At 73.7% G+C, this 57469-nt stretch carries 40 protein-coding genes, 5 tRNA genes and 3 pseudogenes (1 of these 48 cut by a window edge); 20 read left to right on the forward strand and 28 right to left on the reverse strand.

The annotated features are described in order from the left end of the window. Positions 1 to 44: 44 nt before the first annotated feature. Positions 45 to 118: transfer RNA gene (locus ACZ6NC_RS11180), tRNA-Lys, on the reverse strand. A 351-nt stretch (positions 119 to 469) separates the two neighbouring features. Here ACZ6NC_RS11180 and ACZ6NC_RS11185 point away from each other — a divergent pair. Then, positions 470 to 1399 carry an alpha/beta fold hydrolase gene (locus ACZ6NC_RS11185; RefSeq protein WP_465731262.1) on the forward strand — a complete coding sequence of 310 codons (930 nt, stop codon included), beginning with the start codon at positions 470 to 472 and terminating at the stop codon, positions 1397 to 1399. Between the two features lie 135 nt (positions 1400 to 1534). Here the strand turns inward: ACZ6NC_RS11185 and ACZ6NC_RS11190 are convergent, their stop codons facing one another. The 5 genes from ACZ6NC_RS11190 to ACZ6NC_RS11210 all read right to left on the reverse strand — a co-directional run bounded on the left by ACZ6NC_RS11190 (position 1535) and on the right by ACZ6NC_RS11210 (position 6778). Then, a complete protein-coding gene (locus ACZ6NC_RS11190; protein WP_465731264.1) occupies positions 1535 to 2215 on the reverse strand; it encodes a GOLPH3/VPS74 family protein in 681 nt (226 codons plus the stop codon). Between the two features lie 114 nt (positions 2216 to 2329). Further along, positions 2330 to 2403 (reverse strand) — tRNA-Lys (locus tag ACZ6NC_RS11195). A 223-nt stretch (positions 2404 to 2626) separates the two neighbouring features. Next, complete coding sequence (locus ACZ6NC_RS11200; protein WP_465731266.1) at positions 2627 to 4813, reverse strand: ABC transporter ATP-binding protein; 2187 nt, start codon at positions 4811 to 4813, stop codon at positions 2627 to 2629. Further along, positions 4810 to 5778, reverse strand: coding sequence for an ABC transporter permease (locus tag ACZ6NC_RS11205; protein WP_465731268.1), 969 nt, complete (start codon positions 5776 to 5778; stop codon positions 4810 to 4812). Before ACZ6NC_RS11205 ends, ACZ6NC_RS11200 begins: the two co-directional genes overlap by 4 nt. Before the next feature lie 16 nt (positions 5779 to 5794). Next, positions 5795 to 6778 carry an ABC transporter permease gene (locus ACZ6NC_RS11210; protein ID WP_465731270.1) on the reverse strand — a complete coding sequence of 328 codons (984 nt, stop codon included), beginning with the start codon at positions 6776 to 6778 and terminating at the stop codon, positions 5795 to 5797. A gap of 315 nt (positions 6779 to 7093) precedes the next feature. On the opposite strand from ACZ6NC_RS11210, the gene ACZ6NC_RS11215 reads away from it, so the two are divergent. Together ACZ6NC_RS11215 and ACZ6NC_RS11220 are read left to right on the forward strand one after the other, a co-directional pair. Continuing rightward, positions 7094 to 8800, forward strand: a complete 1707-nt coding sequence (locus ACZ6NC_RS11215; RefSeq protein WP_465731272.1) for an ABC transporter family substrate-binding protein — start codon at positions 7094 to 7096, stop codon at positions 8798 to 8800. A gap of 541 nt (positions 8801 to 9341) precedes the next feature. After that, positions 9342 to 10550 (forward strand): low temperature requirement protein A, encoded by a 1209-nt coding sequence (locus ACZ6NC_RS11220; RefSeq protein WP_465731274.1) that lies wholly within the window; start codon positions 9342 to 9344, stop codon positions 10548 to 10550. Between the two features lie 110 nt (positions 10551 to 10660). Here the strand turns inward: ACZ6NC_RS11220 and ACZ6NC_RS11225 are convergent. Next, a pseudogene (locus ACZ6NC_RS11225) lies at positions 10661 to 11662 on the reverse strand (LysR family transcriptional regulator); the annotation flags it as partial. A gap of 188 nt (positions 11663 to 11850) precedes the next feature. Between ACZ6NC_RS11225 and snpA (ACZ6NC_RS11230) the strand changes: the two are divergent. From snpA (ACZ6NC_RS11230) to ACZ6NC_RS11250, 5 genes and pseudogenes are all read left to right on the forward strand, one after another. Next, complete coding sequence (gene snpA, locus ACZ6NC_RS11230) at positions 11851 to 12513, forward strand: snapalysin (protein ID WP_465731276.1); 663 nt, start codon at positions 11851 to 11853, stop codon at positions 12511 to 12513. A gap of 155 nt (positions 12514 to 12668) precedes the next feature. Beyond that, positions 12669 to 13295, forward strand: a complete 627-nt coding sequence (snpA, locus tag ACZ6NC_RS11235; protein ID WP_465731367.1) for a snapalysin — start codon at positions 12669 to 12671, stop codon at positions 13293 to 13295. 115 nt (positions 13296 to 13410) lie between these two features. Continuing rightward, positions 13411 to 14067 carry a pentapeptide repeat-containing protein gene (locus ACZ6NC_RS11240; RefSeq protein ID WP_465731278.1) on the forward strand — a complete coding sequence of 219 codons (657 nt, stop codon included), beginning with the start codon at positions 13411 to 13413 and terminating at the stop codon, positions 14065 to 14067. A 166-nt stretch (positions 14068 to 14233) separates the two neighbouring features. Beyond that, positions 14234 to 16306 (forward strand): annotated as a pseudogene (locus tag ACZ6NC_RS11245) (phosphocholine-specific phospholipase C). 113 nt (positions 16307 to 16419) lie between these two features. Next, complete coding sequence (locus ACZ6NC_RS11250) at positions 16420 to 16686, forward strand: hypothetical protein (protein WP_465731280.1); 267 nt, start codon at positions 16420 to 16422, stop codon at positions 16684 to 16686. A 111-nt stretch (positions 16687 to 16797) separates the two neighbouring features. On the opposite strand, the gene ACZ6NC_RS11255 is transcribed toward ACZ6NC_RS11250, so the two are convergent. Beyond that, a complete protein-coding gene (locus tag ACZ6NC_RS11255) occupies positions 16798 to 20016 on the reverse strand; it encodes a S41 family peptidase (RefSeq protein WP_465731282.1) in 3219 nt (1072 codons plus the stop codon). A 224-nt stretch (positions 20017 to 20240) separates the two neighbouring features. Here ACZ6NC_RS11255 and ACZ6NC_RS11260 point away from each other — a divergent pair, with 224 nt between their 5' ends. Beyond that, complete coding sequence (locus tag ACZ6NC_RS11260) at positions 20241 to 21917, forward strand: chitinase (RefSeq protein WP_465731284.1); 1677 nt, start codon at positions 20241 to 20243, stop codon at positions 21915 to 21917. A 67-nt stretch (positions 21918 to 21984) separates the two neighbouring features. Here the strand turns inward: ACZ6NC_RS11260 and ACZ6NC_RS11265 are convergent, their stop codons facing one another. Then, complete coding sequence (locus ACZ6NC_RS11265; RefSeq protein WP_465731286.1) at positions 21985 to 22347, reverse strand: MerR family transcriptional regulator; 363 nt, start codon at positions 22345 to 22347, stop codon at positions 21985 to 21987. A gap of 63 nt (positions 22348 to 22410) precedes the next feature. On the opposite strand from ACZ6NC_RS11265, the gene ACZ6NC_RS11270 reads away from it, so the two are divergent. Both ACZ6NC_RS11270 and hemC read left to right on the forward strand, forming a co-directional pair. Next, positions 22411 to 23601, forward strand: a complete 1191-nt coding sequence (locus ACZ6NC_RS11270; RefSeq protein ID WP_465731288.1) for an MFS transporter — start codon at positions 22411 to 22413, stop codon at positions 23599 to 23601. A gap of 42 nt (positions 23602 to 23643) precedes the next feature. Next, on the forward strand, positions 23644 to 24579 hold the full coding sequence (gene hemC / locus ACZ6NC_RS11275; protein WP_465731290.1) for a hydroxymethylbilane synthase: 936 nt from the start codon (positions 23644 to 23646) through the stop codon (positions 24577 to 24579). A 115-nt stretch (positions 24580 to 24694) separates the two neighbouring features. Here hemC and ACZ6NC_RS11280 read toward each other — a convergent pair. Both ACZ6NC_RS11280 and ACZ6NC_RS11285 read right to left on the reverse strand, forming a co-directional pair. Beyond that, positions 24695 to 24768: transfer RNA gene (locus ACZ6NC_RS11280), tRNA-Lys, on the reverse strand. A 79-nt stretch (positions 24769 to 24847) separates the two neighbouring features. Then, positions 24848 to 25756 (reverse strand): NADP-dependent oxidoreductase, encoded by a 909-nt coding sequence (locus ACZ6NC_RS11285; protein ID WP_465731292.1) that lies wholly within the window; start codon positions 25754 to 25756, stop codon positions 24848 to 24850. 216 nt (positions 25757 to 25972) lie between these two features. Between ACZ6NC_RS11285 and ACZ6NC_RS11290 the strand changes: the two genes are divergently transcribed. Further along, complete coding sequence (locus ACZ6NC_RS11290; RefSeq protein ID WP_465731294.1) at positions 25973 to 27556, forward strand: Na+/H+ antiporter; 1584 nt, start codon at positions 25973 to 25975, stop codon at positions 27554 to 27556. A gap of 189 nt (positions 27557 to 27745) precedes the next feature. Beyond that, positions 27746 to 29407 carry a glucose-6-phosphate isomerase gene (gene pgi / locus ACZ6NC_RS11295; RefSeq protein WP_465731296.1) on the forward strand — a complete coding sequence of 554 codons (1662 nt, stop codon included), beginning with the start codon at positions 27746 to 27748 and terminating at the stop codon, positions 29405 to 29407. Positions 29408 to 29529: 122 nt separating this feature from the next. Here pgi and ACZ6NC_RS11300 read toward each other — a convergent pair. The 6 genes from ACZ6NC_RS11300 to ACZ6NC_RS11325 form a co-directional block, all read right to left on the reverse strand. Next, positions 29530 to 29603 (reverse strand) — tRNA-Lys (locus ACZ6NC_RS11300). Positions 29604 to 29691: 88 nt separating this feature from the next. Further along, positions 29692 to 30303 carry a bifunctional DNA primase/polymerase gene (locus ACZ6NC_RS11305; RefSeq protein WP_465731369.1) on the reverse strand — a complete coding sequence of 204 codons (612 nt, stop codon included), beginning with the start codon at positions 30301 to 30303 and terminating at the stop codon, positions 29692 to 29694. 106 nt (positions 30304 to 30409) lie between these two features. After that, positions 30410 to 30817 (reverse strand): hypothetical protein, encoded by a 408-nt coding sequence (locus ACZ6NC_RS11310; RefSeq protein WP_465731298.1) that lies wholly within the window; start codon positions 30815 to 30817, stop codon positions 30410 to 30412. Positions 30818 to 31110: 293 nt separating this feature from the next. Further along, complete coding sequence (locus ACZ6NC_RS11315) at positions 31111 to 32460, reverse strand: AAA domain-containing protein (RefSeq protein ID WP_465731300.1); 1350 nt, start codon at positions 32458 to 32460, stop codon at positions 31111 to 31113. 8 nt (positions 32461 to 32468) lie between these two features. After that, a complete protein-coding gene (locus ACZ6NC_RS11320; RefSeq protein ID WP_465731302.1) occupies positions 32469 to 34124 on the reverse strand; it encodes a hypothetical protein in 1656 nt (551 codons plus the stop codon). After that, on the reverse strand, positions 34121 to 35476 hold the full coding sequence (locus tag ACZ6NC_RS11325; protein ID WP_465731304.1) for a hypothetical protein: 1356 nt from the start codon (positions 35474 to 35476) through the stop codon (positions 34121 to 34123). Before ACZ6NC_RS11325 ends, ACZ6NC_RS11320 begins: the two co-directional genes overlap by 4 nt. Positions 35477 to 35782: 306 nt before the next feature. Between ACZ6NC_RS11325 and ACZ6NC_RS11330 the strand changes: the two genes are divergently transcribed. Beyond that, a complete protein-coding gene (locus ACZ6NC_RS11330; protein ID WP_465731306.1) occupies positions 35783 to 36433 on the forward strand; it encodes a histidine phosphatase family protein in 651 nt (216 codons plus the stop codon). A 168-nt stretch (positions 36434 to 36601) separates the two neighbouring features. Here the strand turns inward: ACZ6NC_RS11330 and ACZ6NC_RS11335 are convergent, their stop codons facing one another. Then, positions 36602 to 38263 (reverse strand): tetratricopeptide repeat protein, encoded by a 1662-nt coding sequence (locus tag ACZ6NC_RS11335; protein ID WP_465731307.1) that lies wholly within the window; start codon positions 38261 to 38263, stop codon positions 36602 to 36604. A 544-nt stretch (positions 38264 to 38807) separates the two neighbouring features. On the opposite strand from ACZ6NC_RS11335, the gene ACZ6NC_RS11340 reads away from it, so the two are divergent. From ACZ6NC_RS11340 to ACZ6NC_RS11350, 3 genes are all read left to right on the forward strand, one after another. Then, positions 38808 to 39329, forward strand: a complete 522-nt coding sequence (locus ACZ6NC_RS11340) for a hypothetical protein (RefSeq protein ID WP_465731309.1) — start codon at positions 38808 to 38810, stop codon at positions 39327 to 39329. Between the two features lie 80 nt (positions 39330 to 39409). Beyond that, complete coding sequence (locus ACZ6NC_RS11345) at positions 39410 to 40339, forward strand: spermidine synthase (RefSeq protein WP_465731311.1); 930 nt, start codon at positions 39410 to 39412, stop codon at positions 40337 to 40339. A gap of 202 nt (positions 40340 to 40541) precedes the next feature. Beyond that, a complete protein-coding gene (locus ACZ6NC_RS11350) occupies positions 40542 to 41003 on the forward strand; it encodes a GNAT family N-acetyltransferase (protein WP_465731313.1) in 462 nt (153 codons plus the stop codon). An 89-nt stretch (positions 41004 to 41092) separates the two neighbouring features. Here the strand turns inward: ACZ6NC_RS11350 and ACZ6NC_RS11355 are convergent, their stop codons facing one another. From ACZ6NC_RS11355 to ACZ6NC_RS11375, 5 genes and pseudogenes are all read right to left on the reverse strand, one after another. Then, positions 41093 to 42115 carry a hypothetical protein gene (locus tag ACZ6NC_RS11355; RefSeq protein ID WP_465731315.1) on the reverse strand — a complete coding sequence of 341 codons (1023 nt, stop codon included), beginning with the start codon at positions 42113 to 42115 and terminating at the stop codon, positions 41093 to 41095. Positions 42116 to 42230: 115 nt separating this feature from the next. Further along, positions 42231 to 42677 carry a DUF4442 domain-containing protein gene (locus ACZ6NC_RS11360; RefSeq protein ID WP_465731316.1) on the reverse strand — a complete coding sequence of 149 codons (447 nt, stop codon included), beginning with the start codon at positions 42675 to 42677 and terminating at the stop codon, positions 42231 to 42233. Between the two features lie 163 nt (positions 42678 to 42840). After that, a tRNA-His gene (locus ACZ6NC_RS11365) sits at positions 42841 to 42916 on the reverse strand. A gap of 164 nt (positions 42917 to 43080) precedes the next feature. Continuing rightward, on the reverse strand, positions 43081 to 43683 hold the full coding sequence (gene orn / locus ACZ6NC_RS11370; protein ID WP_465731318.1) for an oligoribonuclease: 603 nt from the start codon (positions 43681 to 43683) through the stop codon (positions 43081 to 43083). 869 nt (positions 43684 to 44552) lie between these two features. Then, a pseudogene (locus ACZ6NC_RS11375) lies at positions 44553 to 45557 on the reverse strand (helix-turn-helix domain-containing protein); the annotation flags it as partial. A gap of 1026 nt (positions 45558 to 46583) precedes the next feature. Here ACZ6NC_RS11375 and ACZ6NC_RS11380 point away from each other — a divergent pair. Then, positions 46584 to 47387: a GNAT family N-acetyltransferase gene (locus tag ACZ6NC_RS11380; RefSeq protein ID WP_465731320.1), complete on the forward strand. Its 804-nt coding sequence runs from the start codon at positions 46584 to 46586 to the stop codon at positions 47385 to 47387. Between the two features lie 485 nt (positions 47388 to 47872). On the opposite strand, the gene ACZ6NC_RS11385 is transcribed toward ACZ6NC_RS11380, so the two are convergent. Further along, positions 47873 to 48667 (reverse strand): HAD family hydrolase, encoded by a 795-nt coding sequence (locus ACZ6NC_RS11385; protein ID WP_465731322.1) that lies wholly within the window; start codon positions 48665 to 48667, stop codon positions 47873 to 47875. A gap of 774 nt (positions 48668 to 49441) precedes the next feature. Between ACZ6NC_RS11385 and ACZ6NC_RS11390 the strand changes: the two genes are divergently transcribed. Then, positions 49442 to 49921 (forward strand): universal stress protein, encoded by a 480-nt coding sequence (locus ACZ6NC_RS11390; RefSeq protein ID WP_465731324.1) that lies wholly within the window; start codon positions 49442 to 49444, stop codon positions 49919 to 49921. A 230-nt stretch (positions 49922 to 50151) separates the two neighbouring features. Here ACZ6NC_RS11390 and ACZ6NC_RS11395 read toward each other — a convergent pair whose 3' ends face one another. The 4 genes from ACZ6NC_RS11395 to ACZ6NC_RS11410 all read right to left on the reverse strand — a co-directional run bounded on the left by ACZ6NC_RS11395 (position 50152) and on the right by ACZ6NC_RS11410 (position 56775). Then, entirely contained in the window at positions 50152 to 51342 is a 1191-nt protein-coding gene (locus tag ACZ6NC_RS11395) for an acyl-CoA dehydrogenase family protein (protein ID WP_465731326.1), read from the reverse strand. 219 nt (positions 51343 to 51561) lie between these two features. Beyond that, entirely contained in the window at positions 51562 to 52557 is a 996-nt protein-coding gene (locus tag ACZ6NC_RS11400) for a hydroxymethylglutaryl-CoA lyase (RefSeq protein ID WP_465731328.1), read from the reverse strand. Further along, positions 52554 to 54899: an acetyl/propionyl/methylcrotonyl-CoA carboxylase subunit alpha gene (locus ACZ6NC_RS11405; RefSeq protein WP_465731330.1), complete on the reverse strand. Its 2346-nt coding sequence runs from the start codon at positions 54897 to 54899 to the stop codon at positions 52554 to 52556. The genes ACZ6NC_RS11400 and ACZ6NC_RS11405 overlap by 4 nt, the downstream gene beginning before the upstream one ends. A gap of 136 nt (positions 54900 to 55035) precedes the next feature. Then, positions 55036 to 56775 carry a carboxyl transferase domain-containing protein gene (locus tag ACZ6NC_RS11410; RefSeq protein WP_465731332.1) on the reverse strand — a complete coding sequence of 580 codons (1740 nt, stop codon included), beginning with the start codon at positions 56773 to 56775 and terminating at the stop codon, positions 55036 to 55038. Positions 56776 to 56908: 133 nt separating this feature from the next. Here ACZ6NC_RS11410 and ACZ6NC_RS11415 point away from each other — a divergent pair, with 133 nt between their 5' ends. Beyond that, positions 56909 to 57469, forward strand: the 5' portion of a protein-coding gene (locus ACZ6NC_RS11415; protein ID WP_465731334.1) for an SACE_7040 family transcriptional regulator. Its footprint extends 78 nt past the window's final position; only the first 561 of its 639 coding nucleotides appear in the window; it begins with the start codon at positions 56909 to 56911; its stop codon lies off the right edge, out of view.

Consider the following 57469-nt stretch of genomic DNA (forward strand, 5'->3'; position numbering starts at 1 on the left):
AATCGGAGAGCCCCTCGCTGCTGCGAGAGGCTCCCCAATGTCTGTGCGCCGCCAGGGACTCGAACCCCGGACCCGCTGATTAAGAGTCAGCTGCTCTAACCAACTGAGCTAGCGGCGCCTGCTGACTCGGAAAACAATACACGGTCCGCAGGGGTGCCTCGCACCGCCGGGGGCGGCCGAGTGTCCATTGCCGAATCCAGGTGTCCGTTTCCGCCCGGTTGGGAGGGACTTTTCTGCCGGTTAGGGTGGAAACGTGTCCAGCCTCCGCCCCGGCCGCCGGAACGCTCGGCTCGTCGTCTCCGCTCTGCTGCCGCGAGCCTCGCCCGGGCCGACGACGAACGAACCGACCACGAATGGGCCGGCCATGAACAGGCTTACCGGGAGCCGGTGGGGAAAGAACGGGACAAGAGCGGGGCAGGAACGAGTGGGAGACCGGGCGAGAAGCCCGCAGAGAAGGGGTGGAGCCGCGATGACCAGGCCCGGGGCCGGTGCGGGGGCGGGGGCAGGACCGCGAGCGGGGGCGGGAACCGTGGCCGGCGCGGGCTCGGCGGCGATGTTCCTGCGGATCGACGGCACGCCCCTGCACGTCCGTACCGAGGGCAGCGGCCCGGTCTGCCTGCTCACGGGCGGGCTCGGCAGCAGCTGGTTCGACTGGGATCTGGTCGTCCCCTTCCTCACCCCCTACCGCACCGTGGTCCGCTTCGACCGTCCCGGCTACGGGCTGAGCGCGCCGGAGACCGCCACCCGGTCCGGCCCGACGCTGGTGGGCGAGGCGGAGCGCATCCGGGGCGTGCTGGACGCGCTCGGGCTGCGCGAGCCGTGCACGGTGGCGGGCCACTCGCTGGCGGGGTTCCATGCGGAGGCCTTCGCCCGGCTCCACCCCGAGCGGACGGCCGGGCTGGTCCTGCTGGACGGCAGCGTCGAACCAGACCCGCGTCCGCTGCCGGCGCCGGGGCTGCGCGACCTGGCGGCCCGTACGGTCGCGGGCGCGGCCACGGCGGTCGCGATGCCCTACCTGTTCGGGCCCACCACGCGGCGGCTGGTCGCCCGGGCGTGCACGGTCCGTCGCGAGGACCTCGCCCCGGCACCGCTGGTCCGGCACTGCTACCGGACCGGGCGGGCCCTGCGAGCCCTGCTCCGGGAGAACGCGGCCTACCTGGACCTGGCCGCCGCGCTGGCCGAACTGCGCGGCACCGCGCCGCTGGCGGACGAGCTGCCGGTCACCGTCCTCGCCGCCGACGACGGGTGCCGGACCCGTCGCACCCAGGAGTGGCTGGGCAGCCAGCGGGACCTCGCCGCGCTGCTCGGGGCCGACTTCCGCACCACCGCGCCGGCCGGTCACCTGATGATGTTCGACCGCCCGGACGCGGTGGCCTCGGCGATCCTCGACACCTGTTGAGGCCGGCTGCCCAGCGAGGCGCCGGCCGTCCCGCCCCTCCAGGGCACAGCCTGCCCGGCCCTCAGAGGCGCAGCCTGCCCGGCGCTCCAGGGCGCAAACCCGCCCCGCCCGCGTCCATTCCGGGGGCAGCCCGGCTCAGCTCGCGCTGTCCGCAGCGGAGTCCGAGTTGATGACCCGCCGGACCGCCCGGGCGATCGGCAGTTCCTTGGTGAGCCGCTGTACGGCCCGCCGGGTCGGGGCACCCGCCGACCCCGGGTAGAGCCGGCGCTCCAGTCGCGCCGCACCGATCAGCCCGGCCAGCTGCCGGTCCCGCTCGGCCGCCGGCGATGCATCGGCCGAGGGCGAGGGCGGTGCATCGCCCTCCCGCGCGAGCGTGGCGGCCACCCGTGCGGCGATCTCCTGCCCCACACCCGGCCGCGTTGCCGCATGGCGTCGGTAGGGCAGGCCGAGGAAGCGGCGTGTCTCCACCACGAGCAGGCCGTCGGAGGTCAGCCGGTCGAGGAAGGGGGTCAGTCCTGGCTTGCGCGGGATCCGGCGTAGCACGAGGTCCAGGCCGAGCTGCTGATTGCGCTTGCCCGCCTTCTCCAACCGGGCGAGCACGCCGGCCGCGACCTCGTCATGCGCGCCCAGCGGCTGGAACCCGGTGATCCGCCGCCCCTCGACGGTGATCGCGCCGGTCACCAGCAGCTCTGCGACGGCGCCGCCCGCGATCACCCGGTGGAAGGTGGAGTACGGGATGCGCAGTCGGCCGCGCACCGGATCGGCGCAGAGCAGCAACAGCTCCTCGGGGATCGAGCGGGCGTTCAGCGGAGCCACGGACGGGCACCTCCAACGGTGGGGCGGCCAGTGACGCCGCGTACCCCTGGAACCTACCCGCCCGGAAACGCCTCAGGCCGCCCACCGGAGTGGACGGCCTGAGACCTTGCCATGTGCGCCGCCAGGGACTCGAACCCCGGACCCGCTGATTAAGAGTCAGCTGCTCTAACCAACTGAGCTAGCGGCGCCTGCTGACCTGGAGAACATTACACGGGGTCGGCCCGATCCGCCGAATCGCCACCGGCCGGATACGTTCCGTGATCGATCCGTCGGGCTGGTGGGGCACACCGGATCGCGACCCGCCGGCGCACCGGCCACAGCTGCAGCCGCGGCCGCAGCTCGCGGAGCAGGAAGTCGGCCGGTCCGACTTCCTGCTCCCCATTGCTCTCGGCCCCGGTTGCCGAGGGTCCGCTACTCCGGGAAGTGGCAGGCCGCCCGGTGGTCCACGTCCGGCGCGGGGCCGGTCGGCGGCGGGGCCTCGGTCTCGCAGCGGGTGCGTGCCCCGGCGTCGAGCCCGGCGTAGACGGGGCAGCGGGTGCGGAACGGGCAGCCGGTGCGCCGCGCGGTGGGCGAGGGCGGGTCGCCGGGCAGCAGGATGCGGGTGCGGGCCCGTTCGGCGGCCGGGTCCGGGAGTGGGACGGCGGAGAGCAGTGCGCGGGTGTAGGGGTGGCGGGGGTGGTCGAAGACGGTGGAGACCTCGCCCTGTTCGACGGTCCGCCCGAGGTACATCACGCTGACCCGGTCGGCGAGGTGCCGGATCACCGAGAGGTCGTGCGAGACGAAGAGGTAGGAGAGGCCCAGCTCCGCCTTGAGGGACTGGAGCAGGTTGAGCACACCGGCCTGGATGGAGACGTCCAGCGCGGAGACCGGTTCGTCGAGGACCAGCAGCTTGGGCCGGACGGCCAGCGCGCGGGCGATCGAGATCCGCTGTCGCTGCCCGCCGGAGAACTGGTGCGGATACCGGACGGCGTGCGCCGGGTCGAGGCCGACCTGCCGCAGCAGTTCGGGCACCCGGCGGGCGATCTCCTCGCGGGCGGCGCGCTGGGCGCGCAGTGGTTCGGCGACGATGTCGCCGACCGGCATCCGCGGGTCGAGGCTGGCCATCGGGTCCTGGAAGACGATCTGCAGCTCGGCCCGGAGGCGGTGGGCGTCGGCGCGGGAAAGCTCGGCGGTGTTCTGCCCGAGCAGTTCGATCCGGCCGGACTCGGGGGCGGCTAGCCGCAGCAGCTCGAACAGCGTCGTGGACTTGCCGGAGCCGGACTCGCCGACCAGGCCGAGGGTCTCGCCCTGCCGGATGTCCAGCTCGACGCCGTCCACGGCGTAGACCTCGCCGATCCGGCGCTTGAAGACGGTGCCCTTGAGCAGTGGGAACGTCTTGGTGAGGCCGGTGACGGAGAGCACCGGCGAGCGCTCCTCCCGGGCGGCGTCCACGCCGACAGCGCCCCCGGCCGAAGCCGGCGGGACCACCGGCACCGGGTATACCTCGGCCGGCGCCGGCCGCCGCTCGGCCAGCTCCCCGGCCCGGACGCATGCCGCCAGATGGTCGCCGGGGCTCCCGCTCCCGGGGCCCCCGACCTCGGAGCCCCCGCTCCGGGAGCCCGCACCCCCGGAGCCCGTCCCCCCGGAGCCCTCGTCGGGTCCGCCCCCGCCCACGAGCCCGGGCTCCGCCGTCCGGCACCGGTCCTCGACCAGCGGGCAGCGGGCGGCGAACGGGCAGCCGGGCGGCAGCTCGGCCATCGGCGCGGGCGTGCCGGGAATCGGGACGAGCGGCCCGCCGCGGGCGTCCAGCCGTGGCACCGCGCCGATCAGCCCGAGCGTGTACGGGTGGCGGGGTGCGGCGAACAGCTCGTCCACGCCGGCCGTCTCCACCACCCGGCCCGCGTACATCACGGCGACCCGGTCGGCCATCCCGGCGATGACGCCGAGGTCGTGGCTGACCAGGACGAGCGCGGCACCGGTCTCCCGCTGGGCGGTGCGCAGCACGTCGAGCACCTGGGCCTGGATGGTGACGTCCAGCGCGGTGGTGGGCTCGTCGGCGAGCAGGATGTCGGGGTCGTTGGCGATGGCCATGGCGATCATCGCGCGCTGGCGCATGCCGCCAGAGAACTCGTGCGGGAAGCTGTCCAGCGCGCGGTCGGGTGCCGGGATACCGACCAGGTCGAGCAGTTCGGCGGCCCGCTTGCGCGCGGCCGGCTTGTCGAGGCGCTGGTGGATCCGCAGGGCCTCGACGATCTGGTCGCCGATCCGGTAGACGGGGGTGAAGGCGGAGAGCGGGTCCTGGAAGACCATGGCGACCCGGCGGCCGCGGAGGGCGGCGAGTTCGCGGCCGGGCAGGCCGATCAGCTCCTTGCCGTCCAGCCGGACCGAGCCGTGGACGCTGGCCGTGCCGGGCAGCAGGCCGAGTACGGCCAGCGCGGTGACGGACTTGCCGGAGCCGGACTCGCCGACGATGCCCAGGGTCTCGCCGCGCCGCAGGGTGAGCTCGACGCCGCGGACGGCGGGGACGGCGGTGCCGCGCGGCCCGGCGAAGTCGACCCGAAGGTCGCGGACGTGCAGCAGCGGGGCCGCGGGCAGCGGGGTTTCGACGGTGGTGGTCACGTGCGGTTCCGCTCTTTCCGGAAACGGGGGCGTCGACGAGGGGCCCGGGCCGCCTCGGAGGTGGGGTCGAGGGCGTCGCGCAGCCCGTCCCCGATCAGGTTGACGGCCAGCACGAAGAGCACCAGCAGCCCGGCGGCGAAGTAGAACAGCCAGGGGAAGGTCGGGGCGTCGAAGGTGCCGGCGGCGAGCAGGGTGCCGAGCGAGACGTCGGGGGCCTTCACGCCGAAGCCGAAGTAGGAGAGCGCGGTCTCGCTCATCACGGCGCCGCCGACGGCGATGGTGGCGTCGATGATGAGGAAGGAGGCGACGTTCGGCAGGATGTGCCGGGTGATGATCCGCAGCGGCCGCACGCCCATGAACTGCGCGGCCCGGACGAACTCGCGCTCCCGCAGCGAGATGGCCATCGAGCGGACCACCCGGGCGGTGATCATCCAGTTGAAGAGGGCGAGCAGCAGCACGAAGGCGAGCCAGCCGGCGCCTTTGAGCCGGGGCGAGACGATGGTGATGATCAGGAAGCTGGGGAAGACCAGCATGAGGTCCACCACGAACATCAGTACCCGGTCGGTCCAGCCGCCGAAGTAGCCGGCGCAGGCGCCGAACAGGGAGGCCAGCACGGTCGAGAAGAGCGCCACCAGCAGGCCGATGACCAGCGACTTCTGCAGGCCGCGGACGGTCTGCGCAAAGACGTCCTGGCCGACCCCGTTGGTGCCGAACCAGTGGGTGCCGGACGGGGGTTGGCGCAGCGCGTTGTAGTCCGGGGTGGCGTAGTCCCAGGGTGTGAGGTACTGGCCGCCGAAGGCGAGGGCGAACAGCAGCAGGACGATGACGGTGCCGGCGACGGCCCAGCGGGCGGCGAGCAGCCGGGCGAGGACGATCCGGCCCCGGCCGGCCACCGCGGGGGCGGGCTCGGGAACGGCGGCGGGATCGGGGGTGGGCGCGGAGGACTCCGCGACGACGGCGGTCACAGCAGGTCTCCTCCGGTCAGGACCGCACACGCGGGTCGAGGGCGGCGTGCAGGGTGTCGGCGAGGAAGCCGGAGGCGAGCACCACGACGGCGGCGAACAGGTTGACGGCGACGACCGCGTTGACGTCCTGTTCGTTGATGGACTGGATGAACCACTCGCCCATGCCGTGCCAGCCGAAGATGGTCTCGGTGAAGGCGGCGCCGGTGAAGATGCCGAGGAAGCTGTAGGCGAACATCGTCGACATCGGGATCACCGCCGTCCGCAGCCCGTGTTTGAGCAGGGCGCGGTTGCGGGTGAGGCCCTTGGCCTCGGCGGTGCGCAGGTAGTCGGAGCCGAGCACGTCGAGCATGGTGCCGCGCTGGTAGCGGCTGTAGGTGGCGAGGCCGCCGAGCGCCAGCGAGAGGGTGGGCAGCAGCAGGTGCAGCGTCCAGTCGCCGAGGTGGGTGCCGAGGCCGCCGGTCAGGCCGGGGGTCTCGTACCCGGTGAACGGGACGACCTCGTGGCCGGCGATGTCCTTGGCGGCGATGGCGCCGTTCTTGAGGAAGAGCGCCACCAGGAAGACCGGGGTGGAGAGCATCAGGAAGGAGAAGGCGGTGAGCAGCCGGTCCGATATTCGGTACTGGCGCACCGCGCTCCAGGCTCCGGCGGCGACGCCGAGGGCCATGCCGAGCAGGCTGCCGATCAGCAGCAGTCGCAGCGAGACCCAGATCCGGCGGCGGAAGTCGTCCATCACCGGGGTGTCGTGGATGGTGCGGCCGAGGTCGCCGTGGAGCAGCAGACCGCCGGCCCAGTGGCCGAAGCGTTCGACGACCGGTGTGTGGTCGTTCAGGTTGAGATCGGTGAGCTGTCGCTCGACCGAGGCGGCGGACGGCCGCGGCACCTTGGCCTCGAAGTAGGTGCGCGGCTGGAGGGCGGCGGCGGAGAGCGCGTACGCCAGGAACACGGCGGCGATCAGGAGCACCGCGTAGTAGCTGAGCCGCTTCGCCAGGTAGCGGAGCATCAGCGGCCGCCCGGGGTGGGGGCGGGGCCGACGCGTCTGGTGGGCATCGGTGGGTGGCCTTCGGTCGGTGGCCCTGTTCGAGCCGGTGGGGGAAAGGTGCAGGTCAAGAGTCTGGCACCGGTGCACGGCCGCGGCATTGCGGCAGTGTTGCGGCCTGTTTCGTTTGGATCAGATGTGAACTCCTCCCCCTGGTACTCGCCCTGATCCGCTGTTACGTTCGGTCCGCCGGCACCGACTTGGCTGCCCACGCTCAAGCCTCGCCACACCTTGCGACGCCCAACTCTCACAACCTGTCATTTCACGGGGGGAACCCTCATGGACGCTTCCAGCACACCCGCCCGCGGCTTCGGCCGGGCCGCCGCGCTCGCTCTCGCCGTGGCGCTCGCGGCCACCGCGTGCACCTCGGGCGGCGGCGGATCGGCCGACAGCGTGGCCAAGAGTCAGCCCCCCGGGCAGGGTGCGATCGACATCAACGCCAAGTCGCCGGACCAGCTGCGCGACGGTGGCGAGGTCCGGTTCCCGCTCTACCAGTGGATCACCCAGTGGAACCCGTTCCAGGTGGACGGCCGCTACGGCGACGCGGTCGACATCATGAGAGCGCTGGAGCCGAACCTCTTCACCACCGACGAGTCCGGCACGTTCAAGCCGGTCACCGACTACCTGCTGGAGGCCAAGGTCACCTCGACCTCCCCGCAGGTGATCACCTACAAGCTCAACCCGAAGGCCAAGTGGTCGGACGGGAAGCCGCTCGGCTACCTGGACTTCAAGGCGGACTGGGAGGCCAGCAACGGCAAGAAGGACGGCTACAACATCGCCGACTCCGCCGGCTACGAGCTGATCTCCGGCGTCGAGCAGGGCGCCGACGCGAGCGAGGTCAAGGTGACCTTCTCGGAGCCGTACGCGGACTGGCAGAACCTGTTCCGCCCGCTGGTCCCGGCGGCCGGGATCGGCACCGCGGACGACTTCAACAAGGGCTGGATCGACAAGATCCCGATCACGGCCGGGGCGCTGAAGATCGGCACGATGGACAAGACGGCGCAGACCATCACGCTCGTCCCGGACCAGGCGTGGTGGGGTGCGAAGGCCAAGGCGGACAAGGTCACCTTCCGGGTGATGTCGCAGTCGGCGACCACGCAGGCGTTCCTCAACAACGAGATCGACCTCGCCACGGCGGGCACCGCGACGGCGTACGGGCAGCTCAAGGACGCCAAGGACACCGTGATCCGGTCTGCCAGCCCGTGGGACGAGGTGCACCTCTCGTTCGGCGGAGGCGGTGCGCTGGCGGACCAGAAGGTGCGCCAGGCGCTCGGCAAGGCGCTGGACCGCTCCGCGCTGATCAAGATCGCCAACAACGGTGTGCCGGTGGAGTTCAAGCCGCTCGGCAACCACATCTTCATGCCCAACCAGACCGGCTACCAGGACAACTCCGGCGAGTGGGCCAAGTACGACCCGGCCGCCGCCAAGAAGGCGCTGGACGAGGCGGGTTGGAAGGAGGCCGGCAGCGGCCAGCCGCGCACCAAGGACGGCCAGCCGCTGACCCTGCACTTCGTCATCAACGACGCGACCCCGCAGGCCCAGCTCGACCTCGCCACCGCCGCCCAGGCGATGTGGCTGGCGGCGGGCGTGAAGGTCGAACTCGACAAGGTCCCGTCCAACGACTTCTTCACCAAGTACGTGAACACGGGTAAGTTCGACATCGCCAGCTGGCGCAACACCGACTCGTTCCCGCTCTCCAGTAGCCTGCTCAACTTCCGGCTGCCGCAGGGTGACAACGTCTTCGGCAACTACTCCAAGCTCGGCACGCCCGAGATCGACGAACTGCTCAAGAAGGCGGCCGGCACGATCGACCCGGTGGAGGCCGCCAAGCTCTACAACCAGGCGGACGCCAGGATCTGGGAGCTCGGCCACACCGTCGAGCTGTACCAGCGGCCGACCGTGCTGGCGGCCCGCAAGGGGCTGGCCAACTACGGTGCGTTCGGCCTGGCCGGCGCCGACTACGCCAAGGTGGGCTGGGAGAAGTAGCCGCCGCGGCCGCTTCGGCGGGCCCCGGGGTGGCGGGGGTGGCAGGGCAGGCGCTGGCGAGCAGCGCGGTGATCACGAGGCCGGTGGTACGGACACGGAAGGACGGCTCCGCCGCCCCCGTTCTCCTGCCACCGGCCTTGACCTTCCGCGATGCCCGCAGGCCACCCGTGTCGTGGGGTCCCCTCCGGACCCGCCCGCTTCCAACCGGGGAAGAATCTAGCGGGGCGATCGGGCCGCCGTGCCGTACGCCGCGGGCGCGCCCGGAAACCCGCCGAGCTGTCACCCGGTTCGCGCACTCGGGCGTCAACTCTCGCTGACGGCACGGCAAATCGGACGAAACCGACATGCGGGGGGGGGGGGGCTCCGGGTACGGCTCCCGGCACGGCCCCGGGCACCACGCCGCCGGCGGCCCCCGCAGGCTACCGGCGCCGCCCTCCCGCCGTACGGTGGCCGCGCCGGTGCGTGCGCCCGGCCCGGGCCGCTGCCAGGATGCGGCGGGACGGCGCAGCCCGCCCGTCCCGGAGCCCGGAGACCCCCGCCCATGACCAGCGAATCCGCCGCAGCCCACCGCCCGCACCCCGTCGACCGGCACCCGGTGCGCCGGATGGTCCCGCGCAGCCGGGACGAGCCGCACCGGGTCGCCACCCCGCTGGAGCTCTTCTTCGACCTCTGCTTCGTGGTCGCGGTCGGCCAGGCCGGCCGGGAGCTCGCCCACGACCTGGCCGCCGGCCACTACGGCGACGGCCTGACCGGCTACGTCTTTGCGTTCTTCGCGATCTGGTGGGCCTGGATGAACTTCACCTGGTTCGCCTCCGCGTACGACTGCGACGACGTCCCGTACCGGGTCACCACGTTGGTGCAGATCGCCGGAGTGCTGATCCTGGCGGCCGGCGTGCCGCGGATGTTCGCCGAGCAGGACCTGGGGCTCTCGGTGATCGGGTACGTGGTGATGCGCCTCGCCATGGTCACCCAGTGGCTGCGCGCGGCGGCCAGCGAGGAGGGGCAGGCGCGCGGGGTCGCGTTGCGGTACGCGGCCGGGATCACGGTCTGCCAGATCGCCTGGGTGGTGATGCTGGCGCTGCCGCACGGCGCCCGGCTGTACGTGATCCCGCTGGGCATCCTGGCCGAGCTGTCCGTGCCGGTGATCGCCGAGCTGCGCCTCCAGACCTCCTGGCACCCGCACCACATCGCCGAGCGGTACGGCCTGTTCACACTGATCGTGCTCGGCGAGACGGTGGCGGCGGCGACGGTCGCGGTGCAGTCGGCGGTGGACGAGCACGAGGGGCTGGGCCGGCTGGTGCCGGTCGCCGTCGGCGGCCTGCTGATCTGTTTCTCGGCCTGGTGGATCTACTTCGCCCGGCCGGTCCACGACCACTTGCGCTCCAACCGGCAGGCGTTCCTCTGGGGGTACGGCCACTACCTGGTGTTCGGCTCGGCGGCGGCGATCGGCGCCGGGCTGGAGGTGGCGGTGGAGTCGGCCGTGCACAAGGCCCACATCTCCGAGGCGGCGGCCACCGCGACGGTGACCGTGCCGACCGCGCTCTACCTGTTCACCGTCTGGCTGCTGCACGCCCGGCACGTCAAGACCGGGGTGGAGCAGGCGCTGCTGCCGGCCGCCTCGGTGGCGGTGCTGGCGTGTACGGCGGCCGGTGACTCCGGTGTCCTGGCAGCGGGTCTGGTGGGCGCGGCCACGGTCGCATTGGGTGTGACGCTGGACGCCCGCGCGGCCTCACCGGACCGGGCGGCCTGACCGTCCCGGCCCTCCCGGCCTGGGCGGCCCTCCCGGCCGGGGGAGGGGCGGGACCCCGGCGGCTGCCCGTCGCGGGGGTCCCCCTCGGGGGAGTGGCCGAGCAGGTGGTGCAGTGCCTGGTCCTGACGGGAGAGCCAGGCCCGGTAGGCCGGGTTGACCTGCGCGAGGTCCAGGTAGGCCGCGCGCAGCTCCCCGAACAGCGCGTCCAGCGCGGGCGGGCTGAGCGCGCGCGGCCGCCAGGTGAGCAGTAACCGGACGGCGAGCGGGTCGCCGTGCACCGGCCGGACGACCGTGCCCGGTCCGGCCGCGGAGGTCGGCTGGCAGGGGCGGACGGCCTCGCCGGAGGCGACCAGCTCGGCGGCGGTCGCGTTGTCGCGCACCTGTACCACCCGGGGGTTGAGCCCGGCCTCGGTGAACACCCGGCGCATCGCCGCGTACTCGTGGTCGGCGGTCGGGTCGACCATCCAGGTGTCCTCGGCGAGGTCGGCCAGGTGCACCACCGGACGGGCGGCGGCGGGGTGGCCTGCGGCGAGCGCGACGAACTGCGGCTCCCGGGCCATCAGGACGCGGTGCTCGGCGTCCGGCGGCACCCGCAGCGGGAAGCCCTCGCTCTCGTGCACGAAGGCGACGTCCAGCTGGTCGGCGGCGACCATCCGCAGCAGGGCGTTGGCGGAGATGTCGATGTGGATGGTGGTGTCCGTCTCCGGCAGCCGCTTGTGCACCCGGCGCAGCCAGGCCGCCACCGCCCGGCTGCCGACGCTGCCGATCCGCAGCCGGCGGGCGCGTTCGCTGCCGGCGGCCTCCCGGGCCTCCTGTCGGGCGGCGGCGACCAGTGCGGCCATCTCGGCGATCACCGGCCGGGCCCGGGACAGGACCGAGTGGCCGAGTACGGTGGGCCGGCTGCCGGTCTGCTCGCGGGTGAACAGCGCGCCGCCGACCGTCCGTTCGATGCGGTGCAGCTGGGTGGTGAGGGAGGGCTGGGTCATGCCGAGGTGCAGCGCAGCCTTGCGGAGGCTGCCGGTGTCGGCGATCGCGCACAGCACCCGAAGGTGTCTCACGTCGAGCTCCACATCGGGAGCATAACGGGCGAATGGGTGTGACGCCAGGGACATGACAGGAAGCTGGCTCGCCCCCGGACCGCCGCGACCCCCGCCTCCCGGGGGAGATTGGTCCGCGCTATCGGCGGTTGACATCATCCGCCGGGCCGCCGCCCTGACCGAAGCTCTGGGGCAGGAATTCATCCGGTGCCCCGCGGCAGGCCCCCACCGGCCGCGGCATTCGCATAATCGGAGCCCCCCACATGAACCGCATCCCGCGGACGCTTTCCGCTGCCCTCGGCCTCGCCCTGGCCGCCGGCGTCGCCACCCTGCCCACCGCCGCGACGGCCGCACCGGCCGCACCGGCCGCCGGCGCCCCCGCCGCGCAGCACTACACGGCCCCGGCCCCGGGGCAGAAGAGTGCCGGGAAGGCCGACAACCAGGCCTTCTTCGAGGCCGTGATGAAGTCGGCGCGCGCCAAGCAGGCCGCCACGCCGTACCTCAAGGCCGTCGTGGTCACCTACGACCCCAGCAACGCGCCGTCCTTCGCGTCCGAGATAGCCCGGGCCGCCCAGATCTGGAACGGCTCGGTCGGCAACGTCCGGCTGCAGGCCGGCTCCAACGCCGACTTCTCCTACTACGAGGGCGACGACCCGAGCAACGGCTCGTACGCCAGCACCGACGGCCATGGCTCCGGCTACATCTTCCTCGACTACACCCAGAACCAGGAGTACGACTCCACCCGGGTCACCGCCCACGAGACCGGGCACGTGCTCGGGCTGCCCGACCACTACTCCGGCCCGTGCAGCGAGCTGATGTCCGGCGGCGGCCCTGGCCCGTCCTGCACCAACCCGTACCCGAACTCGGCCGAGCGTCGCCGGGTCAACTCCCTCTGGCAGAACGGGCTGGCCGCCACCGCGCGCTGACCACCGCCCCGTTCGGGAAGGTCCCCGGCCATGGCCGACCGTCCGGAACGGTCGAGGACCGCTCGGGACCGTCCCACCCACCGTTCACCCGTTCACCGCGGCCCACCCCCAAAGCGGCCGCGGCACCCGCGAACAGGAGCCCCCACGTGAACCGCATGTCCCGCACGCTCTCCGCCGCCGTCGGCCTGGTGCTCGCGGCCGGCCTGGCCGCCCTGCCCACCACGGCCGTTGCCGCGCCCGCACCCGCCGCCGCGTCCGTCCAGGGCTACACCGCCGCCGCCGGCTACGCGGGATCGGCCGCCGAGGACGCCGACAACCAGGCGTTCTACGAGGCCGTGATGAAGTCGGCGCTCGCCAAGCAGGCGGCCACGCCGTACCTCAAGACCGTCGTGGTCACCTACGACGCCAGCAGCGCGCCGACCTTCCGCAACCAGATAGCCCAGAGCGCCCAGATCTGGAACGGCTCGGTCAGCAACGTCCAGCTGCGCTCCGGCTCGGCCGCCGACTTCCGCTACTACGAGGGCAACGACTCGCGCGGCTCCTACGCCAGCACCGACGGGCACGGCCGCGGCTACATCTTCCTGGACTACCAGCAGAACCGGCAGTACAACTCCACCCGGGTCACCGCCCACGAGACCGGGCACGTGCTCGGCCTGCCGGACCACTACTCCGGCCCGTGCAGCGAGCTGATGTCCGGCGGCGGCCCGGGCACCTCCTGCACCAACCCGTACCCGAACAGCACCGAGCGCAGCCGGGTCAACTCCCTCTGGTCCCGCGGCTGATCGACCGCCCCGGCGCCGGAACGGCCCGGCCGCCCACCCGGGCGGCCGGGCCCTGTCGGTGGCGCGTGCGAGCATGCGGGCGAGACCGTCCACCGATCGCGAGGTGCCACCCGTCATGCCGCTCTCCGTCCCCGACCGCCTGGCCGACCTGCCCTTCGCCCACCTGCTGACCCCGCACACCGGCGGGCTGCGCAGCGACGGGCGATACGACACCGTGCACTTCGACGGCGGCGAGTACGCCGACCAGTCGGCCGGCGGCGCCACCTTCCTGGAGTGCGCGTTCACCGGCGTCGCGCTGAGCGGGGTCAGGCTCCGCCAGGCCCGCTTCAACGAGGTCTGGGCGCAGGCCGGCCGCTGGGTGGGCTGCGACCTCAGCGAGTCCGAATGGCAGGACAGCGCGATCACCGGCGGCGTGCTGGCCGGTGTCGCCGCGCACGGCTCGGCGCTGCGCCGCACGGTCTTCCGCGGCTGCAAACTGGAGGCGGTCAACCTGCGCGCCGCCGTGCTGCGCGACGTCGTCTTCGAGGACTGCCTGCTGCGCGACGTGGACTTCGGCGAGGCCAAGCTGACCGACGTCTCCTTCCCCGGCTGCACCCTGGAGGAGGTCCGCCTGCGCGGGGCCGGGCTCAGCCGGGTCGACCTGCGCGGCGCCGTCAGCCTCGGCCTGCCCGACGGCCACCAGGGGCTGAAGGGCGCTGTCATCAGCTCCACCCAACTCCTTGAACTGGCACCCCAGTTCGCCCATGCTCTGGGCATCACCGTGAAGGACTGAGCCCGGGCGTTCAGCCGTACGTCGCTCGGTGACGGTGGGGCGAACAGTCCGCCAACCCTGACGAGGCCCTCTGGTGGGGAGGTTCGGCCGGGGTGGAGGATGCTGCGCGATCGGGGGGTCCCAACTTGTGTGCACAACATCGCCAGTGAAGGGACGGGCTGGGCTGATGGCCGAGCTGAGTCGTAGGAAGTTCGTCGCACTGTCCGGAGCTGCCGCGGCCGGTCTGGCCGTGGCCGGGACCACCGGTGCGGGCGCGGCACCGGGAGCGCCCGCCGCCGTGCCGTCGGCGGCACTGTCGCAGACCGGCACCATCGCGGACGCGCAGCACATCGTCATCCTGATGCAGGAGAACCGCAGCTTCGACCACTACTTCGGGATGCTGCGCGGCGTGCGCGGCTTCGCCGACCGCAGCGCGATCCAGATAGCCGGCGGCTACAGCGTCTTCAACCAGCCCAACGGCCTGGGCCGCCAGTACCCGTGGCAGTTCAGCGCCACCAAGCCGGCCGGCGGCGCCGACCCCGAGCGCCTGGCGCAGTGCAACGGCGACCTCGCCCACGGCTGGAGCGACCAGCACACCGCATGGAACGGCGGCAAGCTGGACTCCTGGGTCCTCGCCAAGGGCAACGTCCGCACCCTGGGCTACCTCACCCGCCAGGACATCCCGTTCCACTACGCGCTCGCCGAGAACTGGACCGTCTGCGACGCCTACTTCTGCTCCGTCCTCAGCGCCACCGGCCCCAACCGCACCTACCACTGGTCCGGCCAGATCGACCCGGACGGCAAGGCCGGCGGCCCGGCGTACGACGGCGGCGACGAGAAGGGCCTGCGCTGGCAGACCTACGCCGAGGCGCTCCAGAACGCCGGGGTGAGCTGGAAGGTCTACCAGAACGCCGCCGACAACTACGGCGACAACGCTTTGGCCTACTTCACCCAGTTCGCCAGCGCCCCGGCCGGCAGCCCGCTCGCCGTCAAGGGCATGGGCTCCGTCCCGAAGCCCACCGGCCGAACCCCGGACGACATCGTCGCCGCGATCAGGGCCGACGTGCTGAACGGCACCCTCCCGCAGGTCTCCTGGATCGTCCCCAACCAGGAGGTCTCCGAGCACCCGTACGCCACGCCGGCCGACGGCGCGCACTTCGTCCACAACGTGATCGACGCCCTCAACGCGAACCCGGACGTCTTCAACTCGACCGTCCTCTTCCTCAACTACGACGAGAACGACGGCTTCTTCGACCACGTCCCCCCGCCGGCCGCCCCGGCCGGCACCCCCGGCGAGTTCTACGGCGGCAAGAACATCGGGCTCGGCTTCCGCGTCCCGATGATCGCCATCTCGCCCTGGACCCGCGGCGGCTGGGTCGACTCCGAGGTCTTCGACCACACCTCGGTGCTGCGCTTCCTGGAGAAGTGGACGGCCGCCATCGGCAAGCCGGCCACCTGCCCGAACATCAGCGACTGGCGTCGGCGCGTCTGCGGCGACCTCACCGGCCTCTTCGACTTCGCCAACCCGGTCTACGGCCTGCCGGCGCTGCCCGACACCTCGCAGACCATCGGCCTGTCCGCCTGCGGCCCGCTGCCCAATCCTGCCCCGGTGAACAACCAGCTCCCGGTGCAGGAGTCCGGCACCCGCCCCGCGCGTGCCCTGCCGTACCAGCCCAACGCCAACCTGGACCACCTGTAGTTCGGCTCGGCCGGGGTGATGAAGGTCTGGATCAAGATGGAGAACGCCGGCGCGGCGGCGGTGAAGTCCGCGCACTTCGCCGCCTACGCCAACGCCTACCGCAGCGGCGGCCCCTGGCAGTACACCGTCGACCCGGGAACCAACACGAGCGACTTCTTCAACTGCGGCACCGGCTTCGGCAGCGGCCCGTACGACCTCTCGGTGGTCGGCCCCAACCGCTTCCTGCGCCGCTTCAAGGGCGATGCGACGAAGGCGGGCAAGAACGCGGCGGTCACCGCCTCGTACGCGGTCGAGCCGGGCACCGGCAAGCCGGCGCTCTGGTTCAAGCTCGCCAACTCCGGCACGACGCCGCTGACCTTCACCATCGCCTCGAACAACTACCGCACCGACGGCCCCTGGACGTACCAGGTGCCGGCCGGCGCCAGCGTGAGCGACTACTTCAACGTGGTCGCCTACAACAACGGCTGGTACGACTTCACCGTCACGGTGGACGCCGACACCAGCTGGTCCCAGCGGTTCACCGGCCACCTGGAGACCGGCGCGGCCAGCATCAGCGGCTGAGCCCTCCGCCACGGGCCCCGGGGCGCCGCCCCGGGGCCCGTGGCCTGGGGATGCGTTCCTCCCGTCCCGGTGTGAGAGTGGGGTCAGCCCGGTATCCGTCCGGAGGAGGAGTCATGGGCATCTTCGACAGGTTCCGCCACAAGGCGCACGGCGACGCCGAGGAGGCCAGGTCCTCCCTCGGCGGGAGCCATGAACAGGACACCACCGCGATGACGGACGCCGCCCAGCGCGCCGCCCTCGCCCACGACGAGGCCGCCGACGCGTTCGGCCCCGAGATCGAGAAGGCCCGAGAGGCGCAGGAGGCCGCCGGCCTCAGCGACCGGGAGGCCGAGGAACGGGCCCGGGAGGACATGACGGCCGAGGGCGACCCCTGGGACTGAACCATCCCGAACCTCTGTACCCCCGCCCCTGGACCTCTGGTCCTCGGGACCGGCCACGCGGTGACCCGGGGCTGACACACGAGGGGCGCGCCCGGCCGGGCGCGCCCCTCGTCACGCCCGCGGCGGCAGCGGCGGGCGCCGCAGGTCCGGGCGCGGGGTGTCGTCCGGCGGCGGGACGGCGGCCGGCGCGTCCTCCAGCAGGTCCAGCGCCAGCCGCACCGCCGTGACCAGCTCGACGTGCCGCCCCCGGGCCCAGTCCTGCGGGGTGCGCAGCACGTGCACGTCCGGCTCCGCGCCGTGGTTCTCCACCGACCAGCCGAGCCCGCCGGTGAACCAGGAGGCGTTCTTCGGCACCGAGATCTGCGTGCCGTCGCCGAGCGTGTGCCGCCCGGTCATGCCGACCACCCCGCCCCAGGTCCGGTTGCCCACCACCGGGCCCAGCCCGAGCAGCTTGATCGCGGTGATGATGACGTCCCCGTCCGAGCTGGTGGCCTCGTCGGCGAGTGCCACCACCGGCCCGCGCGGTGCGTCCCGGGGCCAGCGCACCGGCTGCCGTCCGCGACTGAAGTCCCAGGCCAGCACCCGTCGGGTGAGTTTCTCCAGCACCAGTTCGGAGACGTTGCCGCCGGCGTTGCCGCGGACGTCGAGCACCAGCGCGGGCTTGTCCAGCTCCCGGCGGAGGTCCCGGTTGAACTGCGCCCAGCCGGAGCCGCCCAAGTCCGGGATGTGCAGGTAGCCGCACCGGCCGTCGCTGAACTCCCGGACCAGGGCGCGCCGTTTGGCCACCCAGTCCTGGTAGCGGATGGGCCGCTCGTCGGTCAGCGGGGAGACGGCGATCCGGCGGACCGGGCCGTCGGGCCCGCTGCGCAGGGTGAGCTCGACGGTGGTGCCGCCGGTGCCGGCCAGCAGCGGGCCCGGGCCGCGGACCGGGTCCAGCGGGCGCCCGGCCACCGCGAGCAGTTCGTCGCCGTCGCGGACGCCGTGGACGGCGAGCGGGGCGCGGGCCCGCGGGTCGGAGGATTCGCCCGGCAGGACGCGGTCGACCAGCCAGCGTCCGTCGGCGGCGCGGTGGGCGTTGGCGCCGAGCAGCCCGAGCGGCTGCTGCGCGAGCGAGGGCCCCTCGCCGCGCCGGGACGGGGTGACGTACGCGTGCGAGGTGCCGAGTTCGCCGAGGAGTTCGCGCAGCAGGTCGGCGAAGTCGTCCGGGCCGGCCACCCGGTCCAGCAGGGGCCGGTACTGGGCGACCAGCGCGGGCCAGTCCAGCCCGCACATCCCGGCGTCCCAGAACTGGTCCCGGACGATCCGGGCCGCCTCGCCGTACGCCTGGCGCCACTCGGCGGCCGGGTGCACGGTGTGGGTGATCCGGCGCAGGTCCACGGTGGTCCCGGCGGAGGGGGCGGTGACCGGGACGATCCGCAGCGTGCCGGCCGAATAGATCGCGACCGAGCCGCCGTCGCCGGAGACGGCGTAGCCGTCCAGTTTGTCGGCCAGCGTCGTGCGGGTGCCCCGGGCCAGGTCGTAGTACTCCAGGGAGGGGCGGCCGGAGGTGTCGTCCGGGTTGGTGAAGGTCTGCCCGAGGGTGCCGGAGATCGGCCAGCGCAGCCAGAGCAGCCCGCCGCGGGCGGCGTCGGTGGCCGAGTACTTGGAGGCGATCACGGGGAACTGGAGCAGCCGTTCGCCGATGCCCTCCGGGTCGACGTGGACGGTGCCGTCGCCGCCGCCGTCGCCGCGCGGGGTGCCGTCCTCGGCGGGCGCGGCGAACGGGGACGGGGTGTCGGCGGCGAGCGGGACGAGGTAGGGGCGGCAGCCGAGCGGGAAGGAGAGGTCACCGGTGTGCACGTCGTGGACCGGGTCGAAGCCGCGCCAGGAGAGGAAGGCCAGGTAGCGGCCGTCCCGGGTGAAGACGGGCTGCTCGTCCTCGAACCGGCCGTCGGTGACCTCGGTGGTCGCCGCGGGCGCGTCGGTACGGGTGAGCCGGATCCGGCGCAGTGAGCGGCCGGTCACCGGCTGGGACCAGGCGATCCAGCGTGAGTCGGGGGAGAAGCGGGCGCCGGAGACGGGGCCGTGCTCGGAGGCGGCCAGTTCGCGGACGGCCCCGTCGGCGGTGGCGACCAGCAGCAGGCGGCCGTCGGAGGCGGCGGCGGCCAGGTGGGCGCCGTCGGGGGCGGCGGTCAGTTCCAGGACGCGGCCGAGCCGGCCGGCGGCGAGCAGCCGGTGTGCGTGGTGGCCGGGGGCCTGCTCGTGCCCGGGCAGCGGAACGATCTCGACCGCGTCCTCGCCCTGGGCGTCGGTGATCCAGCAGGCCTCGCCGGTCTGCCCGAGCACCACCGGCAGCCGGGTGCGCACGCCCGGGGTGTCGGCGAGCGCCCGGGCCGGGCCGTCGCGGTGGGTGAGCCAGTACTGGCTGCCGCGTACGGTGATCACCCCGGCGCGGCCGGTCTGGTCGCAGGCGAGGTCCTTGACGTGCGAGGCAGCGCTCACCTGGTACGGCCGGCGTCCCGCGCGGGCTCCGCCGAGCGGGACGCGCAGCCGATGCGGGGCGGGGGCGTCCAGGCTCTCCAGCAGCCAGAGGTCGCCGGCGTGCTGGTAGACGATCCGGGTGCCGTCGGTGGCGGCCTCACGGGCGTAGTAGGAGGCGTGGTCGGTGTGCCGGCGCAGGTCGGTGCCGTCGGGGCGGCAGGAGTAGAGGTTGCCGATGCCCTCGTGGTCGGAGAGGAAGGCGACCCGGTCGCCCTCGGCGGCGGTGACCGGCATCGGGGAGGCGAGGTGCCCCCGGTGGCCCTCCAGGACCTGCATGCCGTCCACCCAGAGCCGCCCGACGGCGCCGCCCCGGTAGCGCTTCCAGGCGGCGGGTTCGTGCGGCGCGGTGCCGGTGAGCAGGACGGTGTGCGCCCGGCTCATCTGGGCGTCGCCGACCGGCCCCCAGGGCATCCGGCGCCCGGGAGAGCCGTCCGCTGGCAGGGCGTGCGCCCAGGTGTAGTGGCCGAAGGGCTCGTGGAAGGAGGTGACGGCGAGCAGTTCGCCGTCCGGCAGCCAGCCGCGCAGCCGGGTGTCCTGGCTGCCCCAGTGGCTCATCCGGACGGCCTCGCCGCCGTCCACGGGGGCGGTCCAGACCTCGGGAGCCAGGGCCTGCCAGCCGGTCCAGCCGAGGGTGCGGCCGTCGGGGGAGAGGCGGGGGTGGCTGACCCGGGTGCGGTCGCAGCTGACCCGCCAGGCGCGGCCGACGGTGCCGTCCGGGTCGAGCGGCGCCACCCAGACGTCGTCCTCGGCGGTGAACGCCAGCAGGCCCCCGCGCAGGTGGGGGTAGCGGAGATAACCGGGTGACGTCACCCCTCCATGGTTCGACGGGGTGTCACGCCCGGCAACCGGACACCGTGCCGGGGCGGCCCCGAGGCGATGTCGTATCGGTCTGGACCATTGACACCGCACCGGCGGATCCACTTCAGTGGTCTAGTCCAACTAGGGTGCGCGGTCGGGCCGAACCCCCACTGGCACGACCTTCACCGTGCCCTCGGACGTCCCCCACGATCCGCGCCCCCGCAGGAGTCCCCCGCATGCGCAGAACACCCGCACCCGCCGTGCCCGTCCGCCGCCGCCCCCGCACGCTGCTCGCCGCCGGCACCGCCTCGGCCGTCGCCGCCGCCACCATGGCAGGCCTGGCCCTCGGCCTGGCGCCCACCGCCTCGGCCGGGGAGTTCCTGGCCAACGGCGGCTTCGAGAGCGGCGCCCTGGGCCCGTGGAGCTGCACCGGCGGCACTGGCAGCGTCGTCACCGGCCAGGCCCACGGCGGCAGTTACGCCCTCGCCGGGGCTGCCTCGGCGAGCGACACCGCCCAGTGCACCCAGACCGTCACGGTCGCCCCCAACACCACGTACACGTTCAGTGCCTGGGTGAAGGGCGCGTACGTCTACATCGGCGTGAACGGCGGCACCAGCACCTGGACGCCCGGCACCGGCGGCGCGTACCAGAAGCTCAGCGTCGGCTTCACCACCGGCGCCAACCAGACCAGCGCCACCGTGTACACGCACGGCTGGTACGGGCAGGGCACGTACTACGCCGACGACCTCTCGCTGGACGGCCCGGGCGCGCCCTCGCCGACCGCCTCGCCCACGGCCACCGCCTCGCCCACTGCCTCGCCCACCGCGACTGCCTCCCCCACGGCGACCGCCACCGCGACCCCGACCGACACCGCCTCGCCGACCGCGCCGCCCACCGGCGGCCACTCCCTGGTCGGCTACCTGCACGCCAGCTTCGCCAACGGCGCCGGCTACACCCGGATGGCCGACGTCCCGGACTCCTGGGACTTCATCAACCTCTCCTTCGGCGAGCCGACCTCCGTCACCTCCGGTGACATCCGGTTCAACCGCTGCCCGGCCACCGAGTGCCCGACCGTCGAGTCCGACGCCGACTTCAAGGCCGCCATCGCCGCCAAGCGGGCCAAGGGCAAGAAGGTGCTGATCTCGATCGGCGGCCAGAACGGCCAGGTCCAGCTCACCACCGCCGCCGCCCGCGACACCTTCGTCAGCTCGGTCTCCGCGATCATCGACAAGTGGGGCCTGGACGGCCTCGACATCGACTTCGAGGGCCACTCGCTGTCCCTGCAGACCGGCGACACCGACTTCAGGAACCCGACCAGCCCGGTCGTCGTCAACCTGATCTCCGCACTGAAGACGCTGAAGGCCAAGTACGGCCCGAACTTCGTCCTCACCATGGCGCCGGAGACCTTCTTCGTCCAACTCGGCTACCAGTACTACGGTTCCGGCCCCTGGGGCGGCCAGGACCCGCGCGCCGGCGCCTACCTGCCGGTGATCCACGCCCTGCGCGACGACCTCACCCTGCTGCACGTCCAGGACTACAACTCGGGCTCCATCATGGGCCTGGACAACCAGTACCACTCGATGGGCGGCGCCGACTTCCACGTCGCGATGACCGACATGCTGCTCAAGGGCTTCCCGGTGGCGGGCAACACCGCCAACATGTTCCCGGCCCTGCCGGCGAACAAGCTCGCCATCGGCATGCCGGCCACCACCAACGCGGGCAACGGCTACGTCGCCCCCGCCGAGGTCGACAAGGCCCTCGACTGCCTCACCAGGCTCACCAACTGCGGCACCTACGTCCCCAAGGCCGGCGCCCAGCCGAACCTGCGGGGCCTGATGACCTGGTCCATCAACTGGGACCAGTTCGGCGGCCGGGAGTTCTCGAAGAACTTCGACGGCTACTTCCGCCGCTGACCGGCCTCCGCCGGGCGCCGGACGGCCCTCTCCCCACCGTTCGGCGCCCGCCGGTGCCCGGAGGCCCTCACGGCCCGACCCGGACCACTTCCAGGTACTCGGCGATGGCGTCCCGGTTGCGGGTCAGGAACTCGATCCGCCGGGTCATGCCGGTGAGCTCGCCCTCCAGGGTGGCGATCATCTCCGGGGTGGCGTCGGGGAAGTGGATGACCCTGGGCTGGTTCAGGCAGGGCAGGATCTGCTTGATGATCCTGGTCGGCAGTCCGGCGTCGAGCAGGCCCCTGATCTGCAGCACCCGGTCGACGGAGGAACCGTCGTAGGAGCGGTAGCCGTTGGCGCAGCGCTCGGCGAGGATGAGGCCCTGCTCCTCGTAGTAGCGCAGCAGCCTCCGGGACGTGTTGGTCCGCTCCGACAGTTCTCCGATGCGCATCAGAATCCACCTCGTGACCGGGCTTGACCCTCACATCAGTGTGAGGGTTCGAGCATAGCCGTCATGTCGACCATCGAACGTCCAACAGCCGTGGAACAGCGGAAACTTCCCGTGCCCGCCCTGCTGGCACTGGCCACCGCCGTCTTCATCACCGCCCTCACCGAGACCCTGCCGGCCGGCGTCCTGCCCGCGATGAGCGCCGACCTGGGCGTCAGCGAGTCCGCCATGGGCCAGTCGGTCACCATCTACGCGATCGGGACGGCGCTCACCGCCATCCCGCTCACCTCGGCCACCGCCGGCTGGCGGCGCAAGCGGCTGCTGCTCACCGCGATGGCCGGGTTCGCCGCCGCCAACACCGTCACCGCCGTCTCCGGCACCTACCCGCTGACCATGGCCGCCCGGTTCGTCGCCGGCGTGGCGGCCGGCCTGGCCTGGGCACTGCTCGCCGGGTACGCGCGGCGGCTGGCGCCCGAGCACCTCCAGGGCAAGGCGATCGCGATCGTGATGACCGGCATCCCGGTCGCGCTCTCCCTGGGCGTGCCCACCGGGACCTTCCTGGGGCGGGTGCTCGGCTGGCGGGTGGTCTTCCTGCTGATGACGGCCCTCGCGGTGATCGTGATCGGCTGGATCGCCGCCACCGTCGCCGACCACCCCGGGCAACGGGCGGCGGGCCGTACACCGGTGCTGCGGGCTCTGGCCGTCCCCGGGGTGGTGCCCGTCCTCTTCGTCACCCTGGTCTTCGTACTGGCGCACACCGTCCTGTACGCGTACGTCGCGCCGTTCCTGGACCGGCTGGGCATGGGCGGCTCGACCGACCTCGTCCTGCTGGTCTTCGGCGCCGCGTCCCTGCTGAGCATCTGGATCACCGGGGCGCAGATCCACCGGAGGCTGCGCGCGCTGACCATCGCCGGCGCACTTCTGGTCGCCCTGGCGGCCGCGGTGCTGGCCGTCCTGTCGGACAGCCCGGCCATGGTCTACGCGGCCGCGGCTCTCTGGGGCCTCGGCTGGGGCGGCACCCCGACCCTTCTGCAGACCGCCGCGGGCAACGCCGGCGGCGAGCAGGCGGACGCGGCGCAGGCGATGCTGGTCACGCTCTGGAACGCCGCGATGGCCGCCGGCGGCGTGGTCGGCGGGATCCTGCTGGACCGCTACGGCGCCGGCTCCCTCCCGTGGAGCGCGTTCGCCGTGCTCGTGCCGGTGCTGGTGGTGGTGGCCGCCGCCCGCGTCCACGGTTTCCCGGCCCGGCGGCCCTGAGTCGCGGCGGCCGTTGCGTAAGTGACGGCCTATCATCGGCGCATGCCCACCGCAGAGTTGATCCGTATCGTCTCCCGTTCCTCGCCGATGGCGCTCGCCCAGGTCGAGCGGGTCCGGGCCGAGCTCGCCGTCCTGCACCCGCGGGTGCGGATCGAGGTGGTCCCGGTGACCACCTCCGGGGACCGCTGGATGGGGGACCTCGCGCGGCTCGGCGGCAAGGGCGCCTTTACCAAGGAGGTGGACGCGGCCCTGCTCGCCGGCGAGGCGGACCTCGCCGTGCACTGCCTCAAGGACGTGCCGGCCGACCGCCCGCTGCCGGCCGGCACCGTCTTCGCCGCCTACCTGCGCCGCGACGACATCCGCGACGCCGTCGTCCACCCCGGCGGCCGCACCCTCGACGAGCTGCCGCCCGGGGCGCGGATCGGCACCTCCTCGGTCCGCCGCCGGGCCCAGCTCGCCGCCTCCCACCCGCACCTGGTCTGCGTGCCGATGCGCGGCAACGCCAACAGCCGCCTCGCCAAGCTGGCGGCCGGCGAGGCCGACGTGCTGCTGCTCGCGGTCTCCGGGCTGGAGCGGATCGGCGAGGAGGCCCGGATCAGCGAGATCCTGCCGCCGGAGTCGATGTGCCCGCCGATCGGCGCCGGCATCCTCGCCCTGCAGTGCCGCGAGGAGGACACCGCCACCATCGAGGCGGTGACCGGCCTCGGCGACCACCTGACCTGGCGCGAGGCGACCGCCGAGCGGATGTTCCTGCACGTCCTCCAGGGCCACTGCAACTCGCCGATCGCCGGCTACGCCAAGGCCGAGCCGGACGGCCGCCTCTCGCTGCGCGGGCGGGTCTTCTCCCCGGACGGCAAGCAGGTGCTGGACGCCCACGAGTGGGCCGGCTCGCTCACCCCCGAGGACCTCGGCACCGCGACCGCCCTGGCGCTCAAGCGGCAGGGGGCGTCCGAGCTGATCGCCGCCATCCCGCACTGAGCGGACGGGCAGGCAGCAGGGCGGACGGGCAGGCAGGCAGCAGGACGGACAGGCGGGACGGACGCCGAAACGCCGGAAGGCCCCTCGCTCTCGCAAGGGGCCTTCCGGCTGTCTGTGCGCCGCCAGGGACTCGAACCCCGGACCCGCTGATTAAGAGTCAGCTGCTCTAACCAACTGAGCTAGCGGCGCCTGCTGACGTGGAGAACATTACCTGGTCAGCAGCCGAAACTTCCAATCGGGCCGGGCAGCCCGACCGCCCGCCGGGCCTTCACGGGGTGAGGACGACCTTCCCCCGGACGTGCCCGGCGCCGACCAGCCGGTGGGCGTCGGCCGCCCGTTCCAGGGGGAAGGTGTCGGCGATCTCCAGCCGCAGCCCGCCCGCCTCCCAGAGCTCGACCAGCTCGGTCAGCCGGGCGGCCGTCCGCTGCGCCCGCAGCGAGCGCAGCCCGAGCCGCTCGGCGGTGGCGTAGTCGACGATGGTGCCGATCCGGTCCTTGTCGGCGACCAGCTCGACGGAGGCCTCCAGCGCGCCGCGCCCGGCCGCGTCGAAGGCGGCGTCCACGCCCTGCGGTGCCACCGCCCGCACCCGCTTGACCAGCCCCTCGCCGTAGGTGACCGGGATCGCGCCCAGCTCGCGCAGGTAGTCGTGGTTGCGCTCGCTCGCCGTGCCGATCACCGTGGCGCCCCAGGCGCGGGCCAGCTGGACGGCGACCGTCCCGACCCCGCCGGAGGCGCCGTGCACCAACACCGTCTCTCCCCGGCCGACCTTCAGCTCGGTGAGCCCGATGTGCGCCGTCTGGCCGGAGGCGGAGAGTGAACCCGCCTGCTCCCAGGGCATCCCGGCGGGCTTGGCGACCAGCTGGGAGGCGTCCACGGTGACGAACTCGGCGTGGCTCCGCAGCAGCCGGAAGCCCAGCACCTCGTCGCCGACCTCCCAGCCGTAGCTGCCGGCGCCGAGCTGGTCGACCACCCCGGCGAACTCGTTGCCCGGCACCACCGGCGGCTCGGTCCGCACCCCCGGGGGCGACCAGCCCTCCCGGACGGCGAGGTCGGCAGGCTGCACCCCGGCCGCGTAGACCCGGACCCGTACCTCGCCCGGCCCGGCGCTGGGGGTCGGCACCTCGGTCACCTGCAGCACCTCGGGGCCGCCGAACCGGGGGACGGTGACTGCCTTCATGTGGAGCCTGCCTCTCTGTCAGTCCTCGGATGCGCCGTCCTCGGATGCGCAGTCCTTGGATGGGCGCTCCTCCGATGATCAGACTTGAAGTGCGCTTGAGGTCAAGCCCGTTCGGCGTGTTGCGGCAGTTGGGTGCATTGTCAGATTTATCCTGAACGGCGGCCCGGGCCGCGTGGTCCGATCCGTCCCGCTCGTCCGTCGCCGAGAGGATTCCCCGTGGGCCAGCTGCCCCTGCTCTTCCTGGTGCTGCTCGCCTCCGTGGTGACCATGCCGCTCGCGCGGAGGACCGGCGTGCCGCAACCCGTGCTGATGACGCTGCTCGGCATCGTCATGGCGATCGTGCCGCAGATCCCGGACATCTCGCTCAACCCCGAGCTGATCCTCCCGCTCGTCCTGCCGCCGCTGATCTTCGCCGTCGCGCGGCGCTCCTCGGTCCGCTACTTCCGCGCCAACATCCGCTCCATCCTGCTGCTCGCCGTCGCCCTCGTCGTGGTCACCACGGCGGCGGTGGCGGGCGCCGTGCACTGGCTGCTGCCCGCGCTCCCCGTCGCGGCCGCCATCGCCGTCGGCGCGCTGGTCTCCCCGCCCGACCCGGTCGCCGCCGTCGCGGTGGCCGGCAGCGTCGGCCTGCCACGCCGGCTGGTGGCGATCCTGGAGAGCGAGGGCCTGTTCAACGACGTCACCGCCATCGTCATCTACTCGCTGGCCATCGACGCGGTGGTCGGCGGCGACTTCTCGGCCGGCCACGCGGTGCTCCGCTTCGTGCTCTCGGCGGTCCTCGCCGTGGTCATCGGCATCGCGCTCGGCTGGGCCAACGCCAAGCTCGCCGCCCTCCTGGAGGACCCGACCCAGCAGGTCGCGCTCAATCTGCTGGTGCCGTTCGCCGCGTACAGCCTGGCCGAGGAGATCCACGGCTCCGGGGTGCTCGCCGTCGTGGTCTGCGGGCTCTACCTCGCCGAGCGGGCCGCCGACGCCGACGCCGTCTCCTACCGGCTGGTCGGCAACGCCTTCTGGGAGATCGTCGAGATCCTGATCACCGGCGTCGCCTTCGGCCTGATCGGCCTGGAGCTGGCCACCGTCCTCAAGGAGGCCGGCAACGGCTGGACCGGCATGCTCGGCGACGCGGCCGTGGTGATCGCCGTCGTCGTACTGGTCCGGCTGCTCTGGCTACTGCCCGCCGGCTGGCTCACCAAGAAGCTGCGCGGCGGGGCCGAGGAGGACATCCCGATCAGCTGGCAGGAGAGCGTGGTGCTCTGGTGGTCCGGGATGCGCGGGGTGGCGACCGTCGCCCTGGCCCTGGCCATCCCGCTCACCGTCGACTCCGGCGCGGCCTTCCCCGAACGCGGCCGGCTGGTCTTCATCGCCTTCAGCGTCGTCCTGTTCACCCTGCTGGTCCAGGGCCTCACCCTGCCCTGGCTGGCCAAGCGGCTGCACCTGGACATCGACCAGGACCGGCACGAACAGGCGGTGCGCCAGCTCTGGTGGCGGGCCGCCAAGGCCGGGCTCACGCGCCTCGGCGAACTGGAGGAGCAGGACCGGCTGCCCGCCGAGGTCGCCGACCGGCTGCGGGACCGTCAGCACGACCGGCTGGCCCGGCTCTGCCCGGAGAAGTACGCCGAGGAGGACGCCGCCGAGGCGAAGCAGCGGCTCGGCCAGTGGCGCGCCGCGTACGCCGTCGAGCAGGAGATGATCGCCGCCTCCCGGCGCGAGATGGTGGCCGCCCGCAGCGAACTCGGCGCCGACCCCGAGCTGGTCGACCAGGTGCTGCGCGGGCTCGACCTGCGCTCCGAACGAAAGTGACGCGGCGTCCGGAAACCGCCGGTAGGACGTCGGCGAACGGAATGTGAGCACCTCGCCCCGGCGTTGCATAGGCTGGTCCCGGGCAGGCCGTCAACGGAGTCGGCGCACCACCAGTACCCGCACGACCTCGCGAAACCCTCCCGCCTGGCCCTGCCGGTATCTGCACCCAGATGAATCGAGGAGCCACCGATGTCGGAGACCCGTGCCGACGCCCGTACCCCGCTGGACCGCACCCCGCAGTGGGCCGCCCTCGGCAAGCACCGCGCGGAGCTGGGCGAGACGCACCTGCGCGAGCTGTTCGCCGCCGACCCGGAGCGCGGCCGCCGCTACACCCTCCAGGTCGGCGACCTGCACGTGGACTACGCCAAGCAGCTGGTCACGGACGAGACGCTGACCCTGCTGCGCGAGCTCGCCGAGGCCACCGGCGTCGCCGGGCTGCGGGACGCCATGTTCCGCGGCGAGAAGATCAACACCACCGAGCACCGCGCCGTCCTGCACACCGCGCTGCGCGCCCCGCGCGGTGCCGTCATCGAGGTCGACGGCGAGAACGTGGTGCCCGCCGTGCACGCCGTGCTCGACAAGATGGCGGCCTTCGCCGAGCAGGTCCGCGGCGGGGAGTGGCGCGGCCACACCGGCAAGCGGATCAAGGCAGTCGTCAACATCGGCATCGGCGGCTCCGACCTCGGCCCCGCCATGGCCTACGAGGTGCTCCGCTCCTACACGCAGCGCGACCTCGACGTCCGCTTCGTCTCCAACGTGGACGGCGCCGACCTGCACGAGGCCGTCCGCGACCTGGACCCGGCCGAGACGCTGTTCATCGTCGCGTCCAAGACCTTCACCACGATCGAGACGATCACCAACGCGGTCTCCGCCCGCGACTGGCTGCTCACCGGCCTCGGCGCCGGCAGCGAGGCGGTGGCCAAGCACTTCGTCGCGCTCTCCACCAACGCCGAGGGCGTCGCCGACTTCGGCATCGACACCGCCAACATGTTCGAGTTCTGGGACTGGGTGGGCGGCCGCTACTCCTACGACTCGGCGATCGGCCTCTCGCTGATGATCGCCATCGGCCCGGATGCCTTCCGCGAGATGCTGGACGGCTTCCACCTGGTCGACGAGCACTTCCGCACCGCGCCCCCGGAGGAGAACGTCCCGCTGCTGCTCGGCCTGCTCGGGGTCTGGTACGGCGCCTTCTTCGACGCCCAGGCGCACGCCGTGCTGCCGTACTCGCACTACCTGTCGAAGTTCACCGCCTACCTCCAGCAGCTGGACATGGAGTCCAACGGCAAGTCCGTGGACCGCGACGGCAACCCCGTCGGCTGGCAGACCGGCCCGGTGGTCTGGGGCACCCCCGGCACCAACGGCCAGCACGCCTACTACCAGCTGCTGCACCAGGGGACGAAGGTCATCCCGGCCGACTTCATCGGCTTCGCCGAGCCGGTCGCCGACCTGCCGCCCCGCCTGGTCGCCCAGCACGACCTGCTGCTCGCCAACTTCTTCGCCCAGACCCAGGCGCTGGCCTTCGGCAAGACCCCGGAGGAGGTGGCGGCCGAGGGCGTGCCGGCCGAGCTGGTCCCGCACAAGACCTTCAAGGGCAACCACCCGACCACCACCATCCTGGCCGGCCGGCTGACCCCGTCGGTGCTCGGCCAGCTGGTCGCGCTGTACGAGCACAAGGTGTTCGTCCAGGGCGCGATCTGGAACATCGACTCCTTCGACCAGTGGGGCGTCGAGCTCGGCAAGGTGCTCGCCAAGCGGATCGAGCCGGTGCTGCTGACCGGCGAGGGTGCCGACGCGCTGGACAGCTCCACCGCGGAGCTGGTCGCCCGCTACCGCTCGCTGCGCGGCCGCTGAGGGCCGACGGCGGTCGGCCGGGGCCTTCCCCGGCCGACCGCCGTCGATCCGGTCCGATCACACGGATCACACGGAAACGCCGGAAGGCCCCTCGCTTTCGCAAGGGGCCTTCCGGCTGTCTGTGCGCCGCCAGGGACTCGAACCCCGGACCCGCTGATTAAGAGTCAGCTGCTCTAACCAACTGAGCTAGCGGCGCCTGCTGACAGAGAAGACTTTAGCAGCGGGGCGCGGCCCGGCCAAAATCGAATATCCGCGGCCCGGGGCGGCTTGGCTCCCCCGCTCGCTCAGGCCGTCGGCAGAGCCACCGGCTCGGTCCGGCCGACCGGCTCACGGGTCGCCCGGACGCAGGCCCAGAGCACCACCGAGGCGCCCGGCAGCCACGGCTCCCGGCTCTCCGGTGCGACGATCCACCGCCCGGCGCCCAGCCCGGGGGAGTCAGGGCTGTTCACCATCCGCTGCACCGGCGGGACCGTCACCGCATCGCCGCGGCCGTGGCAGAGCAGCGGCGGCACGTCCCGGGCCCACTCCTCCCAGGCCAGCAGCCGACGCAACCGGGCCGCCGCACCGGGCTGGACGAAGAGCAGCGTGCGCCCCCGGTAGACGGCGACCGGCCCGCAGCCCGGCCCGGAGGCCCACAGCTCGTCCAGCACCCGGCGGCCGAACAGCGACGGCATGCTGATCACGTCGAAGGCGCGCCCGCAGGGCAGCACCGAGGGCGCCCACGGGCGTGACTCCCAGAGGGCGCGCATACTGCGCGGGTACTCGCTGGCGGAGGCCAGCCAGGCCTCCCCGGCCGCGGTGACGTACTCCACCGACTGATACGTCCAGATGTCCACAGAGAGCAGCGTGGAGCGTCCGGAGCGTGGCCGGGAGGGAAAGAGCGGTTTGCCGGACAGCGCGGCGGGGAGCGGCGTACCCTTCCGCGGCGCATATGCCAGTGGCGAGGTTGACGGCCGGGAATCGTGGCCGGGGATGGTGGCCGGGGATCTTGGCCGGGCGGCGTCAGCTGTCGTGGCGGCGGGGCTGGAGCAGGCCGCGGCCGTACTCGATCATCTTGGCCGCGTAGTCCGGGGTCCAGTCCGCCCGCTCCGCGATCTCCGCGTCCGAGAGCCGGTCGAAGCGGCGGGTGTCCGCCAGCTGCGCGGCGGCGACCGCCTGGAAATCGGTGGCCCGATCGGCGGCCGCGCGGAACGCCAGCGCCAGCTCGGTGGAGCGCCGCAGCAGCTCCGCCGGGTCGTCGATCGACTCCAGATCGAAGAAGCGCTCCGACTCCGGCTCGGCGGCCTGCGGCTCGAACAGCAGCTGCACGGGGCGTCGTCGCGGGGCGGGCGCTTCACCGGCGCCTGCGCCCGGACCGGCCGGCGCGGTCGAACCGCTCGGGTCGGAAGCCTGGGCGTGGGAGTCGGGCATGGACGGACACCTCCGGGTGCTCGGTGGGGGCGGACGACGGCCGCCGGGGAACGGCGCCGCCCGGTCGTGGCCGTCGTCCATTGTCTCGCGGCGATAGCCGGTAACGGAACGGTGCGAGTCCGGGCGCTATTCCCTCCCCGTGCGCCGGGGGAGTGACCCCAGCGCCGTCCGGTGCCGCCCGCCGCCGGCCACCGCCCGCCGGACCTGTGCTTTCGGACCGGATCTCCCGGCGCTGTTCCGCAGCCGCGTCCGCCCCGATGCTGTTCCGCAGGAGCGTCCGGCCCGGCCCCGTCTCAGAGCCGGACGCGGTGCCCGGCGAGGTGGTGCAGCACCTGGTGATTGGCCTCCCAGCCGTCGGGGAACTTGACCGAGACGCCCAACTGCACCGGCTCGGTGGACGGGTGCTCGTCCAGCAGCTCGGCGATCCCGGCCCGGGCCACCACGATGCAGGCGTGCCGGTGCCGCGAGGCGAGCACGCAGAGCCGGCCGGTCTCCAAGTGGAAGGCGGTCGCGTCCGGCCGCCCGGAGAGCGGGTGAAGCACCACCGTGACGTCGTACTCGCGCCCCTGCAGCCGGTTGGCGGTGTCCACCGTCACGGCCGGCCCGGCGGTCGGATCGACCGGGACCCCGGCCTTGACCAGCGCCGCCCGGACCGCCGCCGCCTGGTCCCGGTGCGCCGTCCCGACCGCGATCCGGTCCGGTGTGAGCGGTGCGGAGCCCTGCTCGGAGTGCGCCGTCAGCCCGCGCTCCAACAGCCGCCGGACGGTGGCGGCCACCGCGGCCACGGCCTGCGGATCGGTCCGGACGGTGTGCCGGGCGGGCAGCTCCAGCAGCGCCCAGCCGTGCTCGGCCGCCCGGTCGATCGCCGCGTCCAGGGCCGTGCCGTCCGGCCGCACCGCGGCGGTGAGCCGGCGCTCCTGCGGCCCGGTGCCGGAGCGGAACGGCGTGTACGGGTAGAACGCGTCGGAGATCAGCGGCGCCGCACTGGCCGGCAGCCGCCAGGAGACCGGCAGCCGGTGCGGCTCGATCTGCGGGTTGTGCGCCAGCAGGGTCACCACCGCACTGCTCGACGGGTCGTACGACAGACCCGACCACTGCTCGGTGCCGACCACCGTGAACGGGTCCAGCTGGCCCGGGTCCCCCACGAACAGGGCTCGCTCGAACAGCCGGGCCACCGCGAGCAGCGCGTCCGAGCGCATCTGGTACGCCTCGTCGACGATCGCGTGCCGCCACGGCGCCTCGGCCTTCACCCACTGCCACTTCGCCGCGGTCGAGATCACCACGTCGAGCTCGGCGAGGTCGGCCACCTTGTCCGAGGGCGTCACGTTGGCATGGCGCAGCACCTCGGGCCCCGGGCGGGAGTCGGCCGCGTGCAGCCGGCCGATCGTCAGGTCCGGCGCCTTCTCGGCCAGTCGGCCGACCAGGTCGTCCACCTGGCCGTTGGTCTGGGCGACGATCATCAGCCGCTCGCCGGACCCGACCAGCTCCCGGGCGGCACGCACCACCAGGGTCGACTTGCCGGCGCCGGGCGGGGAGTCCACCACCACGCCGCGCGGGGCGCCGACGGCCGGGCGGACGGTGGCCTCCAGGATCCGGGCCACCGCCGCGTCGGCGGCCGCGCCGGGGGCCTGCTCGCTGCTCATCTGGCGGATCACTCCCACTCTTCGAAGGCTGCGGACGCGCCGGCCGCCGCTGTGGCCGTGGCTCGTCCGGCCGCTGGTGCGGCGGGCGGCGCGGCGGCGGGCGCAGCGGTGCCGGGTGGGCCGCCGTGCGTCCACGGGGTGTCGTCCGGCTCGGGCAAGGGCGCGGACTGGCGGACCGTCAGCTCGAAGAGCGTGAAGGTGATCCGCTCGCCCGGCTCGGGCAGGCTCCCCGGTTCGGGCTCCTTCTTGCGGCCCATCCCGGAGAGCACCCGCAGCGTGACGGTGCCCTCCGCCGGGTCGACGGCCGCGATCACCGCCTTCTGCGCGCTCGGCCCGTGGACGCGGTGCGCCTCCCGGCCGAGGTCGGCGTGCGGCCGGTCGGTGGTGCGGACCGTCACCAGGGGGCGCGGCTTGGGCGAGCGGCCCGACGTGTCGTAGTCCGGCACCACCTCGGTCACCACGCCCGAGAACGCCTCGCCGGCCAGCCGGTGCTCGGCCATCGCCAGCGGGTCGTCCAGCGCCTCCTGGACGTCCAGCCGGGCCTGCTCGCGCTCCCGCTGTGCCAGCTTCCGGGCCGCCGTGACGGCGTCGTCCTGTCGGGGCTGCGGCGGCTCGCCGGCGGCCAGCCGGTCCCGGTGGCCGGTGTAGGACCAGCGGTCGCCCGTCCACCGCTCCTCCAGGTGCCCGGCGGGTGGCAGCGTGCGCAGCAGGTCCAGGCCGGTCCAGACGTCGTGCCAGGTGGGCAGCAGCACCTGCTCCAGCACCGTGCGCAGTTGCTCGACGGCCGTCCGGACGGCGGCCCGGGCCTGCTCGGCGGCCGCGGCGCTCCGCCCCTCGGCATCGTGCAGCAGGGTCGCGGCGGCGGCGTCGTAGCGGGCGATCGCCGGGCCCAGCACCAGCTCGTCGAAGCGCGGGTCGGTGGCCGGACCGGCCGGCGGGTGGAGCAGCCGGCCGCGGTCGTCCCGGGCGGACTCGGCCAGCTCGGCGGCCTCGGCGCCGGACAGGCCGGGCGGCGGCGCGTGCCAGGCCAGCCGGGCGGCCAGGTGCTGGTCCTCCAGGTGGCTCTGGCCGGTCGCCCAGTGCCGGGCGAGCAGACCGGTCATCGGCAGCAGCAGGCTGGAGCCGGGCACCTGGGCCCGGTCGGTGAGGTGGGTCAGCCAGCGGCCGAGCAGCGGCACCCGGGCCGGCGCCGGGTACGGGCCCGGCTCGTCGTCCTCGATCGTGCGGCGGAACCGGGTGGACCGGCCGATCAGGGAGAGGTGGTGGACGCCCGCGCCGTTCGGCACGATCAGCTGCGGCGCGTCGGTGCACAGCTCGCGGAAGACCTGCGCCTTCTCGCCGGTCTCAGGGTCCTTCTCGGAGCCCTCGATCTGCTCCACCGCGGCGGCGAAGGACTCCAGGTAGGGCAGCAGGTCGGCGGCCACCTCGGCCAGGTAGTCGAAGCGCAGCGTGCGGTTGAGCGGCTGCGCGACGAAGTGCAGCCGGGGCGCGGACCGGTCGGTGCCGAGCATCACGGCCAGTGGCGCGCCGGCCTCACCGGCCGCGGTCAGCGGGACGAGCACCATCGGACGCTCGGAGAGGTGCCGGTGGCGGACGGTGGCCAGCGGCTCGGCCCGGCCGCTGCGGACGGCCTCCAGGCGGGCGAGGGTGCCGAGCAGGCTCATCCGGCACCTCCCGCTGCGGCCGGGGCGGGGGTCGCCGCCGGGGGTGTAGCCGGCGAGGTCGGCCCGGTGGGCCCGGTCGGCCCGGTGGTGCGGCCCAGGGCCTCGGCGCGGAGTGCGGCGGCGTAGGCCAGTCGGGCGACGGCCTCGTCGGCCTCGGCGTCGTTCTCCGCCGCCTCGGCGGCTCCGGTGCCGTGGTCGCTGCCATGCCCGGTGCCGTGCCCGGTGCTGGGGCTGCTGCCGGTCGCGCCCTCGGCGGCGGCCAGCGCCGCGGTCACCGTCCGGATGGTGCCCAGTTCGCCGCGCACCCCCCGGCCGAGCTGCTCGACCCGGTCCCCGCAGCGTGCCTCGGAGCGGCAGTGGAAGCCCAGCTCGCAGGCGGAGAGGCAGTCCGGGCTGTACGCGGCGGGCACCGCCTCGACCGACGCGGCCAGCTCCTCGCCGGAACGGGCGGGCACGCCGTCCTCGCCGGGCGCGAGGTCGAAGCCGACGCCCGGCGGCAGCGTGTCCAGCAGCCGGCCGATGCCGGTCATCCGGCTCAGCTGGCGGCGGGTGGTGGCCAGCTCGCGGCGGATGTCCACCGGGACGGCGGTCGGCCGGTTGCTGAAGTCCTTCGGGCAGACCAGCAGCACGCTCAGCCACGGGCTGCCCGGCAGCCGCTGCTCGGCGTACGGGTTGGCGTCCACCGGGCGGCCGGCCAGCGCGGCGGCCGTCTCCTGGAGCGCCAGCACGTAGACGGCGGCCTGACGGGCGGCGGCACCGACCTTGGCCGGGTCCGCGCTGCCGTCCAGCACCGGGAAGGACTTGATCTCGACCACGGTGCACCGCCCGCCGTGCACCACGACGGCGTCCGGCTCCAGGTAGGCGGTGCTGCCGGCCACGTCGAGCCGGAGCAGCGGGTGGTCCAGCAGCGTCCAGGCCTCCGGGTCGGCGGCCGCCTCGGCCAGCGCGGCCGCCGTCCGCTCGGCCCGGACCGCCGGGCCGGAGCGGCGCAGCAGGTCGGGGACGGTGAGCGGGGTGCCGCCCTCCACCGGGAGGCCGAGGTGGCGGCGGAGCGGCTCCAGCAGGGCCGCGTAGCCGTCGTCCTTCAACCGGGACTCGAAGATCACACCGCGTGCTATGGCGAACGGCGACTGCCCGAACGGTGCGGGGCGGCCGAGCCGGCCGGCCAGGGCCGACTTGTCGACCCCGGCGGCGTCGAGGACCGCGCGGCGCTGGCAGCCCGGATTGGCGGCGAGCGCGGCGAGGGCGCGGGCGGTCAGGCTGCGCTGCGGCGCCGGACCGCGCAGCTCGGCGAGCCGCCGGGCGAGCGGCTCAGAGTGCCCGCTGGGCGGGACGTTCGTCGAGACGTTCATGGTGCGGCCCAGTGTCGCACCAGGGTCCGACAATCCGGTCCGGCCCGGGCCATCCGCGGCCATCGGCGTCCATCCGTGGCCATGCGCGTCGATTCCGGGCGGTATCGGGACGGTGGTGGCGCGCCGATGGGGCGCGGGCGGGGCGCCGATGTCCGTGGGCGGGCTGCTGGTGGGGCGTGCGGGGAGATGGTGCCCGGGGTGGCGTCAGGCCCGGGATCGTGGGCGGCGCACGGGTGGGGGATCATGGAGCCCGGTGCTCAATGGTGAGACCGACCGTTGCCGCCACCCCGCTGCGAGGAGCCTCCCATGCCCGCCCGAATCGTCCTGGTCCGCCACGGCGAGACCGAGTGGTCGGCCACCGGCCGTCACACCGGCCGGACCGACATCCCGCTGACCGAGGAGGGCCGCGCGATGGCCCGGGCCCTCGGTGCCCGCCTCGCCAAGGCGCCCTGGAACGGCCTGCCGGACGCCCTCGTCTACACCAGCCCGCTCGACCGGGCCAAGGAGACCTGCGCCCTGGCCGGCTTCGGCGACCGCGCCGTGGACCGCCCCGAACTGCTGGAGTGGGACTACGGCCAGTACGAGGGCCGGACCGGCCAGGACATCCGCGCCACCGACCACCCCGGCTGGCTGATCTGGCGGGACGGCGTGCCCGGCGGTGAGAAGCTGTCCGACGTGGCCGCCCGCGTGGACGACTTCCTCGCCGACCTCAACGACGAGCACGGCGTGCCCGAAGCGGACACCACCGTCATGCACTGCGCCGACCGCGACGTGGTGCTCGTCGCCCACGGCCACCTGCTGCGCATCCTGACCGCCCGCTGGCTCGGCCTGCCGCCCGAGTACGCCCAGCGCTTCAAGCTCGGCACGGCCGCGCTCTGCGTCCTCTCCTGGGAGTACGGCGCGCCGGCGGTCGAGGTCTGGAACGACCTCGGCCACCTGGAGGGCCTGAAGCACTGAGACCGCAGCGCTGCGGCCTCAGTGCTGAGGCCTGATGTGCGGCCGCTGCACCACCGACGCCCTGGGCCTTCCCCGACGACTCGCCGGGGAAGGCCCAGGGCGTTCCGCGTTCGGGTGTTCCGGGTGTGGACGTTCCCGGGTTCGGGCGTTCCCGCCGGACGTCCTGGCTCAGGCCGCCGCCGCCAGGTCGTAGTCGACGAGGAACCGGCCGACCTCCGGGACGCCCCCGTGCGGGCGCAACCGGTCGGCGGTGTCCGCCAGCATGCTCCTGATCCGGGCCGAGCGGACCTCGCCGAACAGTGCCACGGCGGCCGTGCCGTGCTGGGCCGCACCGGCCAAGTCCCCCCGGCCGAGCCGGTCGTGCGCGAGCTCGGCGGTGTACAGCACGCGGTTGCGCACGAAGTGCGGCTCCTGGAGCGTTATGGCCAGGCCGGCCTGCTCGCTGGCGCGGTCCCAGTCACCGAGGGCGGACCAGCACTGGGACTGCAGCCCGGCGATCTCGGCCTCGCCGAAGAAGGACATCCACTCCGGGTCGGCCTCGGAGGGGCCGCGGTCGAACAGCCGGTACGCGCGGGCGAGCGCCCGTTCGCAGCCGGACCGGTCCTGCAGCAGCGCCCAGCCGCCGGCCTCGCGCATGGCGAGCAGGGAGAGCAGGCGGTCGGAGTCCAGGCTCCGGGCGGCGGCCTGCCCGGCCTGGGCGGCGCGCAGTGCCTCGCGCGGACGGCCGGCGTCCCGGGCGAGGAAGGCGCTGTTGCAGAAGACGTGCGCCTCCAGGGCGGCGTCGCCTGCCATCCGGGCGGTGGCGAGCGCCTCGGCGTAGAGCGAGCGGGCGTCCGCCAGCCGGTTCGAGTCGTGTGCCAACCAGCCGACCGAGATGGCCAGTTCGCCGGCGCCGGCCTGGAGTCTTCGCTCCGTGTCGGCGCTGTAGTCGCCCTCGTTGAGCAGCACGTACGCGGTGCGCAGCGACTGCCCGGCCCGTTCGTACAGGGCGTCGGCGCCGTGGGCGTCGTCGGCCATCCGGATCTCCCGGACGGCCTGCTCGACGCCGAGCACCTCGGCCGCGCCGACCTTGCGCGGCGGCGGGACCGGCCCGGGCCGACCTGGCACGAAGGCGGACCCGGGGTCGAACAGGGCGGGGGCGGAGTCGAACCGGCCTGCTCCGGGCCCCGGTTGGGCCGGGATAAACGCGCCGGCGGCGGTCTTCCCGGCAGCGGTTGCGGCCGGGAGGTACACGGCGTGGGCGGGTGGGGCGGTGGCGGCTTCGGCCGGCGGGTCGATGCCGATCACGGTGGCCAGCGCGGCGGAGCCGCCGGCCAGGAACGTACGGCGACGCACGTCGTCGTTCTCCTCGTCGAAATGGTGCGGTCCAGCGGGCCCCCAGGGTGGCGCCGCGGGCCTCGACAGCAGGGGCCCGTCCGGTGGGGGTGGTTCCGCATACGGCGAGGCAGCGTACGGGAGTTGGGTGGAGAGCGGCGAGCGCGGGGCGGGCAGGGGCGGGAACTGCGGGTGGAACGGCGGTGGCACGGGCTCCCCGCCGCCGTCCGCTGAGCGGCGGCGGACGGCGGTGCGGGGGGAGAACCCGAGTTCGGCCAGCGAGCGATCCGGCCACATGTGCCGGAAGACCCGCTCGTACGCGTAGTTGGGACAACGGATCTCGCCGGACTCCACCCGCCCGACGTAGCGGGCGTCGCAGGAGACGTGCTCGCCGATCTCGCGGGCGGCCCGGCGCACGGCCATGGCGAACTCGCCCGGCGAACGGTCGCCGCGCAGTGCGCGCATCACGGTGTTGGGTGACGGGCGGTTCGGCTCGGCCGGTGGGGTGGCTGCCATGGTGCGCTCCGTGGTCGTGCTGGGGTGGTCGTGCTGGTGTCGGTCCTGTGGACGGTCGGTCCTGCGGACGGTGGACTCGGCTCGGCTGGTGGACGCGGCGGGCTTCGGCGGGGTTCGGCCGGGGATTTCGCCTTCGGGATTCGCCGGGGGGTTCGGCTGGTGGCACGGTGTTCGGCTGTGGGCGGGCCGAGGGGTTCGGCGCCGACGGACCTGGGGTACTTGTGGGTCCGGCCCGGGTTTCGGATGGGCCCGGTGGGGCCGGATGGACCACCGGGCACGCAACCGACAGTACCGGGAGTCACCGACTGGACACAGCGTGTTTGTGGCTGATGTGGGGTCAATTGCGGGCAAAACGGACGCGGTTGCCGGGTTCTGCCATGAAATGCCATGCCTTGCTGTAAGGCGCCCCGTGGCCTGGAACATGCCCTCCGCGTTGTCCTGATACGTGGAAGCCCCGGCCACCGCTCCGGCCCGCCGCCCGCAGCGGCGACCCCCACCTGCCGGGCGGCGGCGCTTCCGATCGGACGAGGTGACAGGAGGGCCCATGATGGCCACCGGAGTACCGCAGTACCACCGCCTGGTCGCCGGAGGGGTGCTCGCCGCCGCCCCCGCCCTGCTGCCCGAACCGGCCGACGACCGCGGACCGGGCCGCGGGCCCGTCGAGGGCGGCCGCGCCCCGTGCGGCGGCAGCGGGTCGCTCCGCCGCCTCGCCACGGACGGCGACGGTGCGGTTGTCACCGGCTGCGACACCGTGACGGTCGCCCTGCGGCACGGCCTGGAGGCGGTCGACATCCTGCGGCTGCGCCGGGCCTGCGGCGCGGTCCTGCAGAGCCGGAACGGCAGTGCCGTCTCCTTCTTCGTCCCCGCCGGCACCTCGGAGACGTGGCACCTGCCCGGCAGCTCCTGTACGGCGGGCGCCCTGCTCCTTCCCCCCACCGATCCGCGCTGGGTGATGCCCCCGGCGGGCCCCGACTCCGTCGTCCGCCCCACCGACGCCTGGGTCCTGCGCTCGGCCCTCTGCGAGGCGGCCTGCACGCTGACCGCCGGCGGCCTCGGCCCGTTCTGACACCGGTTGCCAAGCCCCCGGTATCCCCTCACCCTCGCCGAGCTGCGGAGCCCTCCGCCGGCCCGGCGATAATGGCCGGTATGGGACGAAGCAGCAGAGCCGGCCGCAGCGCCGAGAGGGGCCGTACGGCGGCGGAGCCAGAGCCGACGGTCACCGGCCCCGGCGGGCGGACGCATGCCCAGGGCCCGCTCACCCGTCCCGTCGACTCCGGGCTCGCCGAACTCCGCCCCGACCGCGACCGCCCCGCCGCCTGGTCGCTGCTGATCGACGGCGCCCCGCAGTCCATGGTCGACCTCGCCGACCCCACCCATCTGGGCTTCGAGTACCAGCGCCGGCTCGGCCACCTGATCGACCTGGTCGCCCCGCCCGGCCGTCCGCTGACCGTCCTGCACCTCGGCGGCGGCGCCCTCACGCTGGCCCGCTACGTCGCGGCCACCCGTCCGCGCTCCCGCCAGCAGGTCGCCGAGATCGACACCGCGCTCACCGAACTCGTTCGCGCCGAACTCCCCTTGGAGCGCGGCTGGCAGATCAAGGTGCGCGGCTCGGACGCCCGCAGTGTCCTGGAGCGGACCCCCGAGGGCAGCGTCGACCTGGTGATCGCCGACGTCTTCTCCGGGGCCCGGGTGCCGGCCCACTGCACGACCGTCGAGTTCACCACGCTGGCCGCCAAGGCACTGGCCCCCGGCGGCTGGTACGCGGTGAACATCGCCGACGGCTCGGCACTGCCGTTCGCCCGCTCGCAGATCGCCACCCTGGGCGCGGTCTTCCCCGAACTCTGCCTGGTCGCCGATCCGGCGGTGCTGCGCGGCAAACGATTCGGCAACCTGATCCTCGCCGCCGGCCACGCCCCGCTCCCACTCGCCGAACTGGGCCGAAAGGTGGCCTCCGACGCCGCCCTCGGCCGGGTCGAACACGGCCGCGCCCTGGCCGACTTCGCCGCCGGCGCCGCCCCGGCCACCGACGCCACCGCAGCACCCTCCCCGGCCCCGCCGCCGGGGGCCTTCCGCTGAGCTCCGGCCGACCGGCTTCGCCCTGGGCGCGGCACGGCCGCCGGCCTCGGGCCGGCAACGCGTCCAGGGCGTACATCCCCGCCCGTCGTATGCCGCCCGCCGCCGGCCGCCGGAAAATCGCTTGGTGAGAGGAGGGCGGATGCCGAGAATGGGCCCGTCCGTCCGGAATCCGGACAGTCAGAGCAGGCGGGAGGGGTGTGGCATGCGGATCAGGCAGGCCCGGCCGGACGAGGCGGAGCAGCTCAGCGCGCTCGCCCTGCGCTCCAAGGCGTACTGGGGCTACGACGAGGCGTTCCTGGAGGCCTGCCGGGAGGAGCTGACCCTGGACGCCGCCGGGATCGAGCGGCGCCGGACGGCAGTGGCCGAGGACGGCGGCCGGGTACTGGGCTTCATCACCCTCGTCGGGGCGCCCCCGCAGGGCGAGTTGGGCATGCTCTTCGTCGAGCCCGACACCATCGGCCGGGGCGTCGGCCGCCGCCTGGTCGAGCACCTTCGGGCGCAGGCCACGGCTCTCGGCTTCCGCCGGCTCACCATCGACGCCGACCCGAACGCCGAGCCGTTCTATCTCGCCATGGGGGCCGCCCGGATCGGCACCACCCCGTCCGAGTCGATACCCGGCCGCGAACTGCCGTTGCTCGCCCTGGAGATCGCCGCCGCGGACTGACGGTCCCGGGGTCCGGCGTCCGGCGTCCAAGCAGCCTCAGTGGCCTGAGTGCCTCAGTGGCCTGAGCGGTCTGAGTGGCCTGAGTGGCCTCAGTGTCCGCGTGGCAGGCCCCGGTGCTTGCACATCGCGGCGCCGGTGAGCAGCAGCCCCGCCGCGATCGGCGCGAGGACGGCCGTCCCGGTGCCCGCGAGCCCGTGACCTGCCGGAGCGGTGAGGGCGCCGGTCAGTGCGAGGTCCTCGTGCGGGGCGGACCGGTCCGGTGCGGTGACCCGGGTGCCCTCGGCGTCGCCGAGGCCGGGCTGCCCGGCGCTCCGGTCCTGCCGGTCGGCGCCTTGGGGCGCGGGCGGCGGAGCGGCCGGGCCGTGCTGCCCGGCGGCGGGCGGGGCGGGCAGTGCCGTGGTGGTGCCGGACCGGCCGGCCGTCGGCGGTGCCCCGGTGGAGTCGTTGTCGGTGTTCCGGGAGGCTCGTGCCGACGCCGTGTGGGCCTGTGCGGGCACGGTCCCGAGCAGCCCGGAGGCGATCGCGAACGCGTCCGGGACGGAGGCCCGCTGACCCGGCAGGGGCAGGTCGCCCGCCCTGATCCGGTCCTGGAGCACGGTGCCGACCGGTGCGGTGGCAGCGTCCAGGCCGGGTACGGGCGCGGGTACGGCACCGGCCGCGTCGGCGAGCTGACCGAGCAGTCCCGGCGAGGAGGCCTGGCCGGGCGTCGGCTGACCGGGCGCGGCCCGGCCGGGGGAGTGCGGCTGCCCCTCGTGCGCCGCCGGCCCCGCTGCGGGAGCTTCGTCGGCGCCCCGGCCCGTTCCGGCGGGACGTCCGGCTGACTCCCCGTCGGTGTCCTGTCCCCGGGGTGCCTGCCCCCCTGTGGTCTGCCCGTCCGTCGTCTGCCCGTTGCCCGCTGCCCGTCCGACCGTGCGGCTCACCGGCCCGGGCAGCGGATCGGTCGCCGCCGCGTACGCACCGGTTGCCCCCAGCCCCCAGAGCTGTGCGAGGAGTGCTCCGCCCGCCGCGACGGCACGCGGCCCGGGCAGCCACCGGCCGCCCGCGCGCCGTGCGCCGCCGCCGACGGCGCGTCGGGCGGGTTCCAGGGCCTTGCTCGCGTGATTGGCTCGCACGTGAATCGAGAACGAGCGGACGGGCTGTGAGGTCACGGTCGCCGTCACGGACAGTCATCACCCCGGGTGCCAGCCCACCGGCCCCGGGGTCCGGGGCCGGTTGCCCGCGTGGCGGTCAGGAGTTGGGGCGCAGGGTCCAGATGACGGTCATGATGCCCGTCACGGCGCCGTCGGCGCGGGTGATCTCGACGGTGACGGGGAACTCCGGCCGCTCGCCCTTGTCCAGCTCGGCGACGATGTCGGCGGCCGGGCGGCCCAGCACGGCGGTGGCGGTGACGGCGCCCATGGCCAGCTTCTTGTACGAGATATCGGCGCTGACCGCGAGCGGCACCGCGCGCGAGAGCTGGTCGCCGAAGGCGCCCAGCACGATGCAGCCGCTCGCGGACTCGGCGAGCGTGAACATCGCGCCGGCGTGCGGCCCGCCGACGTGGTTGTGGTATTCGGGCTGGTCGGGCAGCCGGAGGACGGCGCGCTCCGGCGTCGTCTCCAGGTACTCCAGCTTGAGGGTGTGTGCCATCGGCACGGTGGAGTCGAGCAGCTGGCCGATCGAAGGTGTGGTCATGGCGGCAATGTTACTGGCAAGTAGCTTCGGGGGGCAGACCTGTCGGCAGATCTCTTGCCGGGAGGGTGGGGGCGGCGAGGGCGCGGGTGCGGCGAGGGCGAAGCGAGGAAACGCGAAAACGCCTGAGGGGCCGATCTCTTGAAGAGATCGGCCCCTCAGGCTCTGGGGTGAGTGACGGGACTCGAACCCGCGGCCACCTGGACCACAACCAGGTGCTCTACCAACTGAGCTACACCCACCATCTGTCCGGTCCGTTCCCGCTCTTCGCGTTCCCGTTCCGACAGGAAGAACTCTACAGGATCCGAGAGGGTGCTCGCGCCAGGGTTTCGGTCGGGCGGTCGAGGCCCCCTCCCCGACCCCCGGCGGCCCCTGACCGAGGCCGCCGCCGGGCCGGGTGGGAGGGTCAGTCCGTCGATGCCTGGTACTTCTCGGCGATCGCTCGCGCGGTGTCGGAGTCCGGACCGGGCTGCGGGACGAACACCGCCTCGCGGTAGTACCGCAGTTCGTCGATGCTCTCGCGGATGTCGGCGAGCGCCCGGTGGTTGCCGCCCTTCTGCGGGCTGTTGTAGTACGCCCTCGGGTACCAGCGGCGGGCCAGCTCCTTGATCGAGGAGACGTCCACGATCCGGTAGTGGAGGTGACCCTCCAGGGCCGGCATGTCCCGGGCCAGGAAGCCGCGGTCGGTCGCCACCGAGTTACCGCAGAGCGGCGTCCGCCCGGCCTCCGGCGCGTACTCGCGGACGTACGCGAGGACCAGCGCCTCCGCCTCGGCCAGCGTGACGCCGTGCTCCAGTTCGTCGAGCAGGCCGGAGGAGGTGTGCATGGTGCGCACCACCTCGGGCATGTTCGCCAGCGCCTCGGCGGGCGGGCGGATGATGACGTCCACGCCCTCGCCGAGGACGTTCAGCTCGGAGTCCGTCACCAGTGCCGCGACCTCGACCAGGGCGTCCCGGTCGAGGTCGAGGCCTGTCATTTCACAGTCGATCCATACCAAACGGTCATTCACGCCACTCACCCTACGGCGCGATCACGCGCCGCGGGCACCGGAGGAGCCGAGCGCGGCGCCGGGGCGCAGCCCTCCGCGGCGTGCTGGTCCTGGCCGTGGCCGTCCGGCTCGTGCGTCTCGCGGGCCGGGGCGGCCTGGTCGGCCTGGCCCACCGGGTGGGCCGGGTGCGCCTGGTGAGCGTCCCGAGCGGTCCGCGGGTCGCGCGGCTCCCGGGCGCCGTCAGGGCCGCCGGCATGGCCGCCCTGCGGACGGACCTGCGGAGCGCGGCCCTGCCGGGCCCGGCCCTCCGGAGTCCCGGACCCCGCTGGCGCCGGCATCCGGCCGGCGGCCGAACCGTGACCCCGGCTGCCGGCCGCACCGCCGGAACCGACTCCGGCGGCACCGGCCGCGCCGGTGTCGTCCGACGACCGCTCGGCCGCACTGCGGTGCCCCTGCCCCTGACCGCGCGCTCCCGGCTGCGGGTGACCGTCCTCGGCCGCGGCGTGCTCCGCCGTGCGCGGCGGACGGCCCGCCCCCGGACCGGCCTGCGCCGGTACCAGTGGCGGCCGGGCCGGACCGCGCCCCGCCCCCGGCTGGCCGGGGTGCGACGCCTGCTGGTGCGGGTGCGGCTGCGCGGCGCGCGCGTGGAACCCCGGGGCGGACGGCTGCCCGTGCTGCCCCAGCGGACCGTGCTGGCCCGGGTGCCCGGCGTGCCCTGCCCCGAGCGGATGCGCGGACGGCTGACCCCCCGGACCGTGCTGCCCGGGCTGTCCGAGCAGTGCCCCGCCCGCCGCCGCGGCGGCAGCGGCAGCGGAATGCGCCCCTGCCGACTGCGGTGCGGCCCCGGCCAGCCGGAGGTCGCCCGGGTGCGACGGGGCCTGGGCCGGCGAGACCGTCCCCGGGCGGCGGGCCCGGTAGCTGGTCCGGTACGCGGCCGGCGAGACCCCGAGCTGGCGCCGGAAGTGCCCGCGCAGCGCCACCGGTGACCGGAAGCCGCAGCGGCGGGCGACGTCGTCCACCGACAGCTCCGAGGTCTCCAGCAGCCGCTGCGCCTGGAGCACCCGCTGGGTGATCAGCCACTGCAGTGGTGCGCTGCCGGTCAGCGTGCGGAACCGCCGGTCGAAGGTCCGGCGGCTCATGTAGGCACGGGCCGCCAGCACCTCGACGTCGAACTGCTGGTTGAGGTTCTCCAGCGCCCAGGTGACCACCTCGGCCAACGGGTCGTTGCCGATCTCCTCCGGTAAAGACTGATCGATGTACTGGGCCTGTCCGCCACCGCTGCGCCGGCTGGGCACCACCAGCCGGCGGGCCAGCGCGTTGGCCGCCTCGGCGCCGTGGTCGCTGCGCACCACGTGCAGGCAGAGGTCGATACCGGCGGCGGTGCCCGCCGAGGTCAGTACGTCACCGTCGTCGACGAAGAGTTCGCGCGGGTCGACGTGGACCCGGGGGTAGCGCTTGGCCAGGGTCGGCGCGTACATCCAGTGCGTGGTCGCCGGGCGGCCGTCCAGCAAGCCGGCGGCCGCGAGTACGAACGCGCCGGTGCAGAGCCCGATGATCCGCGCGCCCTCGTGGTGCGCCTTGCGCAGTGCGGTGATCGCCTCGACCGGCGGCGGCTGCGAGATCGAGCGCCAGGCCGGCACCACGATCGTGCCCGCCCGGGCCAGCGCCTCCAGCCCGTACGGCGCGGAGAGCGTGAGGCCGCCGGTGGTGGCGAGCGGACCCTCCTCCCCGGCGCAGACCAGCAGGCGGTAGCGCGGGACCCCGGCGTCCTGGCGGTCGACGCCGAAGACGGAGAGCGGGATCGAGCTCTCGAAGATCGGGGCGCCGCCGAAGATCAGTACGGCGACGGTCTCGCGCCGGCGCCGGCCGGACAGCTTCCGGGGCGCGGCGGCCATCACGGCGGCCGAGGAGCCGTTCGCACCTGGTCCGCCGCCGGCGCCGTGACCGGCCGGGCCGTGACCGCTCCCGCCCAGTCCGAGTGGACCAGCCGGGCCGCCGGGCGCCATGCCGCCGCCCGCCATGCCGCCGGGCGTCAGCCCCGTGGACGGGGAGACGGGGGCGGGACCGCCGGAGAAGGCGGGGAACCCAGCGTCCTGCCCGGCCTGACCGTGGCTCGGGACGCCGTGCTGGCCGTGGTTCTGGCTGTGACCCTGAGCGCCAGGATGGCCGGGAACCGACGGACCGGCGTGGCCGCCCGGACCGGCGCCGTGAGCGGCAGCAGGATTGACGGACAGTCGGCTGACGATGCATCCACCCTGCTCCGCGGGCGCCGAGAAGGCCGTCGCTCCGCTGGATCCCGATGCCGCGGGGGCCGCTGATGCGGAAGGGGCCGAGGTGGCCGCAGAGGTGTACGAGGGGTACGGGGCGGCGCTGGAGGTGCCGGAGGAACGGGGGTTGGCAGCGATGGCCGAGGCGCCGGTGGCTCTCGGGGAACGACCCGTGATACCGGCCACGGCCTGGCCGTTGTCAGGACCCGCGTCGCTCCTGCTCACCCTGCTCAAGGCGCTCAAGCCCCCTCGGTGGTGTGGTGTGGTGGTGCGGCACTGCTGGCCAAGATCGAATCTATCGGGTGGACCGTTGCCGTTGTGACAAGTTCACCATCCGACGCTATGTCGACATGGCAATTTGGCGTGATGCATTCGATCACGAAGCGTGGCACCCGTCGACCCTTCTGGGAAGGGGGCCGGGGCAACGGTGGCTGGTTGTCGCGGGACTGGTCCTGGGACGTCCGGCTTCGGCGCGCCCGGCCGGCGGGTCTGGGCTGCGACTTTGCCCAAGGGCAGGGGAGCCGCGTGAGATTGACCGAAAATAGGCGGTGCACAGGAGGGCGCACGCCAGTCGAACCGTGCGCCTCCCTGGCTTCATCCGGCCAGTGCCGGGGCGGCAGAGCGGCAATCGGCGGCCCGCGCTACCGTCCTGGCGTGGAGACCAACAGCCGGCTCGAACAGGCCAACGACAACGCCGCCGCATTCTGGCTCGCCCAAGCCCGTGCGAACGGCTGGCAACAGCTCATAAACCCCCGATTCACCGCCGTCCGCTGCGCCCGCACGCCGGACGACGCCCACCGCATCGTGGTCACCCGCCCCTACGGCGATTCCACACCTCTCGAGGATGAAATGGCGGCCCTCCTGCAAGAGTGGTCCACCGTCAAACTCACCCTGGAAGACCCTTACGGCCGCCTGGACATGACGCGCCACGGCTGCGGCCACGGCCGGGGCATGGCCGTGATGGTCCGCGAACCCGGCCCGCTCGACGCACCCCTGCCCAGCTCGCTCCCGCGCTCCGGCGGCCAGGGCGGTGGCCCTCTGACGGTCGATGAGGTACGGGACGCCGACGGCTTCGCCGAGGTCGAGCGCGCAGTGGTCGAGGGCTTCCCCATGCCGGCCCGCCAGCCCTGGACACGGGGCGGGATGCTGCCGGTGGAACTCCTTCGGGAGCCGGGCTGCCGGGCCTGGCTCGGCCGCATCGACGGTGGCGCGGCCGGCGCCTGCCTCACCTACGACGACGGCCGGGCCACCGGGGTGTACTGGGTCGCGACGCTCCCCGACCACCGCTCTCGCGGCGTGGCGCGGGCAGTCCTGGAGACCGCCCTGGCCGCCGCGCATCCCGACCGCCCGGCCACCCTGGTCGCCACCCAACTCGGCGAACCGCTCTACCGCAAGCTCGGCTTCACCGAGTGGAGCCGCACCCACTGGTGGACGCTGACCGACCCCTCGGACGGGTAGCGACTCCTCGGGCGGCAGGTCGGCTGGTCGGCCGGCTGACCTGTCGACCGGCCGGTCCGCCGGCCCGGCCGTCATTGCCGGCCCCGGCCCCGGCCGCGGCGGCCCCGGCTTACGGTGAGACCGCCACGCCCTCCACCGCGGGCACGGCCGGACGCGGGCCGAACCACGCCTGCGGCTTGGCGAACCTCGTCCGAGCCGGGTGCCCGGAGGAGTGGCGCCCGGAGAAGGGGACTTCGGCGGTGGGGTGGGCAGTGGCGGCGTCGCCGGTCGTGGCAGGGGCGCCGGCCGCGGTGGGGCGGTCGACCCGGAGCCCGGACCGGTCCGCCGCGCCGGGCAGCCCCGCGCCGACGAGGCGGCCCGCCGGTGGCCGCAAATTCGCCGGAGCGGTTTCGGACACCAACCTCCGCCGTCGCGCCCGGAGCGCCGCCGTCCGGGCCGTGCACGGGAACAGGCGCACGAGGGCCGTCCGGGGCGGACGGCGAGAACTATGCGCCGGACCGCGCGCCGGGCAGCGCCGCCACCGTCCCGTTCCGGGACCAGAGGCCTTCCGGCGCCGCGCCCGCCACCCTTCGGCGGACCGGCCCACCCGCCCGGATCCCCGGTCCCGGCCCAGGCGCGCTGCGCGCGGACAGGACCAGCCCGACGGCCTCCGGCAGGCCGGCCGCCTTGAGCGTCGGCCGGTAGCCCGGCTCGGCCCAGGGGCGGCCGTGGTGCAGCCAGACGCTGCGCAGCCCCGCCAGCTCCGCCCCCGCGATGTCGGCGGGGGCGTGGTCCCCGATCATCCAGGTCTCCGTTGCCCAGCTGCCGGTGGGCGCGATGCCGCAGCGCTGCGCGGCGATCTCGAAGATCAGCGGGTCCGGCTTGACGCACTCCGCCTCCTCAGAGATGACCCAGCCGTCGACCATCGGACCGAGTCCGGTCCGGCGGATCTTCTCCAACTGGGGCCGGGTGCCGCCGTTGCTCACGATGCCGAGCGTCCACCCCGCCGCGCGCGCGGCCTGCAGCGCTTCGATGTGCCTGGACGGGCAATGGATATGGGAGTTGATGCCACGACGGTAGTGCGCGAGCAGGAATTCGAGGGAGTCGTCCAACCCGTAGCGGCGCTGCGTGGCGGACAGTACGGTGCTGCGCGGCACGTAGCCGCCGCCGTCGATGGTGACGAGCCAGTCGAGGTCGCCGGGCGGCAGCCCTCGTTCGGTCAGAAAATCCTGAGCCCAGGCCCGGAAAGCGGCATCCCTGGGGAGCAGCGTGTTGTCGAGGTCGAGCAGGAGCAGGGGCATGCCGAGCATGGTGCCAGCGGCCGCGCGTATGCACGTGGCAAATGCCAGAGGCCGTCGCGAACCCGTGCGAATTGGCTGAAACGGATGCCGGCGGGGTCGGAGCGCCCCTGTCTCGGAAACAGCGGCCCGTGACGGGCGGCAACCGATCGTTGTCGATCCATGACAGTCCGGTCACGGTGTCCCGGTGGCCTGTTGCATCGCCCGGTTCGCTCAGTCAAGCTCCAGAGAACCTCCTTCGCCTAAGGGGGCGCAATCGTTCGCAGACGGGGGCGCACTGCGGCCTGCGGGCGCATCCTCCGTTCGCGGGAACAAAGGCGGTCGGAGGCTTCGCCGCTGTGCTGAGTCTCCCGCCCGTCGTACTCTGAAAGGAAATAGGTCACAAACGGTGGTGCGCGGCGCAGACCGACGTCGTCCCGTGGGCGGCCCTGCTGCCTGGGCAGCGTTGTCCTCTCCTGTCGGCCCATCTCCCTCGAAGAGCCTTGAGCCATGGCTGGTATTGAGTCCTCCCGACCGGTTGAGCCGGACGCGTTCCGTGGCACGGGCGCAGCGGCCGGTGGAGCCGGTGGTGGCGGCCGTGACCGCCATGACGCGGGAGATCCAGGGGGAGAGCCGGTTTCCGTGGACGCTCGGGCCCTCTCGCGCCTTCTTCGCAACATCGCGCGCCGGAGCCGCCCCGGCTCCCGTCAGCGACGGGACCAGCACCGGGCCGACTCTGCGGAGTCGGCGGTGACGGGGCGCCTGGGTCCGGGTGCCGAGCACCCGGGGGCCCCGGGCTTGCCCAGTGCGCCGGGCGCGCCGGAGCCGCAGGAGTCGCCGGCCCGTTCCTGCGATCCCGCGTTCCAACACGGTGTGGTGGTGGGTTTCGACGGCTCCCTGTCGAGCGAGCGCGCCCTCGCCTACGCGGTGGGCATGGCCCGTCGCTCGCAGTGCGGCCTGGTGATCGTGCATGTTGCCAACCGTCTGCCCGCCACGGTGTGGGCCGGCTGTGAACCTCCCGTCTTCGTCGACCTCCCCGACCACCGGACCGAGGTCCTCGGCCTGGAGCTCGCCTGTGCGGACTTCCTCGCCGGGGTTCCCTGGATTCTGGTCGAGCGGGGTGGCGACATCTGCCACGAGATCGAGGAGGTCGGCCGCGAGTACGCTGCCGACGCCATCGTGGTCGGCAGCACCCACGGCCTGCTCGGAAAGATCTTCGGCTCGGTCTCCGGCCGGCTGGCCCGGCGTGCCAACCGCCCGGTGATCGTGATCCCCTGACGGTCAGACGTGCGGCCCGTCAGGTCGTGCGGCCAGTGAGGACCGCCTGGCTCGTGAGGCCCGTCTGGCTCATATGGCCCGTGAGGCCCGTCTGGGCCGCCCCGATTCTCCGACGGACCCGAAATCGGCAGACGTAGGAGTCGGCAGACCGGAAAGTCGGTGGGCCTGAACGTCGGCAGACCGGGCAGCCGGAGAATCGGAGAACAAGCCTCTTCAGGATGGGTGCAGCCTCAGGAGAGAATGCCCAACTCCCGGGCGATGAGCATGCGCTGGACCTCGGACGTGCCCTCCCCGATTTCGAGAATCTTGCAGTCACGCCAGAAGCGTGCGACCGGGAATTCGTTCATGAAGCCGTACCCGCCGTGGATCTGGGTCGCCTCGCGGGCGTTGTCGACGGCAGCCTCGGACGAGTACAGCTTGGCGATCGCGGCCTCCTTCTTGAACTTTTCGCCGTGCAGCAGCCGGGAGGCGGCGTCCCGCCAGGCCAGGCGGGAGGTGTGGGCGCGCATCTCCATGTCGGCGAGCTTGAACTGAATGGCCTGGTTGGCGCCGATCGGCCGGCCGAAGGCGCGGCGCGTACCGGCGTAGGCGACGGACTGGTCGACGCACCCCTGGGCCAGGCCGGTGCCCAGGGCTGCGATCGCGATGCGGCCCTCGTCGAGGATCCGCAGGAACTGGGCGTAGCCGCGGCCACGCTCGCCCAGGAGGTTGGCCGCGGGGACGCGGCAGTCGGTAAAGGACAGTTCGCGGGTGTCGGATGCGTTCCACCCGACCTTCGAGTACTTCTTCGACACCTGGAACCCCGGGGTTCCGGTAGGCACGATGATGGAAGAGATTTCGCGCTGTGGCGAGGAGAATTCGCCCTCTTCACTCGAACGAGCGAGCGGTTCGGTGAGGGCGGTGACGGTGACCAGGCCGGTGATCTCGGTGCCGGAGTTGGTGATGAAGCACTTGGTGCCGTTGATGACCCACTCGTCGGTGGCCTCGTCGTACCGCGCCGTCGTGCGGGTCGCGCCGGCGTCGGAGCCGCCCTCGGGCTCGGTCAGGCCGAACGCCCCGAGCAGTTCGCCGGAGGTCAGCCGGGGCAGCCACTCGCGCTTCTGCTCCTCCGTCCCGAAGCGGTAGATCGGCATCGCACCGAGCGAGACCGCGGCCTCCAGGGTGATCGCGACCGAGGAGTCGACCCGGGCGAGCTCCTCCAGGGCGAGGCAGAGCGCGAAGTAGTCGCCGCCCATGCCCCCGTACTCCTCGGAGAACGGCAGGCCGAAGAGGCCCATCCGCCCCATCTCCCGGACGATCTCGTAGGGGAACTCGCCCTGCTCGTAGAACTCGCCGATCTTCGGCGCGACCACGTCCTGGGCGAACTCGGCGACCGTGCGCCGCAGTTCCTCGTACTCGCTGTTCAGCCGGTGATCGAGCATGGTGATCCTCCTGTGGCCCGGCCGGGGCGGCCGCGGGCGTGATCGGGATGACCACGCGCCGGTCGGACGGTGTGACCGGCGCGCGGAGCGCGGAGAGGGAAAGAGAGAAAGGGTGATGCGGGGCGGGGCGCCGGCCGGCGCCGGGCCGTCGCGGGGACGGAAGTCGCAGAGGGGCGTGTGGAGTTGTGAGGGGGCGCCGGGAGGCGGGCCGCCGGCGCGTCAGCCCCGGTTCGTGCCGAGCAGTGCCTGGACCGCGCGGGACGGGCTGGGGCGGCCGAGCCGCTCGGCCATCCAGCCACTGGTGGCGACCAGGGCGCGGAGGTCGACGCCGGTCCGGATGCCGAGTCCGTGCAGCATCCACACCAGGTCTTCGGTGGCCAGGTTGCCGGTGGCGCTCTTGGCGTAGGGGCAGCCGCCCAGGCCGCCCGCCGAGGCGTCGACCGTGGTGACACCGCTGCGCAGCGCGGCGAGCGTGTTGCTGAGCGCCTGGCCGTAGGTGTCGTGGAAGTGCACCGCGAGCCTGCCGACCGGCACACCGGCCTCGACGAAGCCGTCCAGCAGCGCCGTGACCTGGCCCGGGGTGGCTACCCCGATGGTGTCGCCGAGGCTCAGCTCGGTGCAGCCCATCTCCAGCAGCCGCACTCCGAAGCCGATCACCTGTTCGGCGGGCACGCGGCCCTCCCACGGGTCGCCGAAGCACATCGAGAGGTAGCCGCGTACCCGGACTCCGGCCGCGGTGGCCCGCTCCACCACCGGCCGGAACATCGCCATCGCCTCGTCCGCCGAGCGGTTGAGGTTGCGGCGGGCGAAGGTCTCGGTGGCGCTGGCGAACACCGCGATGTCGGTGGCGTGGTGGGCGAGCGCGCGGTCCAGCCCGCGCTCGTTGGGCACCAGCACCGGCAGGCGCAGCCCGGGGTGACGGTCCGGCAGCCCGGCGAGCCGGGGGACCAGCTCCTCGGCATCGGCGAGCTGGGGCACCCACTTCGGGTGGACGAAGCTGGTCGCCTCGACGGTGCGCAGCCCGGCGGCCGCGAGCCGGGCGATGAACTCGGCCTTGACCTCGACGGGGACGAGTGCGCTCTCGTTCTGCAGCCCGTCGCGCGGTCCGACCTCGTGGATCCGGACCTCTTCGGGCAGGCCGGGGGCGCGGACGGGGTCCGGCAGGCCCAGGTCGAGCGCGTCGGGCTCGTGCGCGGGGGAGGCGGCGGTGCTCATGACCGCACCTCGGCCGCGACCGCGCCGAGCGCCCCGTCGGCTGCCCCGCCGTCCGGGCCGTCCTCGGCCGGGGCGACCACGACCAGCAGCTCCTCCATCGCCACGGTGGCCCCGGCGGTGGCCCGCAGTTCGCTCACGGTGCCGTCGTGCGGGGCGGCGATCACGTGTTCCATCTTCATGGCCTCCAGGACGAGCAGGGCTTGGCCCCGGCGGACCTGTTCGCCGACCGCGGTCTTCACGACCGTGACGGTGCCGGGCATCGGGGCGGTGAGGCCGCCGTGATGGGCGGCGCCGGCGGCGGTGCTCTCGCCGACGGGGTCGTAGGCGTGTACCGGCCAGGCGTCGCCGTCGATCCCGAGCCAGGTGACCGGCCCGCCGAGCGGCCCGCCGGGCCGGCCGGGAGCGTCGTCGGTGGTGAGGGCGAAGGTCGTCTGCAGGCCGTCGACGGTGAGGTGCAGGCGGTCGCCGGTCCGCACGGCCCGGGCGCGGTGGGCCGGTCCGGAACCGAGCCGGATGTCCACCTCAGGAGTGACACCCGGGGGAATGTCAGTGCCCTCGGCTACGTTGCTCGCAGTGATCGGACGGATGCGCAGCGACACCGGGTCCTGGCCGGGGGCGCGGAGTCGGTGGGTGGTCCAGGCGGCGTCGCCGCCCAGGCGCCAGCCGGAGGGGAGGGAGAAGGGGTCGGTCCAGCCGCCGCTGTCGGTGGCGGGGGTGAGGTCCAGCTGCCGCGCGAGTGCGGCCGCGTAGTAGAGGAGGTGGGTGGGTGCCGGAGCTTCGGCGGGCCGGGATCCGGTGACGTCCGCGGTCTCCGCCGGGTCGGCGGCGGAGGAAGCGGAGTCGGCGGAGGGGCCGGCGGAGGAGTCGGAGGACGCAGGGGAGTAGGGCGAGGCGAGCAGAGCGGGTTGCTGCTGTGCCGTCTGTTCCACCAGACCGGTGTCGAGTCGGCCGGCGGTGACCTCGGGGTGTGCGAGCAGTCGCCGCAGGAAGCCGGTGTTGGTGGTCACGCCGAGGATCCGGGTGTCGGCCAGCGCGGCACGGAGGCGGCGCAGCGCGGTCGGGCGGTCGGGCCCGTACGCGATGACCTTGGCGAGCATGGGGTCGTAGGCGCTGGTGATGACGGTGCCCGCGGTGACACCGGAGTCCACCCGGATGCCCTCGCCCTGCGGCTCGTCGAGGACCAGGATGCGTCCGCCGGTGGGCAGGAAGTCCCGTTCCGGGTCCTCGGCACAGATACGGGCCTCGATGGCGTGGCCCAGGAAGGAGATGTCCGGCTGCGAGAAGGTGAGGCGTTCGCCCGAGGCGATCCGCACCTGCCACTCGACCAGGTCCAGCCGTCCGGCCTGGGCGGCGGCCGGGCCAGCGGCCGGCGTGGTGACGGCGACGGCGAGTTCGGTGACGGGGTGTTCCACCTGGAGACGGGTGTTCATCTCCATGAAGAAGAAGTCCCGTACCCCCTCGGCGGGGGTGGGGGAGTCCGGGTCGATGCCGGGGACGATGAACTCCACGGTGCCGGCCCCGGTGTAGCCGCAGGACTCCGCGGCGCGGACGGCTGCGGCGCCCATCGCGGCGCGGGTCTCGGCATTGAGCAGGACGGAGGGTGCCTCTTCGATCAGTTTCTGGTGGCGGCGCTGCAGGCTGCACTCGCGCTCGCCGAGGTGGACGGTGGTGCCGTGGGCGTCGGCCAGCACCTGCACCTCGATGTGGCGGGGCCGGTCGATCCAGCGCTCCAGCAGCAGCGTGTCGTCGCCGAAGGCGGTCCGGGCGACCCGCCGTGCGGCGGCGATCTCGGTCGGCAGGTCGGCAGGGTCCCGCACGAGACGCATACCCTTGCCGCCGCCGCCGGCGGACGGCTTGAGCAGGACCGGGTAGCCGATCTCCTCGGCGGCCGCGACGAGTTCCTCGTCGGTGGGAGCGGTCGCCTGGCTGCCCGGGACGACCGGCACACCGGCGGCGCGGACGGCCTCCTTGGCGTTGATCTTGTCGCCCATCAGCTCGACCGCGGAGGGAGGAGGCCCGATGAAGGCCAGGCCGGCTTTCGCGCAGGCGCGGGCGAAGGCGGCGTTCTCCGCGAGGAAGCCGTAGCCGGGGTGGACGGCCTGGGCGCCGGTGCGGCGGGCGGCGGCGAGGATCTGGTCGGTCCGCAGGTAGGTCTCGGCAGCCGAGCTGTCGCTGCGGTCGGCCGGTCCGAGCCGGACGGCGGTGTCGGCCTCGCGGACGTGGGGTGCGTCGGCGTCCGCGTCGCTGAACACGGCGACGGAGCGCACGCCGAGCCGCCGCAGGGTGCGGATCACCCGGACGGCGATCTCGCCGCGGTTGGCGACCAGAACTGTGTCGAACATGGGAGGCGTTCCTCCGGGTCGAGGGGAGCCGTAAGAAGGAGGTGGTGGAAGGGGACGGCAGCGAGGGGCGGCCGGGGGCCGGGCGCGGTCACGCCCGGCGCGGCCTGCCGCCGGCGCGCGGCCACGCCCGGCGGGGCTACATCCGGAAGACGCCGTACGGGCCCGGCTGCGGGAGCGGGGCGTTGGCGCAGGCGGTGAGCGCCAGCCCGAGGACGGTGCGGGTGTCCATCGGGTCGATCACCCCGTCGTCCCAGAGTCGCGCGGTGGCGTAGTAGGCGTTGCCCTGGCGCTCGTACTGTTCGCGGACGGGGCGCTTGAACTCGTCCTCCGCCTCGGCCGGCCACTCCTCGCCCTGCGCCTCCAGCTGGTCGCGGCGGACGGTGGCCAGCACGGAGGCCGCCTGCTCGCCGCCCATCACCGAGATCTTGGCGCCCGGCCACATCCAGAGGAAGCGGGGCGAGTAGGCCCGTCCGCACATCGAGTAGTTGCCGGCTCCGTACGAGCCGCCGATCACCACGGTCAGCTTGGGGACGCGGGTGCAGGCGACGGCATTGACCATCTTGGCGCCGTGCTTGGCGATGCCGCCCGCCTCGTACTGCCGGCCGACCATGAACCCGGTGATGTTCTGGAGGAAGAGGAGGGGGATGCCCCGCTGGTCGCACAACTCGATGAAGTGGGCGCCCTTGAGCGCGGATTCGGAGAAGAGCACACCGTTGTTGGCGACGATGCCGACCTGGTGGCCGTGGATCCGGGCGAAGCCGGTCACCAGGGTCGCACCGTACTCGGCCTTGAACTCGGCGAACCGGCTGCCGTCGACGAGCCGGGCGATCACCTCGCGCACGTCGTACGGCGTGCGCGGGTCGACCGGGACGGCCCCGTACAGGCCGGCCGGGTCGACGGCGGGTGGCTCGGCCGGGGCGAGCGGCCACGGCCGGGGTGCGCGCGGGCCGAGCCCGGCGACGATGGTGCGGACGATGGAGAGGGCGTGGGCGTCGTCCTCGGCCAGGTGGTCCGTCACCCCGGAGGTGCGGGAGTGGAGGTCGCCGCCGCCCAGCTCCTCGGCGGTGACCACCTCGCCGGTGGCGGCCTTCACCAGCGGCGGCCCGCCGAGGAAGATCGTGCCCTGGTTGCGGACGATGACGGCCTGGTCGCTCATCGCCGGGACGTACGCGCCGCCCGCCGTGCAGGAGCCGAGCACGGCGGCGATCTGCGGGATGCCGGCGGCCGAGAGCCTGGCCTGGTTGTAGAAGATCCGGCCGAAGTGGTCGCGGTCGGGGAAGACCTCGTCCTGCATCGGGAGGAAGGCGCCGCCGGAGTCCACCAGGTAGATGCAGGGGAGGCGGTTCTCCAGCGCGACCTCCTGGGCGCGCAGGTGCTTCTTGACCGTCATCGGGTAGTACGTGCCGCCCTTGACGGTGGCGTCGTTGGCGACGACGACCACCTCGCGCCCCGCGACCCGGCCGATGCCCGCGATCACGCCGGCTGCCGGCGCGGCCCCGTCGTACATCCCGTCGGCCGCCAGCGGGGCCAGTTCGAGGAAGGGGGAGGCGGGGTCGAGCAGGGTGTCGACGCGGTCGCGGGGAAGCAGCTTGCCCCGCGCGGTGTGCCGGGCCCGGGCCTTGGCCCCGCCGCCGAGGGCGGCCGCGCCGAGCTTCTCGCGCAGTTCGGCGACCAGGGCGCGGTGCGCCTCGGTGTTGGCCCGGAAGGCCTCCGAGCCCGGGTCGACGGCGGTGCCGAGCCGGGGTGCGGGAGCGGCGGCTCCCGGGGCGACGGATCCGGCAGCCGTACCGGACGGCGAGCCGCCCGCACCTGCCGCGGCTCCGCCTGCCGCGCTGCCGTTGACGCCGGTGGGTACACCGGCGGTGGAGATGACCATTCCCAAGAGCTCCCTTGCCCTCGGCACCAGGTGGGCAGCAGGGCCGGATGAGCCCGCGACCCCCACGTTAATGAGCGTTAACTCGTGCGGCCCAGGTTAACGGCCGATAACCCCACTGTCTACGATGGGCAGCATGTCGAACGTCCCAGCCGCTTCCGGGCTCCCACGCCGTGACCAGATCCGCAAGGAGGCTGCCCGGCTGTTCGCCGCCCGCGGCTTCCTGGGCGTGGGGGTCGACGAGATCGGCAAGGCGGTCGGCATCAGCGGGCCCGGGCTCTACCGGCACTTCGCCGGCAAGGACGCGATGCTCGCCGACCTGCTGATCGGCATCAGCGAGCGCCTCCTGGAGGAGGGCCGCCGCCGGGCGGGCGGGGGCGACGGTGCGGCCGCCGCGCTCGACGCGCTGATCGGCGGGCACGTCGACTTCGCGCTCGACGACCGGGATCTCATCACCCTGCACGACCGTGAGCTGCTGAACCTCAAGGAGGAGGACCGCCGGACCGTCCGCCGACTGCAGCGCGGTTACGTCGAGCTGTGGGTGGACGTCGTCCGGCAGGCCTACCCGCCGCTGGCCGAACCCGCCGCCGAGCCGGTCGCGCGGGCTGCCGTGCACGCCGTCTTCGGTCTGATCAACTCGACCCCGCACAGCGCCGGCCCCAACCCCGCCCAGGGGGACCGGGCCGCCCTCCAGCGC

It is taken from the genome of Kitasatospora sp. NPDC041988, from assembly GCF_055588525.1.

What these genes read in the sequence shown, in the direction of transcription:
- ACZ6NC_RS11185 (WP_465731262.1), top strand. Translation starts at nt 470, where the DNA reads ATGACCAGGCCCGGGGCCGGTGCGGGGGCGGGGGCAGGACCGCGAGCG.
- ACZ6NC_RS11210 (WP_465731270.1), bottom strand. Translation starts at nt 6,778, where the DNA reads ATGCTCCGCTACCTGGCGAAGCGGCTCAGCTACTACGCGGTGCTCCTG.
- ACZ6NC_RS11215 (WP_465731272.1), top strand. Translation starts at nt 7,094, where the DNA reads ATGGACGCTTCCAGCACACCCGCCCGCGGCTTCGGCCGGGCCGCCGCG.
- ACZ6NC_RS11220 (WP_465731274.1), top strand. Translation starts at nt 9,342, where the DNA reads ATGACCAGCGAATCCGCCGCAGCCCACCGCCCGCACCCCGTCGACCGG.
- snpA (WP_465731276.1), top strand. Translation starts at nt 11,851, where the DNA reads ATGAACCGCATCCCGCGGACGCTTTCCGCTGCCCTCGGCCTCGCCCTG.
- snpA (WP_465731367.1), top strand. Translation starts at nt 12,669, where the DNA reads ATGTCCCGCACGCTCTCCGCCGCCGTCGGCCTGGTGCTCGCGGCCGGC.
- ACZ6NC_RS11240 (WP_465731278.1), top strand. Translation starts at nt 13,411, where the DNA reads ATGCCGCTCTCCGTCCCCGACCGCCTGGCCGACCTGCCCTTCGCCCAC.
- ACZ6NC_RS11250 (WP_465731280.1), top strand. Translation starts at nt 16,420, where the DNA reads ATGGGCATCTTCGACAGGTTCCGCCACAAGGCGCACGGCGACGCCGAG.
- ACZ6NC_RS11260 (WP_465731284.1), top strand. Translation starts at nt 20,241, where the DNA reads ATGCGCAGAACACCCGCACCCGCCGTGCCCGTCCGCCGCCGCCCCCGC.
- ACZ6NC_RS11265 (WP_465731286.1), bottom strand. Translation starts at nt 22,347, where the DNA reads ATGCGCATCGGAGAACTGTCGGAGCGGACCAACACGTCCCGGAGGCTG.
- ACZ6NC_RS11270 (WP_465731288.1), top strand. Translation starts at nt 22,411, where the DNA reads ATGTCGACCATCGAACGTCCAACAGCCGTGGAACAGCGGAAACTTCCC.
- hemC (WP_465731290.1), top strand. Translation starts at nt 23,644, where the DNA reads ATGCCCACCGCAGAGTTGATCCGTATCGTCTCCCGTTCCTCGCCGATG.
- ACZ6NC_RS11285 (WP_465731292.1), bottom strand. Translation starts at nt 25,756, where the DNA reads ATGAAGGCAGTCACCGTCCCCCGGTTCGGCGGCCCCGAGGTGCTGCAG.
- pgi (WP_465731296.1), top strand. Translation starts at nt 27,746, where the DNA reads ATGTCGGAGACCCGTGCCGACGCCCGTACCCCGCTGGACCGCACCCCG.
- ACZ6NC_RS11310 (WP_465731298.1), bottom strand. Translation starts at nt 30,817, where the DNA reads ATGCCCGACTCCCACGCCCAGGCTTCCGACCCGAGCGGTTCGACCGCG.
- ACZ6NC_RS11315 (WP_465731300.1), bottom strand. Translation starts at nt 32,460, where the DNA reads ATGAGCAGCGAGCAGGCCCCCGGCGCGGCCGCCGACGCGGCGGTGGCC.
- ACZ6NC_RS11320 (WP_465731302.1), bottom strand. Translation starts at nt 34,124, where the DNA reads ATGAGCCTGCTCGGCACCCTCGCCCGCCTGGAGGCCGTCCGCAGCGGC.
- ACZ6NC_RS11325 (WP_465731304.1), bottom strand. Translation starts at nt 35,476, where the DNA reads ATGAACGTCTCGACGAACGTCCCGCCCAGCGGGCACTCTGAGCCGCTC.
- ACZ6NC_RS11330 (WP_465731306.1), top strand. Translation starts at nt 35,783, where the DNA reads ATGCCCGCCCGAATCGTCCTGGTCCGCCACGGCGAGACCGAGTGGTCG.
- ACZ6NC_RS11335 (WP_465731307.1), bottom strand. Translation starts at nt 38,263, where the DNA reads ATGGCAGCCACCCCACCGGCCGAGCCGAACCGCCCGTCACCCAACACC.
- ACZ6NC_RS11340 (WP_465731309.1), top strand. Translation starts at nt 38,808, where the DNA reads ATGATGGCCACCGGAGTACCGCAGTACCACCGCCTGGTCGCCGGAGGG.
- ACZ6NC_RS11345 (WP_465731311.1), top strand. Translation starts at nt 39,410, where the DNA reads ATGGGACGAAGCAGCAGAGCCGGCCGCAGCGCCGAGAGGGGCCGTACG.
- ACZ6NC_RS11350 (WP_465731313.1), top strand. Translation starts at nt 40,542, where the DNA reads ATGCGGATCAGGCAGGCCCGGCCGGACGAGGCGGAGCAGCTCAGCGCG.
- ACZ6NC_RS11360 (WP_465731316.1), bottom strand. Translation starts at nt 42,677, where the DNA reads ATGACCACACCTTCGATCGGCCAGCTGCTCGACTCCACCGTGCCGATG.
- ACZ6NC_RS11385 (WP_465731322.1), bottom strand. Translation starts at nt 48,667, where the DNA reads ATGCCCCTGCTCCTGCTCGACCTCGACAACACGCTGCTCCCCAGGGAT.
- ACZ6NC_RS11395 (WP_465731326.1), bottom strand. Translation starts at nt 51,342, where the DNA reads ATGCTCGATCACCGGCTGAACAGCGAGTACGAGGAACTGCGGCGCACG.
- ACZ6NC_RS11400 (WP_465731328.1), bottom strand. Translation starts at nt 52,557, where the DNA reads ATGAGCACCGCCGCCTCCCCCGCGCACGAGCCCGACGCGCTCGACCTG.
- ACZ6NC_RS11405 (WP_465731330.1), bottom strand. Translation starts at nt 54,899, where the DNA reads ATGTTCGACACAGTTCTGGTCGCCAACCGCGGCGAGATCGCCGTCCGG.
- ACZ6NC_RS11410 (WP_465731332.1), bottom strand. Translation starts at nt 56,775, where the DNA reads ATGGTCATCTCCACCGCCGGTGTACCCACCGGCGTCAACGGCAGCGCG.